Origin of the sequence: Treponema zioleckii, assembly GCF_014737315.1 — a bacterium.
GTDB lineage: Bacteria > Spirochaetota > Spirochaetia > Treponematales > Treponemataceae > Treponema_D > Treponema_D zioleckii.
In genome coordinates, this window is the sequence record NZ_JPUF01000003.1 from 1 (window position 1) to 57,671 (window position 57,671).

51 protein-coding genes and 4 tRNA genes are annotated in these 57,671 nt (G+C 41.1%); 42 read left to right on the top strand and 13 right to left on the bottom strand.

The genetic code is table 11. The features are described from left to right. The first annotated feature begins 227 nt into the window (after positions 1-227). Together JI65_RS01435 and JI65_RS01440 are read left to right on the top strand one after the other, a co-directional pair. Entirely contained in the window at positions 228-911 is a 684-nt protein-coding gene (locus JI65_RS01435; RefSeq protein ID WP_191013601.1) for a hypothetical protein, read from the top strand. After that, positions 829-2,238 carry a hypothetical protein gene (locus JI65_RS01440; protein ID WP_191013602.1) on the top strand — a complete coding sequence of 470 codons (1,410 nt, stop codon included), beginning with the start codon at positions 829-831 and terminating at the stop codon, positions 2,236-2,238. Before JI65_RS01435 ends, JI65_RS01440 begins: the two co-directional genes overlap by 83 nt. Before the next feature lie 66 nt (positions 2,239-2,304). On the opposite strand, the gene JI65_RS01445 is transcribed toward JI65_RS01440, so the two are convergent. Then, complete coding sequence (locus JI65_RS01445) at positions 2,305-2,517, bottom strand: hypothetical protein (protein WP_191013603.1); 213 nt, start codon at positions 2,515-2,517, stop codon at positions 2,305-2,307. Positions 2,518-2,601: 84 nt separating this feature from the next. Between JI65_RS01445 and JI65_RS01450 the strand changes: the two genes are divergently transcribed. Further along, positions 2,602-2,766, top strand: coding sequence for a hypothetical protein (locus JI65_RS01450; protein WP_191013604.1), 165 nt, complete (start codon positions 2,602-2,604; stop codon positions 2,764-2,766). Positions 2,767-2,898: 132 nt separating this feature from the next. On the opposite strand, the gene JI65_RS01455 is transcribed toward JI65_RS01450, so the two are convergent. Both JI65_RS01455 and JI65_RS01460 read right to left on the bottom strand, forming a co-directional pair. After that, positions 2,899-3,429 carry a hypothetical protein gene (locus JI65_RS01455; protein WP_191013605.1) on the bottom strand — a complete coding sequence of 177 codons (531 nt, stop codon included), beginning with the start codon at positions 3,427-3,429 and terminating at the stop codon, positions 2,899-2,901. A gap of 15 nt (positions 3,430-3,444) precedes the next feature. Further along, the gene (locus JI65_RS01460; RefSeq protein ID WP_191013606.1) at positions 3,445-4,815 is read right to left on the bottom strand and encodes an ATP-grasp domain-containing protein; all 1,371 of its coding nucleotides are present in this window, start codon (positions 4,813-4,815) and stop codon (positions 3,445-3,447) included. Between the two features lie 188 nt (positions 4,816-5,003). Here JI65_RS01460 and ilvB point away from each other — a divergent pair, with 188 nt between their 5' ends. The 13 genes from ilvB (at position 5,004) to rpsD (ending at position 18,196) form a co-directional block, all read left to right on the top strand. Then, positions 5,004-6,725 (top strand): biosynthetic-type acetolactate synthase large subunit, encoded by a 1,722-nt coding sequence (gene ilvB, locus JI65_RS01465; protein ID WP_191013607.1) that lies wholly within the window; start codon positions 5,004-5,006, stop codon positions 6,723-6,725. A 24-nt stretch (positions 6,726-6,749) separates the two neighbouring features. Then, positions 6,750-8,171, top strand: a complete 1,422-nt coding sequence (gene argH / locus JI65_RS01470) for an argininosuccinate lyase (protein ID WP_191013608.1) — start codon at positions 6,750-6,752, stop codon at positions 8,169-8,171. After that, entirely contained in the window at positions 8,172-9,536 is a 1,365-nt protein-coding gene (locus JI65_RS01475) for an MATE family efflux transporter (RefSeq protein WP_191013609.1), read from the top strand. A 111-nt stretch (positions 9,537-9,647) separates the two neighbouring features. Next, positions 9,648-10,064: a flagellar basal body rod protein FlgB gene (flgB, locus tag JI65_RS01480; protein WP_191013610.1), complete on the top strand. Its 417-nt coding sequence runs from the start codon at positions 9,648-9,650 to the stop codon at positions 10,062-10,064. Between the two features lie 76 nt (positions 10,065-10,140). Further along, complete coding sequence (gene flgC / locus JI65_RS01485) at positions 10,141-10,602, top strand: flagellar basal body rod protein FlgC (RefSeq protein ID WP_191013611.1); 462 nt, start codon at positions 10,141-10,143, stop codon at positions 10,600-10,602. A gap of 44 nt (positions 10,603-10,646) precedes the next feature. Continuing rightward, positions 10,647-11,018 carry a flagellar hook-basal body complex protein FliE gene (fliE, locus tag JI65_RS01490; RefSeq protein WP_242457124.1) on the top strand — a complete coding sequence of 124 codons (372 nt, stop codon included), beginning with the start codon at positions 10,647-10,649 and terminating at the stop codon, positions 11,016-11,018. Positions 11,019-11,172: 154 nt separating this feature from the next. Beyond that, positions 11,173-12,954 carry a flagellar basal-body MS-ring/collar protein FliF gene (fliF, locus tag JI65_RS01495; RefSeq protein WP_191013612.1) on the top strand — a complete coding sequence of 594 codons (1,782 nt, stop codon included), beginning with the start codon at positions 11,173-11,175 and terminating at the stop codon, positions 12,952-12,954. Positions 12,955-12,957: 3 nt separating this feature from the next. Continuing rightward, a complete protein-coding gene (locus tag JI65_RS01500) occupies positions 12,958-13,371 on the top strand; it encodes a hypothetical protein (RefSeq protein WP_191013613.1) in 414 nt (137 codons plus the stop codon). A 4-nt stretch (positions 13,372-13,375) separates the two neighbouring features. Next, a complete protein-coding gene (gene fliG / locus JI65_RS01505; RefSeq protein WP_191013614.1) occupies positions 13,376-14,437 on the top strand; it encodes a flagellar motor switch protein FliG in 1,062 nt (353 codons plus the stop codon). A gap of 52 nt (positions 14,438-14,489) precedes the next feature. Then, complete coding sequence (fliH, locus tag JI65_RS01510) at positions 14,490-15,428, top strand: flagellar assembly protein FliH (protein ID WP_191013615.1); 939 nt, start codon at positions 14,490-14,492, stop codon at positions 15,426-15,428. 120 nt (positions 15,429-15,548) lie between these two features. Beyond that, complete coding sequence (locus JI65_RS01515; RefSeq protein ID WP_191013616.1) at positions 15,549-17,009, top strand: FliI/YscN family ATPase; 1,461 nt, start codon at positions 15,549-15,551, stop codon at positions 17,007-17,009. 19 nt (positions 17,010-17,028) lie between these two features. Further along, entirely contained in the window at positions 17,029-17,460 is a 432-nt protein-coding gene (gene fliJ, locus JI65_RS01520; protein WP_191013617.1) for a flagellar export protein FliJ, read from the top strand. A gap of 142 nt (positions 17,461-17,602) precedes the next feature. Beyond that, positions 17,603-18,196 carry a 30S ribosomal protein S4 gene (rpsD, locus tag JI65_RS01525; protein WP_191013618.1) on the top strand — a complete coding sequence of 198 codons (594 nt, stop codon included), beginning with the start codon at positions 17,603-17,605 and terminating at the stop codon, positions 18,194-18,196. A gap of 229 nt (positions 18,197-18,425) precedes the next feature. Here the strand turns inward: rpsD and JI65_RS01530 are convergent, their stop codons facing one another. The 8 genes from JI65_RS01530 to JI65_RS01565 form a co-directional block, all read right to left on the bottom strand. Continuing rightward, a complete protein-coding gene (locus JI65_RS01530) occupies positions 18,426-20,915 on the bottom strand; it encodes a penicillin-binding protein 1A (protein ID WP_242457125.1) in 2,490 nt (829 codons plus the stop codon). 318 nt (positions 20,916-21,233) lie between these two features. Next, the gene (locus JI65_RS01535) at positions 21,234-22,214 is read right to left on the bottom strand and encodes a M23 family metallopeptidase (RefSeq protein ID WP_191013620.1); all 981 of its coding nucleotides are present in this window, start codon (positions 22,212-22,214) and stop codon (positions 21,234-21,236) included. Continuing rightward, on the bottom strand, positions 22,207-22,434 hold the full coding sequence (locus JI65_RS01540; protein WP_191013621.1) for a hypothetical protein: 228 nt from the start codon (positions 22,432-22,434) through the stop codon (positions 22,207-22,209). Before JI65_RS01540 ends, JI65_RS01535 begins: the two co-directional genes overlap by 8 nt. A gap of 285 nt (positions 22,435-22,719) precedes the next feature. After that, positions 22,720-22,893 (bottom strand): 4Fe-4S binding protein, encoded by a 174-nt coding sequence (locus JI65_RS01545; protein ID WP_191013622.1) that lies wholly within the window; start codon positions 22,891-22,893, stop codon positions 22,720-22,722. Between the two features lie 161 nt (positions 22,894-23,054). Further along, positions 23,055-23,127, bottom strand: a tRNA-Glu gene (locus tag JI65_RS01550). A 52-nt stretch (positions 23,128-23,179) separates the two neighbouring features. Next, positions 23,180-23,252, bottom strand: a tRNA-Gln gene (locus JI65_RS01555). Positions 23,253-23,286: 34 nt separating this feature from the next. Continuing rightward, a tRNA-Glu gene (locus tag JI65_RS01560) sits at positions 23,287-23,359 on the bottom strand. Between the two features lie 20 nt (positions 23,360-23,379). Further along, a tRNA-Gln gene (locus JI65_RS01565) sits at positions 23,380-23,450 on the bottom strand. 157 nt (positions 23,451-23,607) lie between these two features. On the opposite strand from JI65_RS01565, the gene JI65_RS01570 reads away from it, so the two are divergent. The 9 genes from JI65_RS01570 (at position 23,608) to JI65_RS01610 (ending at position 37,100) form a co-directional block, all read left to right on the top strand. Continuing rightward, a complete protein-coding gene (locus JI65_RS01570; protein ID WP_191013623.1) occupies positions 23,608-23,895 on the top strand; it encodes a hypothetical protein in 288 nt (95 codons plus the stop codon). 205 nt (positions 23,896-24,100) lie between these two features. Further along, positions 24,101-27,061 (top strand): excinuclease ABC subunit UvrA, encoded by a 2,961-nt coding sequence (gene uvrA / locus JI65_RS01575; protein ID WP_191013624.1) that lies wholly within the window; start codon positions 24,101-24,103, stop codon positions 27,059-27,061. Between the two features lie 6 nt (positions 27,062-27,067). Continuing rightward, entirely contained in the window at positions 27,068-28,858 is a 1,791-nt protein-coding gene (locus JI65_RS01580; protein WP_191013625.1) for an LPS-assembly protein LptD, read from the top strand. Continuing rightward, positions 28,855-30,390, top strand: a complete 1,536-nt coding sequence (locus JI65_RS01585) for a hypothetical protein (protein WP_191013626.1) — start codon at positions 28,855-28,857, stop codon at positions 30,388-30,390. The genes JI65_RS01580 and JI65_RS01585 overlap by 4 nt, the downstream gene beginning before the upstream one ends. 212 nt (positions 30,391-30,602) lie before the next feature. Further along, positions 30,603-31,559, top strand: a complete 957-nt coding sequence (locus tag JI65_RS01590; RefSeq protein ID WP_242457126.1) for a PhoH family protein — start codon at positions 30,603-30,605, stop codon at positions 31,557-31,559. Next, positions 31,534-33,579, top strand: coding sequence for an HDIG domain-containing metalloprotein (locus tag JI65_RS01595; protein ID WP_191013628.1), 2,046 nt, complete (start codon positions 31,534-31,536; stop codon positions 33,577-33,579). The genes JI65_RS01590 and JI65_RS01595 overlap by 26 nt, the downstream gene beginning before the upstream one ends. Then, the gene (ybeY, locus tag JI65_RS01600; protein ID WP_191013629.1) at positions 33,572-34,051 is read left to right on the top strand and encodes an rRNA maturation RNase YbeY; all 480 of its coding nucleotides are present in this window, start codon (positions 33,572-33,574) and stop codon (positions 34,049-34,051) included. The genes JI65_RS01595 and ybeY overlap by 8 nt, the downstream gene beginning before the upstream one ends. A gap of 12 nt (positions 34,052-34,063) precedes the next feature. Next, the gene (locus JI65_RS01605) at positions 34,064-34,897 is read left to right on the top strand and encodes a hemolysin family protein (RefSeq protein ID WP_191013630.1); all 834 of its coding nucleotides are present in this window, start codon (positions 34,064-34,066) and stop codon (positions 34,895-34,897) included. 64 nt (positions 34,898-34,961) lie between these two features. Next, entirely contained in the window at positions 34,962-37,100 is a 2,139-nt protein-coding gene (locus JI65_RS01610; protein ID WP_191013631.1) for a tetratricopeptide repeat protein, read from the top strand. A gap of 201 nt (positions 37,101-37,301) precedes the next feature. On the opposite strand, the gene JI65_RS01615 is transcribed toward JI65_RS01610, so the two are convergent. Next, complete coding sequence (locus JI65_RS01615) at positions 37,302-38,141, bottom strand: tetratricopeptide repeat protein (RefSeq protein ID WP_191013632.1); 840 nt, start codon at positions 38,139-38,141, stop codon at positions 37,302-37,304. A gap of 189 nt (positions 38,142-38,330) precedes the next feature. Here JI65_RS01615 and JI65_RS01620 point away from each other — a divergent pair, with 189 nt between their 5' ends. The 17 genes from JI65_RS01620 (at position 38,331) to JI65_RS01700 (ending at position 56,863) form a co-directional block, all read left to right on the top strand. After that, a complete protein-coding gene (locus tag JI65_RS01620; RefSeq protein WP_191013699.1) occupies positions 38,331-38,618 on the top strand; it encodes a CRISPR-associated endonuclease Cas2 in 288 nt (95 codons plus the stop codon). Positions 38,619-38,659: 41 nt separating this feature from the next. Next, positions 38,660-39,794, top strand: a protein-coding gene (prfB, locus tag JI65_RS01625; RefSeq protein ID WP_242457127.1) for a peptide chain release factor 2 whose coding sequence is annotated in 2 segments (ribosomal slippage) — positions 38,660-38,728 and positions 38,730-39,794 — 1,134 coding nt in all. Because the reading frame shifts where the segments join, the coding sequence is not laid out codon by codon here. A 24-nt stretch (positions 39,795-39,818) separates the two neighbouring features. Beyond that, positions 39,819-40,202: a hypothetical protein gene (locus tag JI65_RS01630; RefSeq protein WP_191013633.1), complete on the top strand. Its 384-nt coding sequence runs from the start codon at positions 39,819-39,821 to the stop codon at positions 40,200-40,202. A 240-nt stretch (positions 40,203-40,442) separates the two neighbouring features. Further along, a complete protein-coding gene (locus JI65_RS01635; RefSeq protein ID WP_191013634.1) occupies positions 40,443-41,678 on the top strand; it encodes a hypothetical protein in 1,236 nt (411 codons plus the stop codon). Positions 41,679-41,768: 90 nt separating this feature from the next. Beyond that, complete coding sequence (gene ftsY / locus JI65_RS01640) at positions 41,769-42,638, top strand: signal recognition particle-docking protein FtsY (RefSeq protein WP_191013635.1); 870 nt, start codon at positions 41,769-41,771, stop codon at positions 42,636-42,638. 2 nt (positions 42,639-42,640) lie between these two features. Next, positions 42,641-43,837 (top strand): hypothetical protein, encoded by a 1,197-nt coding sequence (locus JI65_RS01645; RefSeq protein WP_191013636.1) that lies wholly within the window; start codon positions 42,641-42,643, stop codon positions 43,835-43,837. Then, entirely contained in the window at positions 43,827-45,167 is a 1,341-nt protein-coding gene (locus JI65_RS01650; protein ID WP_242457128.1) for an ABC transporter permease, read from the top strand. The genes JI65_RS01645 and JI65_RS01650 overlap by 11 nt, the downstream gene beginning before the upstream one ends. Then, positions 45,160-45,873 carry an ABC transporter ATP-binding protein gene (locus tag JI65_RS01655; protein WP_191013637.1) on the top strand — a complete coding sequence of 238 codons (714 nt, stop codon included), beginning with the start codon at positions 45,160-45,162 and terminating at the stop codon, positions 45,871-45,873. The genes JI65_RS01650 and JI65_RS01655 overlap by 8 nt, the downstream gene beginning before the upstream one ends. A gap of 15 nt (positions 45,874-45,888) precedes the next feature. Then, entirely contained in the window at positions 45,889-47,190 is a 1,302-nt protein-coding gene (locus JI65_RS01660) for an ABC transporter permease (RefSeq protein ID WP_242457129.1), read from the top strand. 80 nt (positions 47,191-47,270) lie between these two features. Then, positions 47,271-47,798, top strand: coding sequence for a UvrB/UvrC motif-containing protein (locus JI65_RS01665; protein ID WP_191013638.1), 528 nt, complete (start codon positions 47,271-47,273; stop codon positions 47,796-47,798). Further along, complete coding sequence (locus tag JI65_RS01670) at positions 47,788-48,348, top strand: ATP--guanido phosphotransferase (protein WP_191013639.1); 561 nt, start codon at positions 47,788-47,790, stop codon at positions 48,346-48,348. The genes JI65_RS01665 and JI65_RS01670 overlap by 11 nt, the downstream gene beginning before the upstream one ends. Positions 48,349-48,475: 127 nt before the next feature. Continuing rightward, positions 48,476-48,868, top strand: a complete 393-nt coding sequence (locus JI65_RS01675) for a hypothetical protein (RefSeq protein ID WP_191013640.1) — start codon at positions 48,476-48,478, stop codon at positions 48,866-48,868. Between the two features lie 17 nt (positions 48,869-48,885). Then, positions 48,886-51,468, top strand: a complete 2,583-nt coding sequence (locus JI65_RS01680; protein WP_191013641.1) for an ATP-dependent Clp protease ATP-binding subunit — start codon at positions 48,886-48,888, stop codon at positions 51,466-51,468. Positions 51,469-51,581: 113 nt separating this feature from the next. Next, positions 51,582-51,776: a hypothetical protein gene (locus JI65_RS01685; RefSeq protein ID WP_191013642.1), complete on the top strand. Its 195-nt coding sequence runs from the start codon at positions 51,582-51,584 to the stop codon at positions 51,774-51,776. Between the two features lie 50 nt (positions 51,777-51,826). Beyond that, positions 51,827-53,071 carry a tyrosine--tRNA ligase gene (gene tyrS / locus JI65_RS01690; protein ID WP_191013643.1) on the top strand — a complete coding sequence of 415 codons (1,245 nt, stop codon included), beginning with the start codon at positions 51,827-51,829 and terminating at the stop codon, positions 53,069-53,071. A gap of 227 nt (positions 53,072-53,298) precedes the next feature. Beyond that, positions 53,299-53,817 (top strand): hypothetical protein, encoded by a 519-nt coding sequence (locus JI65_RS01695; RefSeq protein ID WP_191013644.1) that lies wholly within the window; start codon positions 53,299-53,301, stop codon positions 53,815-53,817. 19 nt (positions 53,818-53,836) lie between these two features. Further along, a complete protein-coding gene (locus JI65_RS01700; protein ID WP_191013645.1) occupies positions 53,837-56,863 on the top strand; it encodes an SPOR domain-containing protein in 3,027 nt (1,008 codons plus the stop codon). A gap of 191 nt (positions 56,864-57,054) precedes the next feature. Here JI65_RS01700 and JI65_RS01705 read toward each other — a convergent pair whose 3' ends face one another. Further along, complete coding sequence (locus JI65_RS01705) at positions 57,055-57,441, bottom strand: hypothetical protein (RefSeq protein WP_191013646.1); 387 nt, start codon at positions 57,439-57,441, stop codon at positions 57,055-57,057. Positions 57,442-57,671 lie beyond the last annotated feature (230 nt).

A 57,671-nucleotide genomic window follows, 5' to 3' on the forward strand; every position in this document is an offset into this window, starting at 1 on the left:
ATTTTAGAACGGCAAAAACTACGCTATATGTAGCGCAATCCTTAATTTTCCTCGGAAAAGGCACTTTTTGTGGCGGGCTTTCCGGGGAAAAGTGGATTATTGGGGCTTCCTACAAATCGCGATTTGTAGGAAATTCCTCTTTTTTTTCTGTAATCCTTTGCATATAAGCGTTGTTTTTTTATAATCTAGCTTTGGGTGTTTTTTGTTTTGGGAGGAAATTCAAAGAAATGAAACGAAAAATCTGCGTTCTAATGTTTTTCTTTGCGACTTTTAATTTTATTTTTGGTCAGTCGCTAAAATTAAAAAAAGGTGAGCCTGTTCAAATTGGAAGTGTTAGCGGATTTACGGTTGCTGAAGAGAATATCATTGGAATATTGAATGGAAAAGCCGTTTATACTTACGATAAAGCTGGAAAAACTTTTTTGTTTGACGGTCAAAAATCGATTGATGCTGACGGAATAACAGAAATTCATATTTATAACGAAAAACTTCTTGTTTACAAAAAAGTTCAGATTGCTTCAGACGGGTATCCTAGAACTTATATTTTTAACGGAAAAACTTTGCAGGGCCCTTATGGCGTTGATTACGAAAATCACAAGGGCACTATGCCTGTGAGCCTTTCCGTAACGGACAATGTTTTTCAGAATCCGTTGGTAAGCGGACTTATTTTGGTTAACGACATTCTTGCATACGAAGTTGACGAATATCAGTTTGATCCCGCAACCCCGTATGAGGAAGTCTGGAAGGTTCCTGCACGTCTCATAAACCGCTGGATTATCAAAGGCAATGAAAAAATCAGCATTGACCTTTTTGGAAATTTTGCTTCGTATGCGGATTCAAAAAACAAAAAAATACGCTTACAGTTATTTGACCGACTCAAATTCCGACAAAAAAAGCTATTTTGTAGTTGAGAGTGCGAATTCAAAAAAATCTACTTTTTCTTCTGTAAAAAAGACAAATTCTTCGGTAAAACAGAATAAAAATGTTGGTGCGCAAAAAGAGAAGCCTGTAACAAATCAGCCGGTGGACAATAATCAAAAAGAGAATCAAACTGCGGAGCAGGGCACAGGTTTAGAAAATCAGAATGATTCAGAAATTAAAACTGAGCCTGATTCAGAAAAGTCAGACTCTGCGCCTCTTGATGATTCTGAGCCTTCTAAGAATCCAGAAGAAAATCTTGAAGAAAAAGAAGATTCCAAGTCTGAAAGTTCTTTAGAGCCAGCTCCGAATGCCGAGGACGTTGATAATGCTTCTAGCGACATTAAGGACGAGTTGGCCTCTGAATTCTTTGGCGAGAATGCTCCGCAAAATACGGCGCAGGAAGATTCTCCTATTCTTGGTGAAGAGTCTCCGTTCCCGGATTCAGAAACTGAAGAGACAAAATCTGTTGATTCAAACTTTATTGACGAAGTGGCGGAACTTGATTTGGAAAAATCTTCCGACGAGGATGACTCTGATGAGAGCGAGCCTTTAAACGAGGAAGAAAATTTTACTGAAGATGAAACGCCACAAGAAATTGTTTATGAAACCGGAAATGTGTACGTAAAAAAATATGGACCTTACGAAAACACCAGAATCGGGCTTAATCGGCTTGCGGAAAATATGTACACTTGGTTTATGAACGACGGAAAATTTGCATATTGTGCGGTTTTGAACGGAAAACAAGGCATTTATATAGAAGGAAATTTGATTTTTACTTTTGACAAATTTATTTCTGAGGGAACTGTTTACAGTGATATGGAAAAGAACTTAGTCGTCGCATGGCTCGTTATCAACTCAGGAAAGCAATATTTGGTTACTGAAAGTCAGGTTTTTGGACCGTATGATTGTGTTGGTGGCGAAAAGATTTCTGCAGCTTACGCTCCTGCGTCTAAAAAAATCTTTTGGGCACTGAAGATGGCTGACGGAATTCATCTTTATTCTTGCGAATATGGGCTCAAAAATCCAAACGTTGAAGAAGTCCTTATAAAAGATTCCCTTTCGCAAATTGCTGTGTTCCCTTCTCAAGATGGAAAGAATGTTGCTATAAAAGGTTTTGCGATTGCTGATGACGATGTTAGCGAATATCTTATTGTGAACGGAAAAAAATACGGTCCGTATGACACCCGCAATGATTTTGAGCTTTGCTCAGCCATGGACTTGGAATTGAATTCGGACTACGTTTACAAAGTTGACGAGCAGTCCGGCGAAGTTCGCTATTATGTTGAAAACGGAAAAATCTACGCGGTGCTGGAATAGGACTTAAAATTAAAAATCCCGCCACGCAAAAGTGAGCATGGCGGGATTTTGCTGTTTTTCGGTTGTTTACCGTCTTCGAGCTGGTGTTGAACTGTTCGAAGTTGAGTCACCGTCGTTTCCGTTTAAGGCATCCCGAAGATTTTGGTAGCGTTCCATTTCTTTGCGAATCTTGATTTTATTACGAGCTTTGTCGTAATCTGTCATGTCGCACTGAATGCCAGCTTTAATTTGAGCGAGAATAGCCAATTCTTCATCCGTGTATTGTCTGTCTTTAGCCATACTATTATTTTAAGTTATATAGCAAAATAGTGCAATCGAATTTAGACAAGGTAATTTTAAGATTGACTGTTTTTTGGAGGATTTATGAAAGCGTCTTTTGAAAATTGGACGGCTTATGATATTTGGCTCGTTCAGAATTATTCGCAGTTTGATATTATTGATGTAAACGAAGTTGACGGAAAAGTTGAAGTTGAGTATTTGACGAAAGAAGAATATGCCGAGCTAAAAAAGACTTTTGAAGAATCTTAAGGGAAACTCCAAAAATTTCAGTTTTTCGAGATGCCCTTAATTTTAGATGCCCATAAGTTTGACGCAGATGAACGCTGATAATTATCCATAATTCTTCTTTTATAATTGTCTGCAATCAAGCTGCGTTGGAATCTATAACGATGATTCAAATTTTTCAATCTGTTCGACTGTTAAAAAACTTTTTGTGGAAAGATAATTTCCTGAGTTGAAAGCTTCGCTCGGAAACTTTTGATCGAGTTCCATACGTTCGTCTTTTTCGATTGGCAACCGGAATGCGAGCACGTGGATAAGCGTGTTCAAGTCATAAGGTCCGCGGTAAATTCCGCGGTTCCTATCGTCTGAGCTGTAATAATACCAACCTGACTCGCGCTTAAAACACGCTATTTCTTCGGGAAGGTTCAGTTTTTTTTGGAAAGCGATTTTTATGCGTGAAGAATCGTGGCCGCCTTTTTCGATGGCGTTTGAAAGCGTTTCTTTTATCAAGTTGATTTCGCTTATCAATTTTTCGTCTTTTAGTTCTGATTCTGAATCATTTTTGCTTTCTGTAATTTTTGATTCTTCAAAACCGTTGTACTTTGTTCCTTCTTTGCGTTTTTTTGTTGCTGCGACGGTTCCGTAAATCGCAAGACCGACCACAAGAAAAAACATGAATGATGCGTACATTTTTTTACCTCAAAATTAAATTTTTAAAAGCAAATCTTTTGCGTTCTTAAAAAAAATTTCTTCGCCGCCAAAAGTTTCTTTTAATTCAAAAAGTTTTTTTTCCAAATCAGCTTTGTTTTTTCCGCCTAAAATCACTTCGCAATAGCCTTGCTCGCGGATTTGCCTTGCGGCTTTGTTCTCGGTTTGCGAGACGTAATGCACGAACGGGAGAGCCTTCATTTTTTTGATTGTCTCTTCGTTCAAAAGCGGATATTTTATGTTGATAAAAACACCGTTTGTTTCTGAGCGTTCTTGCTCGCGTTCCGGATTTTTTTTGTTTTCTCCCGAAAGGTTAAAAAGCAACTCAAAAATCGAACATCCGCACATTGCCGCATAAGTTTGCGTCATACCTGAAAGGCGCGGATTTATTTCTATTATATACCATTTTTCTTCTTTTTCGGAATAAACCAAGTCAACTTGTGAGATTCCTTCAAAATTAAGACTGTCGGCAAGTTTTTTAAGTTCTGATTTTAGCTGTTCAATTTTGTACTTTGGGCTTTCGACCGGCCCGATTTTTACGCTCTGTTTTGGGCTTGTAATTCCGTAACGGTTCACGCTAAAAATGAACGGGGAGAAAACTTTGTGCTCAAAATGCGACTTGTCTGCAGCAAGGCTTGAATGAATTTCTGCGCCGAATTGCTCGCCCAAAATCAGTTCCTCAACGATTCTGTCCGACGACGTTTTTCTAGAAAAAAGTATGTTTTTTGCCTCTTCAAAGTTGTTCACCACATCTGCTCCGTAAGAACTTAATCCCACTGTGTCTTTTATAATTACAGGATATTTTAATTTTTGAATCTCGTTCAGAATTGCGGTGCGGTAAATATTGCTTTTTACTTCGCGGCGGTTTCCTGCGTTCACAAAAAGCGCATGATGAACGTAAACGGCCTTTGCCGTGTTAAAACCGAATTTTTCCAGCGTAACGTGCGTTTTGAATTTGTCAAAGCAGTTCAGGGCGGTTTGTGCTGCGTGGCAGACTGTTTTTATTCCTTTTTCGCGGAGCTTTTCGGCAACTAGCGCGTCTTTTATGGTGAGCCAGTCGTAAGGCGCAACGTAAAAACTTGCGGCTATCGCAATTTCGGGGTTAAGGGACGAAAGAAAGTCTGCGATTTTATCTTCATTATCATCTTCGATTATTTCGTAACGGATTTGGTTAGCTTTGCATTTTATTTTGTTCCCGTCCAAATCTAGAAGAAACATTCCGGGAAGCTGCGTTGCAATAATAAAATTGTGTTCAGGATATTTTTTAGCCAGCTCTTCAACTTGCTCGGCACACAAAGGAGTGGTCTTTATGCAAAGGTTCGTCCCGTCGTAAATATTGCTGCTCGTGCTGTAAAAAAGAATATTCATGTTTCTAAAATAAAGAATATTTGCAGACGATTCAAGGGAGAGGAAAATTTAGCTTTTGCGTTTCCTTTTTTTACTTATGCAAGTTTATAATTCGGACTGCGGAATTGAATTTTTTGAACGTTGAAAGCGGAGTTAAAAATCGGTAGAATGTTTTGCATCAAAAAAATTCTTTTTTTTATGGGGACGATATGAAAATAAATGGCTCACAAATTGTAATTGAATGTCTCGTCGAGCAAGGCGTTGACACTGTTTTTGGTTATCCGGGCGGAAACATTCTAAACATTTATGACGCCCTTTATAAAAATTCAGATAGAATCAATCATATTCTTACAGCCCACGAGCAGGCTGCGGCTCATGCTGCTGACGGATATGCCCGCACAACTGGAAAAGTGGGTGTTTGTATGGCAACGTCAGGACCGGGTGCTACGAATCTCGTAACTGGAATCGCCACTGCTTACATGGACTCAGTTCCTGTCGTTGCGATAACTTGTAACGTTGGAACTCCTCTTCTCGGAAAAGACACTTTTCAGGAAATCGACATTACTGGCGTAACTCTTCCAATCACAAAACATAATTTTATTGTAAAAGACGTTCGTGATTTGGCAAAAACATTCCGCGAAGCATTTATAATCGCAAAATCTGGTCGCCCAGGACCAGTTCTCATTGATATTCCAAAAGACGTTACAGCAAAGGAATGTGAATTTGAGCCTCTTGCAAAAGGCGAGAGCGGACTTAATGAACTCGTTACGGAAAACGCGAACTTTTCTCGCGTTGTGAATGTTGCAGTTCCGACTGACGAAGAAATCAAAAAAGTTTCTGAAATCATCAATAAATCTGAGCGACCGATTATTTATGCTGGTGGCGGTGTAAAAATCTCTGGAGCCGAAAAAGAGCTTCTTGAATTTGCAGAAAAAGCTCAGATTCCTGTGGCAGAAAGCCTTATGGGACGCGATGTGTTCCCGGCTTCGCATCCGCTTTGCACCTGGATGGTCGGAATGCACGGAACGCGTGCCAGCAATATGGCTGTTACCGAAAGCGACCTTGTTCTCGCACTCGGTTCTAGATTCAGCGACCGCGTAATTGGCGACCCTAAAGTTTTTGCCGCTAATGCGACTGTCCTTCACATTGATATTGACCCTGCCGAAATCAACAAAAATATTCCGGCTCAGGAGCAGCTTGTGGGAGACGTTAAGGCGATTCTTACGCGTCTTCTGCCGCTCATTGAAAAACGCGAGCACAAAGACTGGCTTAAAAAAATTGACGGCTGGAAGAAAGAAGTTCCTGCTTGCTATTCAGAAGTCAAAAAAGATTCGATTAACCCGAAATTCCTTCTTGAGACAGTTCACAAATATGCTGGCGATGACGCTTACATTACGACCGAGGTTGGTCAGCATCAGATGTGGACGGCTCAGTTCTATCCGTTCGGAAAGCCGCGTCGTTTTGTAACTTCTGGAGGATTAGGAACAATGGGGTTCGGAACAGGAGCCGCAATGGGAATCCAGGTCGGTCAGCCTGACGCACGAGTCGTTCATATCGCGGGGGACGGTTCGTTCCGCATGAACTGCAATGAGCTTTGCACGATAGCACGATACAATCTTCCGATTGTAATTGTTTTGGTAAACAACGGAACTCTCGGAAACGTTCGTGTATGGCAGAAGCTTTTTTACGAAAAACGTTACAGTCACACGACTCTCGATTTTGGCCCGAATTGGGAAAAACTTGCCGACGCTTACGGAGTAGGCTATTTTAAGGCTTCTAATAACGACGAGTTCGATAAAGTTTTTAAGGCTGCATTTGAATCTAAAAAGCCTTGTATTGTCGATTCTCGTGTTGATATTGACGAAATGATTCTCCCGATGGCAATTCCTGGAAAGCCAATCGACCAGCAGATGATGAGCTGGGACAACTAAAAAAATTGCGGGCGAGGTTGCAGTATGGCAAACGAAAAACACGGAACGATTACAGATAACAATCACGCGGCATTGTGGCACGGTCGGTTTGCAGAAGGCCCGGATGCCGCGGCCGTTGAATTTGAAACTTCGATTCATGTTGATGAGAGAATGGCTCTTGACGACATAAAAGGCTCAAAAGCTCATGCCGAAATGCTTTTTAAGCAGGGAATAATCTCCGAAAAAGAAAACTCAGAGATTCAAAACGGCTTGTCTTCTATTGAGAGTGATTTGCAGTCTGGAAAGCTTTCAATAGATTATTCGGCAGAGGATATTCATTCGTTTGTCGAGGCAACATTGACTGATAGAATCGGCGACGCCGGACGAAAGCTCCACACTGGGCGAAGCCGAAACGACCAGATTGCGCTTGACGAGAGACTTTATCTTCGTCGAGTGATTCCAGAACTGCAAAAGAATATTGTTTCGCTTATAAATACGCTCGCGGATATTGCAAAAAATCATACTCGCTCGCTTTTGACTGGCTATACTCACATGCAGCATGCTCAGCCTGGAACCCTTGCTCAGCATCTTTGCGCCTGGGCGTGGATGCTTACCCGCGACGTTGAAAGGCTTGAAGATTCCTTGAAGCGGGTGAGCCTTTCTCCGCTCGGTAGCGGTGCGCTGGCTGGAAGTGGCTTGCCGCTTAACCGTGAGTTTGTGGCGGATCAGCTGGGATTTTCCGGTGTTACCCAAAATTCCCTTGATTCCGTTTCAGACCGCGACTACTGCATTGAATTCACTTCGGATTTTGCGCTTCTTCAAAGTCACCTTTCGAGAATGTGCGAAGAAGTTGTTCTTTGGTCTACTACAGAATTTGGTTTTATCGATTTGAGCGAAAAATGGTCAACCGGTTCGTCGATTATGCCTCAAAAGAAAAATCCTGATTTTGCGGAGCTTATCCGCGGACGCACGGGAAAAGTTTACGGGGATCTTATAAACCTTCTCGTAATGATGAAGGGGCTTCCGTTGGCTTACGACCGTGATATGCAGGAAGACAAAGCTCCTCTTTTTGAAGCTTTGGACACGGTGCAGGGCAACGTTATCGTTTTTGAGGCGATGATTTCTAGCGCAAAATGGAACCTTCCAAAGATGGAGGCAAGTTGCTTTGGCGGTTTTGCGAATGCAACTGATGTTGCGGACTATCTTGTGCGAAAAGGTCTTCCTTTTAGGCTTGCACATGGCGTTGCTGCAAAATGTGTTCGCCTTGCAATCGATTCTGGCCTTTCTTCTATAGAAGAACTTTCTTTGAGCGATATGAAAAATATTTCGGATTTGTTCGAGAGTGATATTTTTGAAAAAATCACTCCGAAGGCATGTATGGAAGCCCGCAAAACTACGGGCGGACCTAGCCCTGAGCAGACTGAAAAGCAAATTTTGGCCTTAAAGGAATTCTGTAAGAAATACTAAATGGCATCAGAAAAAAATCGTCCGTTCACAAACAGAGAGTTTTACGGCAGACTTGTTTCGCTTGTAATCCCGATTGCATTCCAGTCATTCATGGTTGCAATTGTGAATGCAAGCGATGCTTTGATGCTGGCTCGTCTCGATCAGACTTCACTTTCGGCAGTTTCTCTTGCGACTCAAATCGCTTTTATTGCGAGTTTGTTTCTTTTTGCCTTTAATACTGGGCTTTCGATTTTTGCGGCTCAGTATTGGGGAAAAAACGACATTGACTCAATCGAAAAGATTTTTGCCTATGTCGTAAAAATCTCTTCTTCAATTGCATTCATTTTTTCGTTTCTGTCATTTTTCTTTCCTGATTTATTGATGAGAATTTACACCGAGGATTCGTTAATAATCGAAAAAGGTGTGATTTACTTAAAAATTGTCTCCCCGTCATATCTTTTTGCAGGAATTTCTCAGATTTATTTGTGCATTTTGAAGAATTCGGAGCACGCTTTAATTTCCACGGTAATTTCGTCGTTTTGCGTAGTTCTGAATATAATTTTGAACGCTTTGTTCATCTACGGGCTTTTGGGCGCACCTAGGCTCGAAATTGCAGGCGCCGCGCTTGCAACTCTGATTGCGCGGTTTGTCGAGCTTGCCTGGACTTTGCTGGAAACTGCAAGACCCGGCAGGTTGAAATTCCGGTTAAAATATTTTTTCAGAATTGAAAAAGTCTTTCGGTTGGATTTCTGGAAATATTCCTATCCTGTTCTTCTGAGCAATGTGTCCTGGGGCGTTGCATTTTCCATGTACTCGGTAATTATGGGGCACTTGGGAAGTGATGCCGTAGCGGCAAATTCAATTTCAAACATTGTAAAAAATCTCGTGTGCTGTATGAGTTCGGGGCTTTCGGCAGGTGCCGGAATTATGATTGGAAACGAACTTGGCCGTGAGAATTTTGAGAAGGCCCGAATTTACGGCTCAAAATTCTGTCATATCGCACTGCTGAATGGCGTTTTGATGGGCGGAATAATTATTTTGCTGATTCCGACTGTTTTAAAAAACGTTTCGATGAGTGAAGAGGCACTGAGATTCCTAAAATTGATGCTTTTTATTTGCTCTTACAATATGATTGGAAAATCAATCAACTGCGTAACGAATTGCGGAGTTTTCCCCGCAGGCGGCGACTCTAAATTCTGCATGATTTGCGACACGATTTCTATGTGGGTGGTGAGCGTTCCTGCTGGATTCCTTTCGGCTTTTGTGTTTGATGCACCGGTTTTGATTGTTTATTTCATATTGAATCTTGATGAAATCTTAAAACTTCCTGTAATTTATTTATATTATAAAAAATATCATTGGCTTAAAAATATAACGAGGAATTGATTTTTGCAGACTGGCTTTTTGCCGTCTTTTTTGGTGGTGAAATATGAAAAAAATATTAATTTTTTTGTTTTCAATCTTGATTTTCAAGCAAAATATGCCGACAAGTATAGTATGAATAGTTTTACACGGTCAGTAGATTTATTACAACGCGCTATGGACGTTAACACACTGCGCTATCAGGTCTCAGCAAATAATATTGCAATGGCGGGTGTGCCAAATTACAAGCGTCAGGAAGTTAATTTTGAGAGTGAATTAAAACGTGCTCTCGACAGCGAAAAAGACACTGGTAAATCTTTGCAGCTCACAACTACGGATGAGCGTCATATCCAGCTTGAACAGCCGTATGACTACAAATCTGTTGAGCCTCGCCGTGTGACAGATTGGACTTCAACAGAAAAAGCTAACGGAAACAACGTGAATGCAGAAACTGAAGCTATGAACGTTATGAAGATTCAGTTGAACTACCGAATGCTTGCTCAGCTTGAGAGTTTTCAGTTCAATCAGATAAAAACTGCGATCAAAAAATAAAAATCCTTAGTTTTGTTGGGGTTTAGGTTTTGTAAAGTTCAATAAGCTTTATAGGCTTTATGGAGGATGAATAGAAATGGGAATGTTTACTTCGATTAATATCGCTGCCACAGGAATGAGCGTTGAGCGGCTTCGCACTGATGTAATTTCAAACAACATTGCAAACGCTTCAACGACAAGAACTCCAGAGGGTGGGGCATTCAAAAGATCTTCCGTAATTCTAGAGCCGATTGCATCCGAGCATCCTGTTTGGAGAACTCCATTCACAGCAGCAGAGCAGGATAACGGACCTGGAAAGGGTGTTCGTGTAAGACAAATTACGAAAGACACTTCCCAGGGACGTCTTGTTTATGACCCAGAGAATGCCGATGCAATAAAATCTGGACCGAACAAAGGGTATGTTGAATATCCTAACGTAAATATTGTTAACGAAATGGTAGATTTGATTTCTGCTAGCCGTGCATACGAAGCTAATGCCACCGTTGTGCAGGGAGCAAAAGATATGTTTGGTGCCGCTCTTGAAATTGGGCGAAGCTAAACTGTTTAATGAGTATTTTAAAAAGTAAATGAAGGAAGATAAATATGATCGTTAATTCAAAAACACCACTTTCAATGGAAATTATGAAGGCACCTGATATGACAAGGACTAATCCTGCTCATGCTGGTACGGCTAAGCTTTCTACAAATACTCTTTATACATCTGAATCTGCAAGTTTGTCTGGCGAAAGAAAACTTGGTTCTTTTGAGTCTCTTCTCGTAAATGCCGTAAGCGAGATGAACCAGCAGCAGATTGATGTTGATAAAGTTACAGAGCAACTTATTACAGATCCTGAATCTGTTGATATTCACGATGTAACTACAGCCATGGCAAAAGCTCAAATGTCTCTTTCTTTGACACAGACAGTTATTGACAGGCTTGTAACTGGTTGGAATGAACTATCAACTAACAGATAATTTTAACCGATAAAAAGGAGATTTATATATCTCTTTTTTTGCGTTTATGCGTTTTTTACGTTTTGTTACAAAAATAAATTTAATGTGCTTTTCAGCAGAATAATTAAATGTTAGAATAATGCACTATTTAATTGTTCGTTCACGGGAGGGTCAGATGAACGAATGGCTTAAAAAAGTCACTACTAAAACAAAAGAACAGTGGTCTAATTGGAAACCCGTTCAGAAAATTATTGCCGTAGGAATTGTAGCCGTTGTGGTTATAGCGATTGTCGTTATGACTCGCAGTTCATCAGCTCCTACGTCTAAGCCTCTTATTGCGGAGCCTATCTTAAATCAGGTTGATCGCGACAAAATTACAAATCGTCTCAGCCGTGATCAGGTATGGTACGAAGTTGATTCTACCAATGTTATTCGTGTAAAAGACGAAGACACTGCAAGATATTATCGTACAATTCTCATTGACGAAGGTTTGGTTCCTGACGGCACTAGCCCGTGGGCTTTTCTTGGAAAATCCAATTGGTCTACAACGGATTTTGAACGAAACGCAAATGCGAATATTGCTCGAAAAGAAGAAATCGAGCTCATGATTGAGCAGATCTCAGATGTCTCTCGTGCAGATGTTCAGATTGGTCGCGATGATGATGCTTATGCTTTTGGTGCGGATAAAGCTCCGGTAACAGCCGCTGTCGTACTCCATTTTAGGAATGGCAGTGATATGGCTCGAAATCAGAGAAAAATTAAGACTGTTCAAAATCTTCTTCTTCATTCTGTAAGTGATCTTAAGCCAGAATATATCACTATTTCTGATAGCGATGGTAATCAGATTAATGATTTTGGTGATATGGAAGAGTTTGATAGCCTGACTCTTACTGAGAAAACTGAAAAACTCAAGCTTAAGCTAGCAAATGAATATCGCGCAAAGGTTCTTAAATCTTTGCAGCAGAACTTTACGATTGATCGTGTAAAATCTGTTGACGTAACAGTTAAGATGGATACTTCAAAACTTTCTGTTGACAAAACTGAAATTACACCAATCGAACTTACTCCTGATAATCCAAAAACTCCATATTCAGAGCGTGAGGTAATGATTAGCACGCCGGTCTCTTCGCAGACTGTGACTAGAACCTTTACGGGAACTGGCTATAATCCTCAGGGACCTGCTGGTGTTGATGGTGAAAATCCGCCGACTTATGCGGACAACACAAATGTGATTGGAAAGTCAGAAGAAGTTGGTAAGACTGAAAATTACGTTTTCAATCAGACTCATAGCGTTGGTGAAAAACGCCCTCAGATTGACAGAATTACTGTGGCTGCAAATATTGACGGTTATTGGGAACCTCAAACCGATGAAAAAGGCAATTACATAATTGTTACGAATAAAAACGAGGAGCAGTTAAAAGAGACGTATCCTGATTGGGCAGACCGAACTAAAGTTCGCTTTAAGAAAGGCGGAATCGTTCGTGTTTATTATCCTGTGCAGGAGACTGTCCTTGAAAAGGTTACTTCGTATGTTCAGTCAGCCGTAGGGTTTGACGAGTCTCGTGGTGATACTGTTTCGATTACGAGTTGGTCTATCCCAAAAGATGAAGAATTTGACAAAGCCGATCAGGAAGAAATTGCACGTGCAAATAGAAAACTCACAATTATGATTGTGCTTATTTGTATCGTTGCTATCCTTATCGCGTTCATTATCATCAGATTTATTTCTCGTGAGCTTGAGCGTCGAAAGCGACTTCGAGAGGAAGAACTTCTCCGAAGACAGCAGGCAGAACGCGAGAAAGCGCTTTGGGATGCAAAACAGGACGGCATGGAAGTTACTATGTCTGTCGAAGAGCGAAAGCGTGCTGAACTTCAGGAAAATGCAATTGCAATGGCTAAAGAACACCCAGAAGACGTTGCAATGCTCATTAGAACTTGGTTGATGGAGGATAATTAATAGATGAATTATTCCGCAGAAACTAATGAATATTTTTATAAAGTAACACAGAATCTTAACAATGCTAAAAGACCTTTGTCTGGTCGGGAGAAGGCGGCGATTCTGTTTTCGGAAATTGGTGGTCTCGCCGGGGACGGTGTAATAAACTACCTTAGTACCGATGAAATAAAAAAACTTCGGCGGTCTATAAAAGGACTTGGTTATAACGTAAATAAATCTAATGAAGTTGCTGCTCTTCAAGAGGCGAATGATTTTGGAATCCGTGTAGGAATTTCAAAACCGATTCATACTGATGCGCAGATTGAAGAAATTGTAAGAGCTCAGTCAAATCCGAAGGAAAACAGTTTGCGCAATTTTATTGCTCAAAATCCAACTGCAATTGCAGATGCCCTTCGTGCTTGGATGAAGGAGGATTAGAAAAATGTCAGAGGTAAAAGGCGCAAAAACTTCTGGAAACTCTAAAAAGGGTGGCGCAAAAGATTATAAAAATCTTACAGGACGCCAAAAGGCTGCGATTTTTCTTGTTTCCCTTGGTTCAGATGTTTCTTCTGAGATTATGAAGCACCTTCGAGAAGACGAAGTTGAAACACTTACATTTGAAATTGCACGGCTTGAAACCGTTGATTCTGATTTTAAAGATCAGGTTTTGGAAGAATTCCAGGATTTGATGAATGCCCAGAACTTTATCACGACTGGTGGTATTGATTATGCTCGCGAACTTCTTGAAAAATCTTTGGGAAGTCAGAAAGCCATTGATATTATCAACCGACTTACAAGTTCTTTGCAGGTTCGTCCGTTCGACTTTATTCGGCGAACAGACCCTGCGCATTTGCTGAACTTTATTCAGCAGGAATATCCGCAAACTATCGCTTTGATTCTTGCTTATCTTGAGCCTGCAAAAGCAGCGGTTATTTTGCAGAATCTTCCTGTAGAAATCCAGCCGGAAGTTTCTAAGCGACTTGCTACGATGGACCGAACATCTCCGGACGTTCTTCGAGAAGTTGAGCGAGTTCTTGAAAAGAAACTTTCTACATTGTCTAGCGAAGATTACACTGCTGCCGGTGGTGTTGAGTCTATCGTTGAAATCCTTAACCTTGTTGACCGTTCTTCTGAAAAGTCGATTATCGAAAGTTTGGAAGAGGACGATCCAGATTTGGCCGAGGAAATCAAAAAGCGAATGTTCGTATTCGAAGATATTGTTATGCTCGACGACCGTGCTATCCAGAAAGTACTTCGCGAAGTCGATACGCAGGAACTTTCAAAAGCGCTCAAATCTGTTGATGCCGAAGTTCAGGACAAAATCTTCAGAAATATGTCAAAGCGTGCTGCAAGCATGTTGAAGGAAGATATGGAATTCATGGGACCTGTCCGCTTGAAGGATGTTGAAGAGTCTCAGCAGAAAATCGTATCTGTCATTCGACGTCTTGAGGATGCTGGTGAAATTGTTATTGCTCGTGGTGGCGAGGAAGACGTTCTTGTTTAATTCATCTTGTACGCCGATGAGTGTTAAAATCATCTTAATGTAGGGGAAATTCATGGCACAAAATTTATTTCTACCAAATCAGGTACATACAAAAGACAACAAATTCGAACTTAAACTTGTTCATGAGTTCTATAAGCCTGTCGAGGAAGTTGAGGTTGAGGAAGTGCCTCAATATACAGGTCCTACAGTGGAGGATTTAAAACGCGAGGCTGATGAATACAAGGCTCAGTTTGAAGTTGAAAAGCAGCAAATGTTTGCAGATGCTCAGGCAAAAGCTGACGAAATTCTAAAAAATGCGGAGCAGGCTGCATTCAATGAAGTAAAGCGGCAGACCGATCAGGCTGCTGTTATAAAAAACGAAGCAGAACAGCAAGCAAAAGATATCATTCAAAAAGCTCAGGACGATGCGACTCAAATTCGGCAGCAGGCTTCTCTTGAACAAGAAGATGTTAAGCAAAAGGCTTATGAAGAGGGGCTTTCTAAAGGCCGAGAGGAAGGCTACAAGGTTGGTCAGGAAGAAGTAAATCGCCTTGTTGAACGCACTCATCGAATTTTGGAGGCTGTAATGTCTCGCCGAGAAGAAATTTTAAGCGAGACCGAGCAGCAGATTGTCGAACTTGTAGTTCTTATGACTCGCAAGGTTGTAAAAATCATTTCTGAGAACCAGAAGAGTGTCGTTATGGCAAATGTCTTGCAGGCTCTCAAAAAAGTGAAAGGCCGCGGAGACGTTAATCTTCGTGTTAATCTTGCGGATGTAAAACTTACAACTGAGCATATCCAGGATTTTATAAAGCAAGTTGAAAATGTAAAGGGCATTACGGTGCTTGAAGATTCAACAGTAGAGAAGGGCGGTTGTATTGTTGAGACTGATTTTGGTGCAATTGATGCTAGAATCAGCAGTCAACTTACGGAACTTGAAACAAAGATTCTTGAGATTAGTCCTGTAAAGAGTTTGACAAAAACAGAGCAACCAGTTGCTTCTGAAGCTTAAAATAAATGAGCAAGTCTGCTTGATAAAATTCAGGCAGACTTTTTTGTATTTATACTAACGGACTCTAAAATCAGTTTTGAAGACGATATAAAATAAGGTTAAGATTCTTGGGGGTGGGGAATGAAATCTTTTTTTAAAAAATATATAAATATTGTCAAATCGACGGAGACAATCTTGTACACTGGTTATGTTACTGGTGTGAAGGGATTGATGATTGAAAGTCGTGGACCCCGTTCTGTAATTGGCGAAATCTGTACAATAAAATATCCAAATTCCGAAAAGACACTTCTTGCTGAGGTGATGGGTCTTGAAGACAATAAGGTAAAACTTATGCCGTTCGGAGATACTAAGGGAATTGAAGTTGGCTGTGAAGTTATTGCGACAGGACATGAATTGCAAGTGCCTGTTGGAAAAAATCTCTTGGGACGCGTTCTTGATGCGACCGGAACTCCGATTGATGGCAAGGGCCCACTTGAGGTGAATGAATATTATCCAGCGTTGGCTTTTCCCCCGGATCCTATGACGAAAAAGCCGATTGACCGAAGAATTGTAACTGGAGTCCGTTGTATCGATTCTCTCTTGACTTGCGGAAAAGGTCAGCGTCTCGGAATTTTTGCGGGTTCTGGTGTCGGTAAGTCTACTTTGCTTTCTACTATTGCACGAAATACTAATGCCGATGTAAATGTTATTGGACTGATTGGTGAACGTAACCGTGAGGTTATGGATTTTATTAATCGGGATTTGGGCGAAGATGGAATGAAACGTTCGGTTCTTATTGTCGCTACGAGCGATACTAGTTCTATCTGCCGTTTGCGCGCAGCTTATGTTACGACAGCTGTGGCCGAATATTTTCGTGACCAAGGCAAAGATGTAATGTTGATGATGGATAATATGACACGTTTTGCCCATGCGCAGCGAGAAATTGGGCTTTCGACTGGAGAGGCTCCTGCACAACGTGGTTATCCGCCGAGTGTTTTTGATATGATTCCGAAATTGCTTGAACGTACTGGAACAAGTGATAAAGGGACTATAACTGCTTTTTACAACGTTCTTGTTGACGGTGACGATATGGATGAGCCTATTACCGATAAAGTTCGCGGAACCTTGGACGGTCATATTGTTTTAAGTCGTTCTCTGGCTCAGCAGAGACACTATCCAGCAATTGATATTCTTCAAAGTATAAGTCGTCTTTCAAGGCGGGTGTGCGGTTCTCAAACATTAAAGGCTGTTACGAAAATCAGCCGTTTGATTGCGCTTTATGAAGAGAACCGAGAGATGATTATGGCGGGAGTTTATCAAAAAGGCTCTAATCCAGAGGTTGATTTGGCTATTGACAAGCATCAGGCTATTGAAGATTTTGTTACTCAGGAAGAAGATGCCCGTTGTACGATTGAGGATACGTTGAACAAACTTTCCGCGCTTGCCGAAATCGAAATTCCTGACGAAGAATATGTTGAAAATCCTGCCGTAAATCGAAAAACAATTGCGGAGCTTGTAAAAGAACATAAAGTTGAAGATGTCGTGAATGAGAATTCTTCAGCGTCGAGGTTTGATATTTCTAAAAATTTGAATCTCCAATAATATTGTATAGGCTTATAATATGAAGAAATTTTACTTTGGCTTACAGAAAGTTCTTGATTTCCGAGATTTTGAAAAAAAACAGGCTCAGGTTGAATTGGGAAAGGCTGTTGCTGAAGAAACTAAAATCCAGAATTCTCTTAATGAAATTGCAAATGCCCGTGTTGCGTCTGTAAAGCAAGCGAACGAAATGCATGATATTAGCAGTTTGTACAATGTTAATCAGTATTTTAGATTTTTGGATTATCAAAAAGAAATTTTATTGGATGACTTGGCGAAAGCTAAAATTGTTACTGACCAAAAAAGAGAAGTTATGCGAGAGGCAATGAAAAAAAACAAAAAGTTCTTGAAAATCTCCGCGAACATCGTCTTCAGGATTGGAAAAAAGAAAATCAAAAAATTAGAAGAGAATGATATTGATGATATTGTAACTTCGCGATTTGAGCAAAAATAATTTTCTTTTTTCTTGATATATATTTTTTTTGTGGTATTCTTTTTGAACTGATTAGCATCCCTCTAACAGTCATTTGAAAGTCAAGTTGATTTGTGCGCGGCTGCCAAATCTCTTGATGAAAATTTTAAGGAGCATTTTTATTATGGCTACTAAAAGAAGTCCTCGTTTTAAGGAATGTAGAAGACTTGGTGTAAACTTTTGTGGACACCCAAAGGCTATGGACAGAGCAGGAGCACCAGCATTTAAGAAAACTAAGAAAACATCTGATTACGGTCTTCATTTGATCGAAAAGCAGAAGGTTAAAGCTTACTATGGTATTCTTGAACGCCAGCTTCGTCGCTATTTTGAGCAGGCTAACAAATCTCGTGAAATGACAGGTGTTGCTTTGCTTGTTTCTCTTGAAACTCGCTTGGACAACCTTGTTTACAGACTTGGTTTTGCAAACTCAATTCGCATGGCACGACAGATGGTATCACACAAACACATTCTTGTTAATGGAAAGTGTGTAAACATCCCTTCATATGCAGTAAAAGTAGGAACAACAATTGCTTTGACAGAATCAGCTCGTAAGAGTGAACAGTTCAAAAAGACTTTCCTTTCTGATAACAAAGCAAAACTTGACTACCTTGAGCGAGATGAAGAGAATTTCTCTGGAAAACTTGCACGTCTTCCACAGAGAAACGAGATTCCAGTTCAGATTAACGATCAGATGGTTGTTGAGTTCTATTCAAAATAGTAAAACGGCTTTCTAAGAAATTTCTTAAAAAACGCTTTCATTTCTATGAAAGCGTTTTTTTTTGCAAAAAAAGTTCTATAAGATATTGATTTTATGCTTGAAAGTGAAACTTATAGTAAAAGCGCGATAGGTTATGTAATTTTTTGTAAAAAATAAGTGGAAACTTACCGTGTTAAGCACACGGTAAGCAAAAATATCAAGATAGGATATATAGCAGTTTATTTGTTTGCTAATCAAGCATTGAGTTGAAGTCTTCGTCGCTTTCAAACTCTTCTGCATCGTTTTCTGATTCACTTCCTAAAGAATCTTCCGATTCTTCTGTACCCTCATCAGCTTCTGGTGACCAATACTCATGGCTTATATCAAAAGAAAGCGGGTCGTCATCAATGACTGTAAAATGTCCGAATCCGCCTTGATACATCTCTGTGTTAAGGCGTTCCGAAACAATTTCTTCTTGTGTCTTGAACGCTGTATGGTATGTACATCTTTCTGACGGTGTTGTTCCGCTTAAATACCATAATGTCACTGTATCGCCTGCACAGTCCTTTGTTGGAATCATTCCGGTTCTTCGGCATACTGTGGTTCTTACAATTCCTGAAGTTGGTTTCTCAAAATCCTTGAACGGCAAACCTTCGTGGGCCTCGTAGAAGAATTCTGCAAAAGCCGGGCCTGCAAGAGCTGCACCCGTTTGTCTGATACCAAGCGTTTCTCCAGGTTTGTCAAATCCGAACCAGAATACGGCTGTGTAATACGGCGAGTAACCTGCGGTCCAAGCGTCTGCCCAGTTCTGTGTAGTACCAGTTTTTCCCGCAACCGGCATCTGGAACATTGTTCCGTTTTCATCAGTGTATCTGAACAATTTGCCACGCTGAGTCGCGTTTGTAAGTGTTCCCACTGTAATCGTATTTTTGAGCAACTGGGTCATTACAAAAGCATTCTGTGGGGTAATAACTTGGTAGGCCTTACCCTTTGCCTGCTGAGCGACTTGTACGTCATGTTCAGGATTGACTTTTATGTTTCCGTAGCGGTCTTCAACGTTTCGAATTGCAATTGGTGTAACTTCGCGTCCGCCATTTGCAAATATTGCGTATGCTCTTGCCATTTCTATAGGTCTTACAGAACAAACGCCAAGTCCTAAAGCGTATCCTGGATCGAATCCGCGGGATGCCAATTCGTCTTCTGGAATTCCCAAAAGGGAAACTGCTCTGTTGATTGCGGCATCAAATCCGATTCCATCCAAAACCTTCAGTGCAGGAATGTTCAAAGAAAGACAAAGTGCGTTCCAAACTTGAACGTCGCCTCTGTAAGAACCTGCATAGTTTTTTGGAATGTAGGTCTGTCCGTTTGGCTGGAAGAATACTACCGGGGTGTCCGAAAGCGGGGTTCCTGGCGTGAATTTTCTCGAATCGATAGCCATGCTGTAGTAGAGCGGCTTGAAAGATGAACCTGGTTGCACTCGCGCTTGCACAGCACGAATAAACTGATTTTCGTTGTCGAATTTGCTTCCTCCGACAATAGCTGTGATGTAGCCAGTCTCATTTTCGACGGAAATCATTGTGCCTTCTACTTGCTTTTTTTCAGCATTAGCGTTTCGTATAAGGTTAGCCTTGTTTCCGATGGCGGTCTTTAAGGATTCTTCGCCAAACATCATTGCGAGCACGTCTACTACTGGGTTTACTTCCTCAGAGTAAGTGTTCATTGTTACGGTTTCGTTTCTTTGTTTTGAAAGTTTCAGCCCAGGAATGTTGAATGCAAGTGCAATCATATCTCCTACAGGAACGTATCGTGAAAAAGAAGAATTTCGTCGTTCGAGAGAAGATTTTGAGAAGTTCTCATTTGCTATTGCGATATATTTTTCCATTGACCGCTGGGCTGCGTCTTGGTGTTTCAAGTTGAGCGTCGTATTTACTGTAAAACCGCTGGTGTAAATGTCATCGGTTCCGAAAATGAGGTTTCTAAGTTCTCGTTTTACATATTCACTGAACCAAGGAGCTTTGTCGTCATGGCTGAACACAGCGGCACCGCTCGTTCGTGTGTAGTCAAAATTTGCCCAATATTCTTCGAGAGAATCTTCGGCCTGAGCTTTTGTAATATATTTTAACTCAACCATTGTTTCAAGAACGTCTTCCTGACGCTCCTTTGCACGGTTAGGGTAGTCAAAAGGATTGTAGTATGCTGGGTTTGAAAGCTGAACCACAAGAATTGCGGCTTCGGCCGGGGTAATCTCAGACGGATCGTGATTAAAATAATATTTTGATGCTGCACTTACACCGTATGTACCGCCGCCAAAATAGATTTTGTTCAAGTATAATTCAAGAATTTCAGATTTTGAGTAGCGGCGCTCCATTTGAATCGCCCACCAAAGTTCCTTGAGTTTTCGTTTGTAAGAATAGTCAGTTCGGTCACAGTAAAGCGTTCCTGCAATTTGCTGGGTGAGAGTTGAACCACCTCCAAGCTTTTGGTGGAGCAATTGACCGATTACGGCACGAAAAAGGGCTTTAGTGCTAAAACCCTGATGCTCGTAAAATATATGGTCTTCGCGAGAAATCAAGGCATCGAGCATGTGCTGTGGAAGGGTTCTCACGTTAATCATTTCTCGTTTTTCTTCACTGGAAAGTTCCGTTATGAGCTCGCCATTTAAATCCAAAAGTTTGGTCGGCAAGGCATTTGTGAATTCCATGAAATTTTCGTTATCAATAATGTATTTTGTGCTAGACATAGCAAGCCCCAATCCGGAGCCAATCAATATTGAGCCAACAAAAAGCCCTGCTAAAAGGACAATTGTGGATACTTTAATTTTTTCCATAATGTTTAAGAATAAGGGTTTGTGCTTTGAGTGTCAATCTTTTGAAAAAAGCACAAATTGTAAAAGTGCAAAAAAAAGCCGGCTTGTAGCCGGCGTGCCTATCAGGCAGCCGGGCATCAATGGGTGGGAGGGGATAGTTGATTACCCGGCTTTTAAATTATCGCACCTAAATATCGAAATCTTTAATTATTTTGCTGAAAAACATGTTGTCTCTTAAAAAACTTGCAAAAATCATTTTACGAGTTTTAGCGGGTCGGTCGGTTTTCCGTCTTTTCGGATTTCAAAATGCAGATGCGGCCCTGTTGACGCGCCTGTGTTTCCTGTGAGTGCAATTACGGCTCCTCCGTGCACGGTCTGACCTTTTGTCACAAGGCTTTTTGAAAGATGCGCGTAAGTGCTTGTCATTCCGTTGTTGTGCTGGATGATAACATGATTCCCGTAAATTTCGTTGTATCCGTTTAAAATCACTGTTCCGCCCTTTGTTGCATAAACTTTTGTTCCGACTGGGGCCGCAAGGTCAACTCCCTTGTGAAGAAGCCATTTTCCAGAAATCGGGCTGGTCCTGTATCCGAACGGAGATGTGAGAACTTTTTTGTCGAGCGGAAGGATCATTGAACTGTCTTCAAAGAAAAATACGTCTGTGGAACTGAAGCTTTTTTTGGGAAGATAATAAAAATCAACGCCTTTAATCTGAAAAATCAACGTGCTTTCCGTTATTTCGCCAATGTATTCTTTATAAAGAAAGACTTCGAGCGTTGTTTCGGGGGTTTTTGCAATGTAAAGTCCCTGTGCCGCAGGAAGTAAAATAGTCTGGCCAGCCACTAAAGCCATTTTGTCGGAAAGTCTGTTTACAGTGGCAAGCGTTCCGGCATTTTGGGAAAGGGCCGCCCGGAGTTGATGAAAGCCCTTTCCGTTGGATAAATCTTCTTTTTTTAATTTGTAGGAATAAAATTTTAGTGACGGAAGATTTCCTTTTCGGAGTTCTTTCTCGGATTTTTCAATCTCTTTTCCGTATGCCAGAAAATTGTCGCTTTCCGCTTTTACTTTTTTTCTTTCTTCTTCCGAAGCTTTTGGATTTGGTGCTTTGTATCTTGTTGTGGTTAATTGAATTACGTCATTTTCTGAAATTACGATTGTATCAGTTGCACTTGCAGTCCAATAAAGTGAGAAAAGAAAAAATGATGCAAAAATGATTTTTTTGATTTTAACCATTTTCTTTTTCAGGTTTGTTGTTTCTTTTTAAGCCAAACGAAATGAGTCCGTAGGCAAAAAAAGTTACAATTGCGACCGGAATTGCCAAAAATCGCTTGCCGCTAAACACTAAAATGCCTATGCAGGCAAGCCCTGCGATTATTGTAAAAATCTTAAGGACAAGGTGTGCAAAAACTTTTATTCCTGCCTTCCGAATTTTTTTTATCAATACAAAAAGCAAAGAGAATCCCAGAATTGAAAGAATCGTGAGCGTATAGGCTTTGGGGTATGTTATTGCGAATTTCCAGAGCGGAAAAACGAACGCAACGGCAAAAAATGTGCATAAAAGGAGCAGAAAAATAATTTTCCTGTTGAGCTAAAAAGATTTTTGTATCCTTGAATTATTTTTTGTATCATTCGAATAGTCTAATAAAAAAAATGATAACAGTCCAATAAATCTTTTATGTTTTTTAAATAAAAAAAAGGCTGATGACGCGAAAGTCAATCAGCCTGTAAAAAATTATTCTTACGCCTCTGAAATAGCTGTTGCTGGACATTCAGAAGCACAAGTTCCGCAGCTTACGCATTTAGATGCGTCAATTTCGCGGTGTCCGTCGTTCTCGCTGATTGCTCCAACTGGACAGTCTGGTTCGCAAGTTCCGCAGTTTACGCACTGGCTAGGATCAATTTTGTATGCCATATTTGGTACCTCTTAAAAATGATTTAAGATAATTTATCATCGTCAAACTTGAAAAACAAGTGAAAAATGTGTTTTTGCGAACGAATTAGGTTATGCTAACAGAAAGCTAGTTTTTAAATAAAAAAAAGCCCAGCAAAGTTTTGAAACTGCTGGGGCTTTTGCGGTCCCTACGGGAGTCGAACCCGTCTCTCCGCCTTGAGAGGGCGATGAACTAAACCGATATTCGAAGGGACCAAAATAAAATATTTGAATAAAAAAGCTGACCATTGAAAGTCAGCTTTTTTAGTTCCCCAAGGAGGATTCGAACCCCGGACAAGTCAGAACCAGAATCTGAAGTGCTACCATTACACAATCGGGGAATGGAGTAAAATATAAAGCAATTTAATTTGCTTACGGTCCCTACGGGAGTCGAACCCGTCTCTCCGCCTTGAGAGGGCGATGAACTAAACCGATATTCGAAGGGACCAGTTTAATTGTTTTGTGTAATTCCCCAAGGAGGATTCGAACCCCCACAATCAGAACCAGAATCTGAAGTGCTACCATTACACAATCGGGGAAAGTGTCAAGCGCTTGTTGCGTCGATGTGAAATATATTATTCTTTCTAAAAAAAATAGTCAAGCGAAAAAATAAAAAAAATTAAAAATTTTTCTTTTTTTTTGAAATGTTTTATTTTACGGTGGACTAAAGCCTTGTTTCATGGGAATAATAAAGGTATGAGACATTGTATTATTGTAAAATTTAAGGACCGAGAGAATTGGCGCAAGCTTTTGCCAGAAATCAAAAATCATTTTGACAAGGCTTTGGAAGTCGAGGGAATTTCTTCCGTAAAACTTTACGATTCTTGTTCGACACGGGAGAACCGCTTTCATTTGATGATTGAACTTACGATGACGGACGAGGGACTTTTGAATTTCGACAAGAGCGACGTTCATCTGGATTGGAAAAAAAATTACGGTGACATGCTTGAAAGCAAAACGATTTTTGATTACGAGCGAGGTTAAAAGGAAACGCCGCGAGTTCGGTTTTAATAGAAAATTAACTTGTGCGTTTCCCGTGAGTTTTCTAAAGAAAGCTCACGCTTTGGTTAGTTTGCTTTCGGGTGCCCTTATGCTCGCGCAGAGATTTTCAGTTCCATTCTTTTGCTCTCTGGAAATTTTTCGTGTGCGATTATAGAAAAACTTTCGGAAAATTTGATATTATCTACTCGTGAAAAATATTAATCTTGTGAAGGGCGAGAAAATTTCGATTCGTGGTGCCCGCGAGCATAATCTTAAGAATGTTGATGTTGAGATTCCGCGCAACAAACTTGTTGTGATTTCTGGACTTTCTGGTTCTGGAAAATCTTCGCTTGCGTTTGACACGCTTTTTGCGGAAGGCCAGCGAAGGTATATGGAAAGTCTTTCTTCGTATGCGCGTCAATTTTTGGGCAGCATGGACAAGCCCGATGTAGATTTGATTGAGGGGCTTTCGCCGGCTATTTCTATTGAACAAAAAACGACTCACAGAAATCCTCGTTCGACTGTTGGAACCGTTACAGAAATTTATGATTATTACAGACTTCTTTTTGCGCGGGTAGGGCACGCTCACTGTCCAAAATGCGGTCGTGAAATCAAAGAACAAACCGACGACCAGATTATAGACACGATTATGGGCTGGCGCGAGGGAACTAGAATCTCAGTTTTGGCTCCGGTGATTCGCGGAAAAAAAGGTGAGCACACAAAAATCATTGATGACGCAAAAAAATCAGGTTTTGCCAGGGCGAGAATCGATGGGCTTATGGTTGAACTTGATGATTCTATAAAACTTGACAAGCAGAAAAAGCACACCATTGAAATTGTTGTTGATCGAATCGCATTAAAATCCGACAGCAGAAAACGCCTTGCAGAGAGCGTTGAGACCGCTTTGCAGACGGCAAACGGAATAATAATCGTTTTGCGCCGAGTTTATAAAGAAGATGAAGCTTACGAAAGCGTTGTGCATGAGATTCTTTCGAGGGGCGGAAAAGTTGAGGGCGATAAGGACTTTATAGAAGAAGAAGTGTTTTTTAGTCAGCACAATGCCTGCCCAGACTGCGGAATTTCTATTCCTGAACTTCAGCCACGACTTTTTTCGTTCAACAATCCCTTTGGCGCATGCCCGGAATGCACGGGAATTGGCGAGAAAATGGAATGGGATTTAAAGAAAATCCTTCCTGACGATTCCTTGAGTTTTAATCAAGGCGCGTTTCCGTTTTATAATCCTGAAAGCGAATGGAATCATTCTTTGTTCAGCGCGGTTGCCGAAACTGGCGGATTTTCGCTTGATACGCCAATAAAAGACCTTTCGAAAGAACAACGTGACTTTTTGATGAACGGTGACGAAACAAAAATCATGCAGTGGATTTACAAAAAACAGAGCGGTGAAGGTTATTCTGAATACAAACGTCCGTGGGCTGGCGTGCTTTCCGATATGAAAAGACGGCATGCAGAGGCCTGGGGCGAAGCTCAGCGAGTGCGCATGGAAGAAAAATTCATGTCGGTGAGCGAGTGTTCTAGCTGCCACGGAAAAAGGCTAAGGCCGGAGGCTTTGGGCGTAACAATCGGTGACAAAAATATCATTTCGCTTTGTTCGCTCAGTGTTTCTGAATCAATTGAATTTTTTGATTCGCTTTCGTTTACTGAAACCGAAAAGTCGATTGCGCACCAAGTTTTAAAAGAAATTAACTCTCGTCTGAACTTTTTGAAAAATGTCGGTCTTGATTATTTGACCCTTGAACGCTCGGCGGGAACTCTTTCTGGCGGTGAGGCGCAGAGAATTCGTCTTGCGACGCAGATTGGCTCAGGTCTTACGGGCGTAATGTACATTTTGGATGAACCGTCGATTGGTCTTCATCAGCGTGATAACCAAAGGCTCATTGACACTCTCACTTATCTTAGAAATCTCGGAAACAGCGTGATTGTTGTTGAACACGATGAGCAGACAATGCTCACCGCGGACTGGATTGTTGATATTGGTCCTGGGGCCGGCGTTCACGGCGGAAGAATTATGGCTTCTGGAACGCCTGAGCAAGTTATGCAGGTTGAAGACAGCATTACCGGCCAGTTTTTGGCGGGAAAAATCCGCATGGAAATTCCGTCTGAGCGTCGTAAAGGAAATGGTTCGTTCATTTCGATAAAGGGCGTTCGTGAGCACAATCTTAAAAACGTGAGTGTGGACATTCCGCTCGGAACGTTCACTTGCATTACTGGCGTTAGCGGCAGCGGAAAGTCAACTCTTTTGAGTGACGTGTTCTATCCTGTTGTGTCAAATAAACTTATGAAGACTGATTATCCTGCCGGCGAGTACGATTCTATTGAAGGAATTGAGGCTCTTGATAAAGTCATAAATATTGATCAGTCACCAATCGGACGAACTCCTCGTTCAAATCCAGTCACTTATGTTGGCGTTTTTGACTCAATCCGAGAACTTTTTGCAAGTCTTCCGGAGTCAAAGGCAAAGGGCTACAAAGGCGGGCGGTTCAGTTTTAACGTAAAAGGCGGACGCTGTGAGAACTGCCAAGGGGCTGGAACGATTACAATCGAGATGAACTTTTTGCCGGATGTTTTTATTCAGTGCGACGTTTGCCACGGAAAAAGATTCAATCAGGAGACTCTTGATGTTCGTTACAAAGGAAAGAACATTAGCGATGTTCTTGAGATGACAATTGAAGAGGCTGCGGACTTCTTTAGTTCAATTCCGCATATTTCAAGAAAACTTGAGACTCTAAAATCCGTTGGACTTGGCTACATTCAGCTCGGTCAGAGCGCGCTAACCCTTTCGGGCGGTGAGGCTCAGCGAGTTAAGCTTGCTACGGAACTTGCACGACCTTCAACCGGAAAAACACTTTACATTCTCGATGAGCCGACTACGGGACTTCATTTTGCGGACGTAAAAGTTTTAATGGAAGTAATTCAGCGGCTCGTTGACAAAGGAAATTCCGTTGTGATGATTGAACACAACCTTGACGTGATTTGTCAGGCTGATTACATAATTGATTTAGGACCTGACGGCGGATTTAGGGGCGGACAGATTGTTGACACTGGCACTCCTGAAGAAGTTGCTTCCCGTTGGGAGAAAACCGGCTCGTACACCGGAAAATTTGTTGCAGAGCAGCTTGCGCGGGAAAAAGCACGTTCTAAGTCTGAATAAAACTAAATGATGAATCTGATAAAAAAAGTTCAGTTTGTTTTTCTCCTCGTTTGTTTTTCGTTTGGTTTGCCGAATTTTGCTTTTGCGTCGGATGAAGAAAATTCAACCGTAATCAAAATTGAGAACGCGCAAAAGTCGGAATACAAAAAAAACAAAGAGACCGACGAGGATTTGATTGTTCTTGAAGGGCAGGTAAAAGTTTCTGTTACAAAAGGCTCAAAAACGACCGTGATTGAGGCGGACAGGGTAAATTACAACCGTGCCACCGAAATGCTTTATGCCGAAGGAAATGTTTCTTTGAATCAGTCTTCCGGAAAATCGAGCGGTGGAGAGAGCGTTACGGCAAACAGCCTGCTTTTTAATACATCAACGCTTGAGGGCGTTTTTGACAACGGCCGTGCCGTGCAGACTTCTAGCGACGCGATTAATCTTCCGAGCGGCTCGACTTTGATTGTTGCGTCGAATATTTTTGGCCGCGACTCCGACGGAACGATTGCTTTTAAATCTGGCGAACTTACTTTTTGCGATGACGAAAATCCGCACTGGCGAATTAAGGCTTCGAGAATCTGGCTTTTGCCGGGCGGCGAGTTTTCTTTTTTGAACGCGGTTCTTTACGTTGGCCGAATCCCGCTTTTGTGGCTGCCTGCGTTTTATTATCCGAAGGACGAACTTATTTTTAATCCTACGTTTGGTTACAAATATCGTGAGGGATATTTTATAAACACGACGACATATCTCTATGGAAGAAAACCTAAAGATGCCGTAAGTACCTCCGCTTTGGGCAGTTCTTCTTCGTCTTCGTCGGACGATGATGACAAAATCAACTTTTTTAGTTTTATGAATACAGGTGCGATGAAAGAGCAGGTTCGCGAGGGTCTTGTTCTTCATAATTTGAATGAGGATTTTACTGGCGACACAACGAATTATTTTAAGGTGCTTGCCGATTATTATTCAAATCTTGGTACAATGTTCGGTTACGATACAGTTCTTTCTCCGGGTTCTTACATGACGAGTTTTAAGTCAAATTTAAAAATTGGGTTTAGCAACACGGTTTTTAAGAAGAGCTCTGTCTATCTTCCTTATGATGAAAACGGCGAGATTCAAGCTGACAAGTCGAATTTTATGTCGTTTACGGCGCCGTTCAGATATCAGGCAAATCTTGCATTTACGATTGCAAAGCCTTTTTCTATGACGGTGAGCCTGCCTGTGTATTCAGATCCGTATTTTGACTACGATTTTAATAACCGTGCCGAAACTATGGACTGGATTGATTACGCAATGAGCGGAACCGATACCGACGATGACGATGACAGCGTGACAGAAACTTCATCTTTTACTTGGAACGTGAACGGTTCATATTCATTCAAATTGCCGGATGTAATCAATCCGTGGATTTCTAGCCTTGCGGTTTCGAGTTTTAGCTCTTCTGTTGTTTATTCGTCAAAGGCGAATACAAAACTTTCTTCCGACGAACGATATTCTTCAGAGTGGGAAGCATACACTCCGGAACGAAAATTTTACTATCCGTCGCTTGTAACGCCTTTTAAAACGACAGGTAAAATTGCCGGAACTTTGATTCAGATTCCAGCAAAGTCAACTTCCTCATCAAAATCTTCTTCTCAGAGTTTGACGCTCAATGTGCCCGAAGAACTTATGACGGAAGAAGAAATTCAAAAAAAACGTGAGGAAGAGGAAAAGAAAAAGGCAGAGGCCGAAAAAAAGATTCTGATGAGACAAAAAATGAGTCTGATTCTGAAAAAAAAGATGAGAAAAAAACTGAAAAAGATGAGAATGTGATTTTTGGTGAAAGTGCGCTTCCTTTAATCACAACATCGGCCGGCAGCGTAAAATCGATTGGCGGGCTTACGTACACGCTTGGTTACTCTGTTACTCCTGATTTTACATCGCAGATTTCGTATGCGTCTTCAAATCTTAATACTCCGGAGGATTTTGAATGGAAAAACATGCAGTCAACTTACATTCAGGTAAAATCTCCTGCAGTCCTTACGAGTACGCTTGGCTACCGTGACGGATTTATTTCGCTCACAGACGCGTTCACTTTTAACCCTGTTTATCAGACTCACCCATATTTGAACGACGACAGCGATAACGGCGGATACAGCGAGTCTTCTATAAAATCGATAAAGAACGCAGACTTTAATGCACGAAAGCTTGACCTTACCGACGTGAACACGCTTACTTTTAAGCCGTTCAATTACACCGAACATTTTTCGGGCACGTCGATTGCATGGAATTCAACCGTAAAAATGATTCGCACCGAGTACGTTGGCACTGACCCGGAGGAGCCTGAGTGGGAATATCTTACGATGGAGCTTTGGGACGATGATTGTGTTACGACTCACACCCTGAGTGCAACGCTTGCGGCAACGGAAGGAGATTTTTCGCAGTCATTTGTGCTCACTTCAACTTTGCCACCTCAGGTTGACGCTTACTACGGCACGCTCACGCTGGGCTTTCCTTACGTAACGTTTACGGCGGCTTCTGGAATCAAGCAGAAAAGCTCGGATGATTCAACTTGGGTTAAGCAGGATTTGAGCCAGTCCCTTGCGATAAATCTTTTTTCGAGCAATTTAAAATTCACTCAAGCCTACGTTTATGATTTTGAGGAAGATGAACCCGAATCGTTCAAGCTGTCTCTTTCGGGATATGGCGCGCAACTTGCCTACACTTCAAGTTACGTTGCAGGATATTCTTTTGAAAGCGGGCAGGGCTGGAAGTCCAACAGTTCTGATGACAAAAAATTCCAGCCGTATTCTTTGAGTTTGGCTTACACAAAGCCTTCGAAGACTTTTAAGTATTGGAACGACAGAATTTCTTTTGCACCTACACTTTCAACGAGCGTTGTCTATGATTTTTTGCGCCCGACAAGCAGTTATTTTGTCTTTAAGCCGGGAATCACTTTTAAAATCAACAGTTTCTTGGACTTGACGTTCAGCGCGGAATCTAGGAACAGTTGTATCTATCGATATTTCTGCCCTGAAGATGATTATAATTATTATTATAGCGGAAACGGTGAGCGAAATATCATTCAGGATTTGATTGATTCGTTCAGATTTGATGACGAGAACAAACGAAAGAATTCTGCGTTCAAGATGAAGAGCTTAAAAATTGACGTAACGCACGATTTGGATGACTGGGATTTTAATTGCGAATTCAGCGTTTCGCCGCGTTATGTTGCGGCAACAACTTCAAAAAAAGCTTATTACGATTTTAGTCCGTATTTTACGATTAGTGTTTCCTGGCGGCCACTTTCGAGCATGAAGACCGAGATTGTAGATAAATACGGCGAATGGCAGCTGAACCCGTAGAGTTTGTGGTAAAAAATCTTGCGGTCGTTCACTGTGGCGTTTCATAAATTGGTACCGCCGTGTTTGCTATTTTAATTAGAGACTGTTTGGAGGAATGTAGAAGAAAATCTGTATTCTATTTGAAAAATATATGATTCTCTATTACAATAAAATAATACCTAAAAACGTCTTTAATATTTTTGATGTTTTGGGGAAATCTTAGGATAAAAAAAGTGTGTAACGAATATAAAATTGTACTTCAAGATTCAGATATCCTTTCTCGTATTTGCGGAACCAACGACTCGAATTTAAAACTTATTGAATCACATTTGGGGGTGCCTGTTTTTTCTTATGGGAACGAGCTTTCCATAAATTCGGAAGATCCTCGTTTGTGCGAGCAGTTTAAATTCATAATTGACAGAATTTCTGATGAAATTTCTGAGTGCGGTGAGAGTTCTGTCGATTTGATACAATCTGTGCTTGTTACTGGTGAGCAGACTCGCCAGAATTTTAGTGCCGGAAAATATGCGATTGCGATTCCTGGCGGAACTCACAAAATTTATCCTAAAACGCGTAATCAGGCTGAGCTTGTAAAGGCAATGCGGAAAAATGACTTGGTGTTTGCTGTTGGACCTGCAGGAAGCGGAAAAACTTTTCTTGCCGTGGCGGAGGCGTTGAGTCTTGTTCTTTCAAAAAAAGTGAATTCTATAATCCTTACGCGACCGATTGTGGAGGCGGGGGAGAGTCTTGGGTATTTGCCCGGTGATTTGCAAGATAAAATCAATCCTTATTTAAGACCTCTTTATGACTCTATGAATTCATGCCTTCCTCGTGATATTATGCATAAATTGACTGAGAACGGAATTATAGAGATTGCGCCGCTTGCGTATATGCGGGGACGCACTCTTAATAATTGTGCCGTTATCCTCGATGAGGCTCAGAATACAACAACTGAACAGATGAAAATGTTCCTTACCCGTATGGGTGAGAATGCAAAAGTTTTTATAACCGGAGATGTTACGCAGATTGATCTTCCGAAGAAATTTCGTTCAGGATTGGTTCATGCACTGAGAATTTTGCGTGGAATTCCTGAAATCAGCATTGTGGAGCTTGACGGCTCTGATGTTGTGCGATCGAGACTCGTAAGAAAAATCGTGCAGGCGTATGAAAATGACAGAGCAGATGAATAGTTTGTTTGAAAAACAGCTTTTGGCACATTCAGATGTGCATAATTTTGACAAAGACTCAAAAGATGTCAAAACGGACAACTTTATAAAAAAAGTTTTGCGCGTCGCCTTAAAAAATTGGGGATTTATTCTATTATATATCCTTACTTTTACGGTTGTTGCGGGAATCGTTTATTTTGATGCGAATACCACGGAGATTTTCTTTTCGTACAACGACAAAAAAATGGAAGTTGGTCGAATTTATCTCGGCGACAAGGATATTGTGGCTCCGCGTTCAATGCCTGCCGATGCCGCTTATCCGATTGATATTGAGGAAGGCGAGGTAATCCAAAAAGTCGGTACCGAAATTACGGAAAATGCGATTTTAAAAATCAAAAAAATCTCAGATTCTCCTGTAATTGTTGACTATCGTGTTTTCTGCAACCGGCTTCTTTACCTCCTTCTTTTGTCTGCCTTGTGGATTGTGATTTTTAATCCGATAATTCTTGGTCGCAAACTTCTTGTGAAAGAAGCGATTCTTGAAACTGTCCTTTTTGTTTTTGTGTTCTTTGTGGCTGCTTTTGCAGACAAGGCGACGTTCTTTCAGAGCCCGTTTGCTCTTTCTGTAGTGATTCCGTCAGCATTCAGTGCGTTCCTTGTGTCAATTCTTTTTGGTCAGCATTCAGCTTATCTTTTCTCGGCGGTTATGGGGCTTGGCGTTCTCGGTGCCGCCGACTTCCACATTGTCCCGATGATTTTTACGATTGCTACTGGCGTTTCGGCTTCAAGAATTGTTCGTTCAATCGAAAAAAGAATTGATTTGGTATTTGCGGGGCTGATTCAGGCGCTTCTTGCCTGTGTTTTTGAACTCGTTTTAAAAGTGATTTTTAATGGCGACATGAAAGATGCACCGTTCGTTTTCCCTGGAATTGCGTTTAACGGATTCATTTCGGGAATTCTGGTTTTGGGGCTTCTTACTCCGCTTGAATACATTATGAACACTGCTTCGGTTTTCCGTCTCATGGATTTGAGTGACCAAAATGCAGCTGTTCTTCGAAAAATGCTTGTTGTTGCCGGTGGTACTTACAGCCATTCGATGATGGTTGGAACCCTCGCAGAAAATGCTTGTAAGGCGATTGGCGCAAATCCGCTTCTTGCCCGTGTCGGTGCTTACTATCATGATGTGGGAAAAATGGAGCAGCCGGAATATTTTACAGAAAATAGTCAGAGCGGACATAATCCACATGATGATATTTCGCCTGAACTTTCTGCGCTTATAATTAAGCGCCACGTTCAGAGCAGTCTTGAAAAGGCAAAACAGTTGCGTTTGCCAAAACAAGTTGTTGATATAATCGGCGAGCATCATGGAAACAGCGTGATAGCTTTCTTCTATAATAAGGCTCTTCAAATTGCTGCAAAAACTCATGGCGGAGACACTTCGTCGGTTTCGCTTGAGGATTTTACGTATCCTGGGCGCCCTCCTGTAACGAAAGAAAGTGCTGTCGTAATGCTTGCAGATACGGTTGAGGCTGCTTGCCGTTCCCTCGACAATCCGACGCCAGAAAACATTGAGAAATTTATTGCAAAACTCATTGCTGGAAAAATTGAAGGCCATCAGCTCGACAACTGTCATTTGACTTTTGGCGAACTTACGCTCATAAAAAATGCGTTCCTTCAAATTTTGGTCGGCCATTATCACACGCGTGTTAAGTATCCAAATCAAAAGGATCCTGACGCTGATTCAAAAGATTCTAAGGCGGAAGAAACAAAAAGAATCGAAGCTGCAGAAGATAACTCTGAAAAAAAAGAAAAAGCAGAATCTGAATCGTCTGAAGTTGAAAAAAAAGATGAAATTTCTGAAGATTCAAAAAATCAACTTTCTGAAAGTGCAGAAATTGTTCCTGAAAAAGATGAATCTGATGACGACGATGAAAAAAAGAAAACTTCGGGAATTCTGATTGTCGATCAGAAAGACGTGGAAGGTGATGATTCCGTTTCGCCTGATGATACGACTGTTCGAGAGGAGGATGATAAAAATGAGTAATCGTGTTTTGATTTCTTTGCAGGACGGTTTGCAGGAGCCTGAGTGGCTTTCTAAAATCGAAGATTTTGAAAATAAAGTTCTCGAAAAACTTGGTTATGACGGTGAAGAAATTTCTATTTTCTTCTGCAACGACGAGTTTATTCAGGAATACAATAAGAATGACCGCGGAATAGATGCGCCTACAGATATCCTAGAGTATGAAAATGGAGATTCTTACGAAGACGAGGATGGAAATTCTTGGTTAATTGCCGGTGACATGCTTTTGAGTCTTGAAACTCTTCCCAAAAATGCGGAATATTTTAATGTTTCGGAGAACGAGGAGTTAAAACGCCTTCTGATTCACGGGACGCTGCATTTGAATGGCATGGATCATGGAGAGTCGCACGTTGAGCCTGGAATCATGCCTACGGATGAAATGTTAAAATTACAGGAAGAGGTGCTGAAATCCTTTTCCGAAGTGAAATTAATATAGATGGAAATTTTTATGGGACTTTTTAAATTCGGAAAAAAGAAAGATGAGGACGTAAACTCTAGTAGCCCGGCTAAGTCGGAAAAAATAAAAACAGATTTAGACCGGGCTCAGGAAGAAATTCTTATTGAAGAAAAAAAAGACATGATAAAAGGAATCGAGGATCTTTCTGAAACTTCCGTAAAAGAGGTTATGATTCCGAGAATTGACGTGGATTTTATTTCGATCGACACACCGCTGAATGAGCTTCTCGAAAAAATTTCGGAAAGCGGACATTCGCGTTTTCCGGTTTACAGCGAGTCTATAGATAACGTTGTTGGCGTTCTTTACGTTAAGGATATTATTAAGGCATTTTCTCGAAAGGAAAGTGTTTCTCTTGAAAAAATTATCAGAAAAGCGTATTTCATTCCTGAATCAAAAAAAATCGACGGGCTTCTTCGCGAATTTAAGCGTCGTCATATTCATATTGCGATTGCGATCGATGAATACGGCGGAATTTCTGGTATCGTCTGTATGGAAGATATTATAGAAGAAATTGTCGGCGATATTCAGGACGAATTTGATAATGAGCGCGAGGATATCGTTTCCTTGGGCGAAAACATTTGGCTTTGTGATGCCCGCGTGAATCTTGACGACTTGAACGAAACTATTGGTTCAAAATTCCCAACAGAGGATTTTGATACTCTTGGTGGTTTTGTTTTAGATTTGGTCGGACGTATTCCTGTAAAGTACGAGAAAATTGAGTATGAAAATTACGAGTTCATTGTTCAGGATATGGAAGGTCATAGAGTCAATTTAATAAAAGTTATTAAAAAGACCGATTTAAATTCTGCCGAAGATAAAGAGTAGAAAAAGGACGGATTTCAAAAATTTAGTTCTGGACTGACAAAATAAAACTTGAGAGACGAAAAACATGAAATTTATAAATAAGATTTTTAGTTTGAAGATTATTGCGTTGTTTCTGACATTGAGTTTTTCATCCCAGCTGATTGCCCAACGGTCAAATCAGCAGGGGGCGATGGCTCTTTACAAACAGGGACTCGATAAGCAGAATCATGATGATTTTTATGGTGCTGCCGAGGATTTTCAGCAGGCTCTTCAAGTTAATCCATCTTATGGGGATGCGTGGTTTCATCTCTCCCAGGTGACGTATGCGGTCGGAGATTATTCGCTTGCGTTGACCTATCTTGATTCAGCGGAAAAATATGCAAAAAATCGCAGTGAAATTTTGAATCTTCGCGGAATGATTTATATTTCTCTCGGAAAACTTCCGGAGGCGCGTAAAGTTTTTAACGATATCTTAAAAACTTACCCAAATGACATTGATGCTCGATTTGGTCTTGCGGAACTTGATTTGTATGATGGAAGCGTTATTGGCGCTCAGAAACTTTATTTGGATGCGTTAAAACGTCAAACGAATAACCGAAAGGCGCTTTTGGCATTGGCATTGCTTTCTGCGGAACAGGGCAACGATGCTGCCACAAAGAAATATATCGATCAGGCTCTCCGCTACCATTCAGGCGAGGCAGAAGTTCACTATTTGGCAGCGTACCTTGAAGCAAAGCAAGGAAATCTTGCCGAGGCTGAGCGGCGTGCACGTTCTGCTGTGCAAATCGAAAGTGATTTTACGAATGCATATGTTCTTCTTGCGACTATTCTTTATTCCCAGGACCGTTTTGATGATGTTATAGATGTTTGTGATTTTTTAATCGCCAAAAAACGCAAGACGGGGGAGGCCTGGTATTTAAAAGGTCTCTCGCAGTATAAAAAGGGCGAAATGGAAAATTCTATTGCAACGTGGACGACGGCCCTTACAATCAAACCAGATGATGAGCTTATGCGTGATGCTCTCGAACTTGTGGTAATCGGAAATCTTCCTATTGAGGATTCCCGCCGACCTACATGGGCAAAATATCACATAAAAAAAGCTCGCGATTACGCTAAAGCTTATATGGGTGAAGAGGCTCGTTATGAATATCAGCGGGCGTTAAAGCTTAATCCGAATGATACTGTGGTTCGGGCAGAGTTTGCTGAATTGCTTGCTAAATCTGGTTTGCATGAAATTTATTTGAATCAGATGAAGTTCATTCAGAATCAGCAGAAAGAAAATGGCAAAAATGATTCAACGAAAAAAACTTATGCACAAACTCGAGCAGAGGATATTATTGAATCGTATGAATCTCTGATGAAATATTCGCTTTCGGCAAAATGGAATGTGGATCCTTTCTATCTTGATAAAATCCGTTGGCACATTGGTTTTTATTACACAAAAAACACTTCGCAGTTTTTGCATCCAGAGGCAGAGGAAGTTGTTACAGGTATGGCTGCTGATATTTTTAGTGGAATTGCGACGACTTCGATAGCTGTTCAGAATTCGCCTGTCAAAAACTATGGAGAAGCGTACCGATTGGCTCGTCAGAACAAAATGGACTATTTTGTTCTTATGAAAGTTGAGGAAAGTGAGCGTGAAGTTTCTCTTGATGCTGTAGTTTATTCAGGTCGCACTGGAACTGAAACAACTCGCTTTAATTATTTTAGGACTGGCAATGACAGAGTTTCATCTGTTTTACGTGCATTCAGACGGGATTTGCTTGGCATTCTTCCTGTTCGCGGAAAGATAATTGACAGAAGCGTTAATGAGCTTTTGGTAGACCTTGGAAAAGTTGAGGGAATGAAAGAAGGCGTCGTTCTTGACGTTATAAAAGTTGGTCAAATTCAGACAGAGGACAAAGGTCCTGGCGTAAGATTCAACAGTAAGGATTATCTTGGAAAAATTACAGTTTCTAAAGTTGGCGAAGAAATTTGTCAGGGAACTTTTGAACAGTCTGGATTCTATGACCGGGTAAATGTTGGTGATGAAGTTTTGGTTCGCTCAATGCCTGCCACGACAAATGCAGATGCCGCAGTTTTATCTGATACGGCTCCCGTTGCTGGCGAAAATGGTGACAGAATCCTTCCTGAAGATGGAACTGCAAAAAAACGTTTGAATGCTGAAGAATTGGGCTTGGTAAAAACACCTGCAATCATTGATATGATTCGTGCAATCAGATAGAAGCTTGATAAAAAGGAGACGCTAAAAGTTTACTCAGAAATTAGAGAGTTCTATAGAGCGTTTCCTGCATTTTTTTTTGACAAAACGCGACCTTTCTTAAAGTGAGACGGAAAACTGAAGCTCAAGTTTTTCTAAAAAAAACTTAGTGGAAAACCTACTAGAAGTGCTTTTTTGTCTAAAAAATATTTATAACGTTTTCCCTTATTTGTCGAGTTTGTAAAAATCAAGCGACGAATCAATCCATTTTCTTGCAAGAACAGGTAAATCGTCTTCTACGAAAAGGAACATTGCGATTGCTTGTCTGTAGCGACGGCAATAATATTGCGCTTCGCCAAGATAAAATGCTGCACGGCGGGTAATGTCTGGTTCTCGGTAAATCGAAAGAAATTTTTTTAACTCGTGCACAGAAGTCTGATAGTCTTCCGTTATAAAATGAGTTTTTAGAATCTTGAACAGATAATATCCGTCGCCTTCGGGATTTGAAATCAAATCCTCTTCAAAAATATACGGGAGCAGAACTTTTTTTTTGGAGTTCTGATATTCCATGGAAAGTTCTTTTCCTGCTTGAATCACTTCTGGATTCGTAATTGAAGGTTTTTTGTACAAATCATCGATTAAGTCAAGGTACGGAAGCGGAAGTTCCCGCATTTGCCCTTCGGAATATATTTTTTCTTCTGGCAAAACTGTCATTGTTGAAATTGAATCCGGTTCTGGCTCAGTTTTCTTTTGTTCCTGCATATCTTTGTAAATTTGCTTGGTAAAATCTTTTGAGAGTACGACCGGAGTTACCGTTGCATTTACTGACGGAATTAAAATGTTGTAAAGTGTTCCTGCTTGGGTTCTTGCAACGACGGCATAATAGTAGGTTCCTGAATCTTGAATATTGTCTTCGTATTCCTTTGTGTCTGTGGAAAGTTCCTGGAGAATATTGGCAGAAATCAGCATTCCCTGGTTGATGATAGGTTTTTCGGCACGCATGACGACAATCTTTCTTGCTGAGAAAGTTTCGGACGTGCTCCATGTGAGTTTGACTTTATTCACATCAACTTGCTCCGCTTTTATTGAATTGCAGATTGGTCGGACGTCATTCGTCGTGTTTTGAGAGAAAGTGAGAAAAATATTTAATGAAAAAAACAATAAAATCAAGAGGAATTTTTTAAATTTCATATCTAAATAATGCAATAAAAAATCCCATTTGACAAGATAAATCGTTTGTTTTATTCTATACAAATGTTTGTGTCTGTTGTTCTTGATCCCGGCGGAATGGATTCAGCAAAAGTTATGGCTGCTATTCTCGCTCGATACAGTTTTAAAAAAGTTCAGCGTGCCTGTTGGGAGTGCATGAAGATAAACGAAGGGCAGCTCAGCTCTCTAAAAAGGGAAATTGACGGTGTTACTGATTATTATGACACTGTAAGAATTTACCAGTTTCCTATTGCAGGCAATTTTGCAATAACCGAGTTGCGTCATAAAAAATGGAAGCGTTGTGTCTTGGGGGCTGCTCCAAAAAAATCTTAATAAAATCTTCGCGACGCTAAAAAAATTCCTAAGGAGAAGATATGCTTGAAGAATTGAAAGAACCTATCGAAAAGTTGCAGGAAGATATTAAAAATATTTGGGGGCGTCTTTGACCCTGCTGCAATCGAAAAAAAAATAGCAGAAACAGAAGCTCTTACGAACGAACCTGACTTCTGGAATGATACCGAAAAAGCTCAGAAAGTTATGAACGACTTGAAGCTTTTAAAAGGTCGAATTGAGCCGTGGCGTGAGATTATGCAAGAGGTTGACGACCTTTATACTTTGTATGAGCTTGGAATTGAAGGTAACGACCAGAGCGTTGAAGATGAGGCTCGGCCTCAGCTTGAAGCTTTGCAGAAGAAATTTGAAGACTTGAGCATTTTGAATTTGCTTTCTGGTGAAGTTGACAAAAATGGCTGCTTCTTGACGATTCATTCTGGAGCAGGCGGAACCGAGGCCTGTGACTGGGCCTATATGCTTTCTCGTATGTATATTCGTTGGGCTGAGCGGCACGGATTTAAAATGGAAACAGTTGATTTGCAGGAAGATGAGGGCGGAATCAAAAGTACGACCATTCAGATTTCTGGGGACTATGTTTACGGTCACTTGAAGGGCGAGGCCGGCGTTCACCGCTTGATTCGAATAAGTCCGTTTGATGCTAATGCAAGGCGACACACCTCGTTCGGCTCTGTTTTCGTTTTCCCGATTCTCGATGATACGATAAAAGTTGATATTCGGCCGGAAGATTTGCGCGTTGATACATATCGTTCGGGCGGAAAGGGCGGCCAGCACGTTAACAAGACTGATTCTGCGGTTCGATTTACCCACTTGCCGACCGGAATCGTTGTTCAGTGCGACAGCGAGCGAAGTCAGATTATGAATCGCCAGACTTGTATGAATCTCTTGCGGGCAAAATTGTACGCTTATTATGAAGAGCAACGTGCAAAGGAAACTGCAAAATTTGGTGCCGAAAAAAAAGATATTTCTTGGGGAAACCAAATCAGGACGTATGTTTTCCAGCCATATACGATGGTAAAAGACCACAGGACAAAGTTCGCGGCAGGTGATATTCAGGCTGTTATGGACGGCGACATTGACCAGTTTATTGACGCTTATCTAAAAGCTCAGTGGCAGGGCCTTCCTGTTGGCGGCGAAAATGATGACGAGGATATGTAGTCCTTGTTGGGACATTCTTTTGGAATGAAAATCTTTCGTAAAAAGTCGCTTTTCGTCATTTTTTTATTTTTGATTTTCTCTTTTAAAATCTGTGCTGATGACTGGGTGCTCGCGGCACAGAAATTTACTTTTAAACAACCAAAATCAAATCCTGAAAATCTGACAAAGGCGGCTGAAGTTTTGCCTCAATTGATTTTGGAGCAAATTTCAAAGGGTGGGCTTAGAACTATTCCTGAAAGCGAAACTTTAAATAGAAAACTTTACACGTTGCAGACCGACAGAATTTCACTTTTTTTGCAGCTCTCAAAAGAATTTAAGACGCGCGATGCGCTTGTGCTTTCAAAAAAACGCCCTAAAGACTTGGAAAAAGCACTTTTAGAGCAAAGAAAAAAAAATCAAAGAGATTGAAAAAAAAATAGAAGAGAGTCTTGCCGAAACTGATTCAGAAATTGCGAAAAGTCAAAAGATGATAGAACGCGAAGAAAATCGCAATTCTGAAACTCCTGTTTTGTCTGCGGACGAGACCGAAAAATTAGATGACTCAGAAAAATCTGAAAATGCTGATGACTCCGATAAAAACAGCAGAAAAAAAATAAAAAGTTTCCGTTTCCGTTCCCGTTTTTTCACAAGGATGAAGAAAATAAAATTGTGAGCGAGAACGTCGTTTTGTATCAAAATGATAATAGCAAGCTTTTTGCGCCGACGGAACAGGCTCTTGAAGCCGGCTACGACAGTTGGACTTTTTCAAAAGAAGTTGTTACCGCAAAAATCAACGGACTTGTTACTGGAAAAATCGTGACTTATGGCGAATATGCTGCAATTACAGTTGAAATTTTGACGTATCCAGGTGCAAAGTCAATTGGTACAGTTACGGATGTTGGTTTGATTACGGATTTATTGCCGTTTGCCCGGCGGCTCGTGCAGGGCTTGGCTCCAAAAATAGCGAACAGTCTTCCGATTGAGCTGGAATTTGAAATAGAGCCGCCGGAGGCTCGCGAAAATTGCCGCATTATGGTGGACGGTGTTGTAAAAATCCTAAAATCAAAAGAAATTGAGCCTATGATTGTTGATGCTGGAATCCACACGATAACAATTGAATCTGATGGATTTGAGCGGGCTATGGTGACTTATAAATTTTCTGATGATACGCGCTTTTTTGTTCATGCGGAGTTGCTTCCGGAGGTTTCTGGCTCAGTAAATATTCGCTTAAAAAAATATCGGGACGGAATGTTTTACGCGTTCGGATTGGAATCTGCACCGTATAATGCTGAAAATCCGCAGGCCAAGCTTTCTATTAACGGAAAAAATGTGCTCGGTGTTTTTGAACTTTCTGGCGTTGGTGATGAAGATAAAAACGAAAGTCGGGCGTTCTACAGAATTACGAACGACAAAGCGACGGACGGTGCGAATCTTATTGTGAACGCAAAGCCGTTCGACCGTGCAAAAAATATCGATAAAAGGCGGCGGCGCATGTACACGGCTTACAGCGCACTTATTTGTTCGCTTCCGTTTACTTTTTACTGCACTGGAAGATTCACTTCTGCAAACAATGGATTTTCTTTTGGGCGAGTTGATTATGAGGAAGCTTCAAAATGGCAGAAACGTTCTTATGCTTCCCTTGGCGTAACCGCTGTTTTTGGTACGTGGACTATTTTTGAACTTGTTCGCTATCTTCATGCGGCAAGCCAGGTTCTTCCAGCTGAGGCAAAAATTGACAAAAATCCAGAAGAGGCTTTTGTTCAGTATGGTGCTACCGAAAAACCTGATGCGGAAAACGAACCTTCTGCGGAGCGGTCAGAGAATCTTGTCGGCGGTGAGCGAGAAGAAAATCTGAATGCTGAAAGTGAACCTTCGCCAGAAAAACTGAACTCTGGTGCTGAATGATAAAAGTTTCGGGTACTCCAAAAATAGCCAATTTTCAAGTTTTTGGAGATGTCCTATAATGTGAATACGAAAAGTGGAGAATGGAGAAAAATGGCAAGGTTATCTTTTGTGAACAAAATAAAAGGTTTGTTCGGCGGCAAAAAACTTGACGAAGAATTTTTTGATGAGTTGATTGATGCTCTTGTGGAAGGCGATATCGGTGCAAAGATGGCATATGAAATTGCAGGTGAACTTGAAAAAATCTGCAAAGAGAAAAAAATCCATGATGAGACCGAAATTCGTCTTGAATTAAAAAAATTGCTTTTGGGATATGTAAAATCTGTTCAGTTTGCCCCAGAAAAAGGAAAAGTGAATATTTTTATGCTTTTGGGCGTAAACGGTGTTGGAAAGACAACTTCGGTTGCAAAACTTGCAAATTATTTTAAGAATCAGGGTGAAAATGTAATTATGGCAGCTGCGGACACATTCCGTGCGGCTGCGGAAGAACAACTTGAAATGCACGGTGAGCGTCTTGGAATCCGTGTTGTGGCGCATCAGCATGGCGGCGACCCTAGTGCGGTTGTTTTTGATGCGGCAGACTCTGCTCGTGCGAATGGCGGTGCGCTTGTGCTCGCGGACACTGCTGGTCGCTTGCACAACAAAGAAAACCTTGTTCGCGAGCTTCAAAAAATCGACAGAATTGCAGGGCAAAAAGCTGATGCTGGCTGTTACAGAAAATTTATCGTAATTGACGCGACTACAGGGCAAAATGCTTTGCGTCAGGCGGAAGTTTTTAAGGAAGCTGTTGGCGTTGATGGCGTTATCCTTACAAAATACGATTCGACGGCACGGGGCGGAGTGGCTTTTTCGGTGGGAAAGGAACTCGGAATTCCTGTTGCCTACGTTTGCACTGGCGAAAAATACGAGAATATTCAGACTTTTGACCCGGAATCTTACACCAACGAATTTTTGGGACTCTAATTTTGCGTAAACTTTGCGGAATCGTTTTGTTTTTTGTTTCTCTGAGCTGTGCGCCCCTTTTTGCGAGGGAGGCTACACTGCAAGAAATTTGCTTTGAACTTGTGCGCTACAACAAGACTAAAAATTCTGCGTTTCCGCTGGCAAAAGTTTTTTCAAAAATTACGAAATATTCTTCGGATTCGTTTGCTGTTCCAATTTTCGATGCTGAGAATCGGGTTTTCTTGTACAAAATCGAAAAAATCATGCCCCAAAAAATCGGTGTGCTCGATTCTTCGTTTTCGGCAGAAGATGTTTTTTCTTACGAGGAAATGCTTTCTTCTGAGCCGCCGCTTGTCGGAAGCTGGGTAAATCCTCTCATTATGGCGATTCACTCTTCAGACAAGGAATTAAAGTGGCCGAGAATCACGGAAAGTTTTGAGTATGTTTCTGATATCGGTGTTGTGAATTTGCTTGATGAAGAGGATTCTGGAACGTCGTTCAAAGATAAAGAGGGACGAATCAGGCGCTACGTTTTTGGAGATGAGCAAATGGCGATTTCTGAATTTGACGGTTTTCGCTACGTTGTTTCGTCGTACAAAAATCGGGTTACGAGAAGGTCGTTTGATGAATCTCTTCGGGTCGTAAAATCCGAGGAATTTTCTTTGGGCAGTTCGGCTTCAAATTTGTCGCTTTCTGTTCAAAAAAATTATTATTATAAAGAAGGGGCCAACAAGCCGTATTGGTATCTTGAAATCAACAATGCGGCAAAAACTAAAACAGAGGCTTTCTACAATTTGCAGGGGTTTCCTTCAATAGTTGACGAATATCATTTTGTTTCGACAGATGAAAAAAAAGGTGAGGGAGAATACGTTCACGATAAAAAAAGCTACCTCACTTATGATTCGGAGAACCGTGTAAAATCAGACAGAAGCACTTCCTGGTTTTATGGAAAGACTTCTGGCGGAAAATCTTACACGGATGTCATAAATTCTTCATATATTTATACTTATACAACCAAGAGCGACGCTCCGGACTTTATTTATTATGAAGACGATGTTTTGCGGGTAAAGCGAGTTTATTCTGCGCAAATGAATTATAAAGAGACCATAAATTTTGACGAAGGATTTTCTGTTGAAGCTGAATACGTTAACGGAGTTCGTTCTGCAGAAACTGTATTCTACAATTCAATACCAATCCGAAGGAGAACCTTTGAATACTAAAAAGACTGAATTCAAAAAAAATAATTCATCACATAAAAATCTTTTTTCCTCGCTGCATTGGATTTTTTTTGTTTCACGACGATTTTCTCGCGTTGACAGAAAAGGTCGTTCGGCCGTTACATCATTTTTGGCATCACTGGGAATTTGTTTTGGCGTAATGACTTTGATTGTCGTAATAAGCGTAATGAACGGCTTTCAGATGAGTTTTATCGATTCGATTATGGAAATCAGTTCGTACCATCTTCGTGTTGAAAATGTGGATGATTCTGTTCGTAAGGATTTTTTGAATTTTTGCGAAGAAAATAATTTGGTTGTTTCGTGCACGCCGTTTTACGAGGCTCAGTCACTTTCTGTCGGAAAAAACTTAAAGCAGACTGCCGTTTTGGTTCGTGCTGTTCCAAAAAATGTTTTTGAGACTGACAGCGGATTTAAAAAAGAAATGCAGATTTGGGCCGGCGAATTTGATCTTAATGAAGACGACTCAATTGTTGTCGGGTCTGAAGTAGCACGCAGGCTCGGAGTTCGTGTCGGAAGTCATGTGAACCTTTTTGCGCTTTCCGGCGGAACGGACGTAGATCTTTTTTCTTCGGACAGAAATTTTACGGTCACGGGAATTTTTAGAAGCGGATATGCGGACATTAACGCTACTTACGCTTTTATAAATCTTGAGGACGGAAAAAAATATTTTGGTTCTGCCGCAAATTTAATTTACGGATTAAAATTGACGGACACCGGCTCTGATTCCAGAGTGATTTCTATTTTAAAAGAAAAATTTCCATCAGTAAAAATTGAGTCCTGGAAGTCTTACAACCGTTCGTTTTTTGGTGCGCTCCGCGTGGAAAAAAATATGCTCATGCTTTTGGTGTTCTTGATTTTTGTGGTTGTTGGCATAAATATTTTTAACGGAATGCGAAGAATTGTTTACGAGCGTCGTGAAGAAATCAGTGTCCTTGCGGCTTTTGGCGGAAAAAAATCACTGATTCAGTCAATTTTTGTCATGCAAGGTTTTCTTACCGGGGCTTTCGGTGCCATACCGGGACTCGCTCTTGGACTTTTGATAAGCTCACGAATGGCTGACGTTTTTAGGCTTATGGCAAAAATCGTTCATTATTTTGAGCTTTTTTTTACGATGCTTACAAATCCGCAGTACGCAATGTATTTGCGGGAAAATCCGATGTTCAGGCTTTATGCCAACATTCCGCCGAGAATTGTTCCGACAGAGATTCTGCTTATAACAGTGTTCGGAATTTTTTCTTCGCTGTTTGCGAGCTGGAACGCCAGCCGTGCCGTTTTAAAAATGACTGTTGCAGAGGTGATGAGAGATGAATAATGAAATCATTCAGAATGAAAATTTTACAAATAAAATAATCGAAATCCGAAATCTCGAAAAAACGTACAAAACCGAAAGCGAGACTTTGACGATTTTAAAAGATCTGAATTTTGACGTTGAACGCGGGAAAAAAATCACGATTGTCGGTCAGAGCGGAAGCGGAAAAAGCACTTTTTTGAATATTTTGGGCGGGCTTGACAACGCCACATCGGGTTCCGTAAAAGTTGACGAATTTGAGATAACTTCTCTTGACGAAGATTCTCTCACAAAATATCGTTCGCAGTTTTTGGGGCTGATTTTTCAGTTTCACTATCTTTTAAAAGATTTTACGGCTCTTGAAAATGTTTTTTTGCCGGCGATTATGGCTGGAAAATCAAAAAAACTTGCCAGCGAAAAAGCGCTTTCTCTTTTGAACGACGTTGGGCTTTCTTCGAGAGTTAATCATTTGCCTTCGGAACTTTCGGGTGGCGAAAGACAGCGCGTTGCGGTTGCTCGTGCTCTTATGAACGATCCTGAGCTTATTCTTGCCGACGAGCCGACCGGAAACCTTGACCCTGCAAATGCCGCAATGATTGGAGAGCTGCTTTTTTCAATGGCAGAAAAATATAAAAAAACGCTGATTCTTGTAACGCACGACATGTCGCTCGCAAAAAACGGTGATTTTTGTTATTCAATAAAAAACGGACATTTTACAAATGAAAACTAGTGCGTCTTTTTTATTTTGTCATTCAGACTGCTATTTCCTCGAACCGGAAAAAAATCCAATGCCCGCCGAAGCCTTATCGGTGCGTTTTTCTGCATCGGATTGAGCCTTGTGCCACTCGTAATGGTGCTTTCTGTTTCTGACGGAATGATAAAAGGCATTACCGAACGAATGATTGGTTTGAGTTCAAGCCATGCAAGTTGTTTTTTTTCTCCCATGTTTGAAGGCGAACTTGATTCTGAAAATCTTTATGCGGTTGCAGAAAAATTTAAAAACGAGCCGGGCATAACGAATGCTTATCCTGAAGTCCGTGGAATCGGGCTTGCTTCTTCCCTTGCCGGTCGCACGGGCGCTACGATTAGGGCGGTTACGAAAAACGCTTTTGAAGAAAATGCATCGTATAAAAAACTTTTTAAGATAATAGAAGGTTCTGCGTCTTTGCAAGAAAAAAATAGTGCCGTAATCGGAGAAAAATTGGCTAAAACTCTGAATCTTTCTGCGGGAAAGACTTTAAGGCTCATAACTAGCCGTGAAGGAGCGGACGGAAAAATTCTTCCAAAAATAACGTCGCTAAAAGTTGCGGGAATCGTTTCTAGCGGTTATCAGGAACTTGACGCGTTGTGGCTTTTTATCCCGCTCGAAATGGGACTTTCAATTCTCCCGGTTTCGTCTTCAGAAATTTTTGTAGGAATCGAAACTCCTGATGCTTACAGTATTGAGCTTGACAAAACTGTGAGCCGGTTTGAAGAAAAGTTTGGTGACCAATTTGAAATTTACAAATGGAACGAGATGAACGTTGCCGAATACGAGAATTTTGCGTCGACGCAAATCATGCTTTTGTTCATCATGCTTTTAATCGTTCTCGTCGCTTCGGTAAACATTTCGAGCGCGCTTGTAATGCTTGTAATGGAGCGGCGAAAAGAAATCGCGATTCTAAAAAGTCTTGGTTCTTCTCCCTCTGAAATTGCACTTTCTTTTTTGCTGACGGGGCTTGCCACCGGAGGAGCTGGAGTTTTGATTGGAATTCCGGCAGGGCTTTTTTGCGCTGCGAATTTTAATTGGATTCTTACAAAAATCGAAATTTTTGTGAACTATTTTGTGGAATTTATTTATCTTGCTGTGAATGGAAATGTCGAGAATTTTACGCACATAAATCTTCTTGACCCGGCGTTTTATTTGCAGGAAATTCCGCTTTCGATTCCTTTGGGACAGCTTATAATAATTACGGCGGGCACGCTGATTCTTTCGCTTTTGGTGAGTGCGCTCCCGGCATTAAAAGCTGGAAAAGAAAAACCTATAGACGTTTTGAGGAAAATTTAGCTACTTTAAAGATATTGCGAAGTGAATTATTATTTAGCTCAGATTGTTTTGGTTTCTAAGTGATTTTATAGGAAGTTTTTATGATTTGTGATTTATGTCAGGAACACGAGGCTGTTCTTTTTATTGAGCAAGCGAATGTAGAAAACAAACGAAAATTGAATCTTTGTATTGAATGTGCAAAAAAATATGGAATCACGCCAGAGTCAAAAAGTATCGGAAAATCTCTGGCTTTGCTTTTTGACACGTTCGCCAAAGCTGTCGGAAAAAAAGCTTCCGAGGATGAAAAAAAATTGTGCCCGGTTTGCGGGGCAAGTCTTGCATTTATCAAAATGAATCGTGCGGCTGGCTGCCCTGAGTGCTATTCGATTTTCAAAAATGATATAAGCGAAATCTTTAAGAATATCGGGGTTACTTCAAAATATGCGGGAACAATGCCGAAACGATTAAAGAATTTCCGTTCGGTGCTCACGGACAGAATCGTTATTCAGTCAAAACTCGAAGAATCTCTTAAAAACGAAGATTACGAAAAGGCTGCGATTTACCGTGATTATCTGAGAGCTTTGGAAAAATCGCCAGTGGCAGAAGGAGGATTTGAAGATGGCAAATGATGCTTGGTACACTGAAAGTGGGCCTGACAACGACGTTGTTCTTTCCACCAGAGTTCGTTTTGCCCGCGATCTTGCGAATTTTCCTTTTCCTGTAAAATTTAAGGATGATGATGCCCAGCGCGTGCGAACCCTCGTTTTTGATTCATTTTCCCATTTTTCGGATCCTGATTGCTATCAGGCTGTTCTTACTTCCGACCTTGACGAAATGGGCAGGCAGATTCTTTGCGAGCGCGGTGTTTTGGAGCGTTCCACACCGATTTCTGACGGCACTGGAATTGTAATAAAAACGGACGGAACGATTTCTTGCCTTGTAAATGACAACGACCATGTTCGGATTTCTTCGTTTGTGGCTGGTTTTGACGGAAAAAAGGCCTTTGAACTTTGCAAGGCCGTTGATGATGAGATGCAGAATTCTGTTCAGTTTGCGGCAAGCTACGATTGGGGATTTTTAACTTCCTCGTTGAATGACTGTGGCAGCGGAATGAAAGTTTCTTGCAGGGTTCACCTGCCGACTCTTTCATTTTCTGAAAAAAATCGGGGAGCTTTTTAAAGAACTTTCAGAAAAAAATATCGTCATAAAAGATTGCTACGGAGTTGGCGGACTAAAATCTTCATCTCTCGGATTCTTTTACCAGATTTCAACAAAATCGGCGCAGTCTGGCTCCGAGATTGAGCAGATGGCAAATCTTCTTGCGGCGGTCAAATATCTTACCGAGCAGGAGCGAAAATGTCGTGAAAATATTTTGTTCGAAAAACCGACGGAAGTTCGTGATTTGATTTATCGAACTTACGCTAGATTGAAATTTTCTTTTTTGGTTCCGCTTCGCGAAGCTATCGAGTCAATTTCGCTGGTAAAGTGGGGAAAAAATCTTGGTCTTTTTTCTGGAATCGAAGATTCTGAGTTGAGTGCCATGCTTTATCGGGTTATGGAAGGGCACTTGAAATTCGTTCTGAAAACTAGAAAAATAAACTTACCTGCCGACGTGGGTTCTGACAAACTTCTAAAAGAAAACTATCTTCGGGGGCTAATTCTCCAAGAGGCGTTTGAGAATCTAAAAATAATCGCTTAAGATTATGAGGGGATAACATGAAGGGATTATCAGTTTTAGCACAAAAACTTTTGACGACGCTTGCCCAGGAAGAGGGCAGAAAAAGCGGGTCGGTTGAACTAAAGCCGGAACACGTTCTTCTGGCGCTCCTAAAAAATGCACAGGGCTACGGATATCAACTTTTGCAGGCTCTTGGAATCAATGTTCTCTCATATCAGCTTATTCTTGAGCAAAGTCTTGAAACGAGAAGTCCGCTCTCGGATTTAAGTGAACTTCCTCCGTCCCGACGGCTTCGTACTATGCTTGATGTTGCCGTAATTGAGTCGCGCTCGCTCCGAAACGACTACGTTGGAACCGAGCACTTGATTTTGGGCGCTATCCGTGAGGAATACAGCGAAAGTGCGAAATTTTTTGAGCAGTGCGGAATTACGATTGACGTTGTTCGAAAGACTATAAAAAGCATTCAGCAGAAAAATAATTTTGCGAGCGAGGATTACGATTCAGCTTCTGGCGGAAATCCGAATGCGGAAGCTCAAAAAGAATACGCGAATATGCGCTCGCCTCAGCCAAATAATACCAAGAAGACTTTCCTTTCTGAGTTTACCCGCGATTTGACGCAGTTTTTCCACGACGGAAAAATGGATCCTGTCGTCGGTCGTTCAAAAGAAATTCAGCGCGTGATTCAGATTTTGAGCCGTCGTTCAAAAAACAATCCTATTCTTCTCGGAGAGCCTGGTGTCGGAAAAACTGCCGTTGCCGAAGGTCTTGCACAAGCGATTGCAAATGGCGACGTTCCGTTCAATCTCAGCGGTAAGCGAGTTCTTTCCCTCGATTTAACGGCGATGGTTGCAGGAACAAAGTATCGCGGCGATTTTGAGGAACGAATGAAGCGAATGATGAAGGAAGTAAAGGAAAGCGGAAACATCATTCTTTTTATTGACGAACTTCACATGATTATTGGAGCCGGAAGCCCAGAAGGCACGATGGATGCCTCTAATATTTTAAAGCCTGCTTTGAGTCGTGGCGAAATCCAGATTGTGGGTGCGACAACGTTCAAAGAGTATCGAAAATACATCGAAAAAGATACTGCGCTTGAGCGTCGGTTCCAAACCGTAAAAGTTGACGAACCTGTTTACGAGGACAGCGTAAAAATCCTTGACGGTTTAAAAAAACAATACGAAGATTTTCACAACGTAATTTATGATGAAGGAGTTATTCCTGCAATCGTAAAACTAAGTATGCGCTATCTTCCTGAGCGTCATCTTCCTGACAAGGCTATTGATATTCTTGATGAGGCTGGAAGTGCAAAGAAGATTCAGGAAGTTGTAAAGCCGGCCGAGCTTGCCGACCTTGAAAAGGCTATTGAAGAACTTGGGAACGAAAAAGATGAGCTTGTCGCAAATCAGGATTATGAGCGTGCCGCAATGGTCCGCGACAAGGTGCGTGAATTAAAAGCCAAACTTGAAACGTTCAATAATTATTGGAAGAATAATTCAAGCACCATAAAAAAGCATGTTACTGTTGCAGACATTTCAAAAATCATTGCCGACATGACGGGAATTCCTGTTGAGCAGCTTGATGAAAATGAATCTTCTAAGCTTCTTAAAATGGAAGAAACAATTCACAAAGATGTTATCGGGCAAGATGAGGCTGTAAAACTTTTGAGCGGAACAATCCGCCGTAGCAGGGCAGGAATTTCTAGTCCGAACCGTCCGATTGGTTCGTTTATTTTCCTGGGGCCAACTGGCGTCGGAAAAACACAACTCGCAAAAGCCCTTGCAAAATTTCTTTTCGGCTCCGAGGACGCGCTTCTTAGAATCGATATGAGCGATTTTATGGAAAAGCATACAGCTTCGCGTCTTGTTGGTGCGCCTCCGGGATATATCGGTTTTGACGAGGGCGGCTCTCTTACTGAGCGAGTCCGTCATAAGCCTTACAGCGTGGTTCTTCTTGATGAAATCGAAAAAGCTCACCCTGATATTTTCAATTTGCTTTTGCAGCTTTTGGAAGAGGGTGAGCTTCGCGACAATCTTGGGCATAGCGTAAACTTTAGGAATACTGTCGTGATTATGACGAGTAATGCGGGGGCTAGGCAAATTACTTCAGAGCGAAAACTCGGGTTTGCATCCCTTTCGAACGGATTTCTTCCTGCGGAGGAAATCAAGGCAAACGCAATGGAAGAGCTTAAGAAAATCATGAATCCTGAGCTTATAAACCGAATTGACGACATTGTGGTTTTTGAGCCGCTCAGTCGAGAACAGATTTCTAAGATTCTTGACATTCAGATTTCCGAACTTGAAGATAGACTCAAAGACCGTGCTTTGCAGCTTGTTATAAAACCTAAAGCCCGCGAGTATCTTCTTGACAACGGTTACGACCCGAATATGGGGGCGCGTCCGATGCGTCGTTTGATTCAGACGGAGATAGAGGATCCGCTTTCAATGCTGATTCTTGAAGGAAAAACTGAAGAAAACGGCAAGGTTAACGTGGATTTTGATGGCGAAAAACTTTTTGTAAAAGCCGTTAAGCCCAGGCGAAGCATTGAGTCAAAGCAGGAACTTTTGATTTCTGAAAAAATTGACGGCAGTGCCGGCAACGAAACTGAATCTGGACAGGACTAAAAGACTATGAAACTGGCTAAAAATAGATTTTTTCTTGATTCAAGGCAGGTTATGCTTTATCAGGTTTATTACAGAAAAATTTATAATTTTAAAGACTGATTTTGGAGGTTCTTATGGCTTGGGGAGACAAGAAAAATGTCGTTACTGACAGCGGTTATTATTGGGATGACGAAGAGAAGAGCTGGCTTCCAGTTCCGCTCGAAAATCGTTCGCCGAATGAAATCATGTCGGAATGGCAGAAACAAAATCCTGATTTAAAAGCCGAAGAACACTTTAGAATCAGCGGAAATAAAGAGCTTTCTATTTAATTGTGCCAACAGCACTTTGATTTTGAATTTAAAACTTTTTGGAGAATAAAATGAATATTGCACTTGAAACATTAAAGGCACGTGGATTTTTTGCGCAGTGCACAGATGAGCAGGCCTTGAGCGACAAAATGGACAAAGGTCCTATAACATTCTATGTTGGTTGCGATCCTACAGGTCCTTCGCTTCATATTGGGCACATGGTTCCGTTCTTTGCGCTTCGTCATCTTAGAAAATTCGGTCATCATGGAATCGCGTTGATTGGTGGCGGAACTGCAAGAATTGGTGACCCGTCAGGCAAAACTGAGATGCGAAAAATGATTACTTACGAGCAGATTGACGACAATGTAAAGCACATTCAGGCACAGCTCGACAAGTTCATCGGTTTTGACGGCGAAACTGCATTCAGCGACAACAACAAGCATTGGCTCGCAGACCTTAACTACATTGACTTTTTGCGTGACATTGGTTCTTGCTTTTCTGTAAACAAAATGCTCACTTTTGAGGCTTACAAGCAGCGTCTTGAGCGCGGTCTTTCATTCATCGAATTCAACTACCAGCTTTTGCAGGCTTATGATTTTTACATGCTTCACCAGCGACATAATTGTGTTTTGCAGATTGGAGGCGATGACCAGTGGGGAAACATTACTGCTGGCGTTGATTTGATTCGTCGTAAGCTTGGCGGAACAGAGGAACTTAACGCGGAGCATCAGGTCTTTGGACTTACGTTCCCTCTTATCACTCGTTCCGACGGAAAGAAAATGGGAAAAACCGAAAAAGGCGCAATCTTTCTTGACGAGTCTCTTACTTCTGTTTTTGACTTCTTCCAGTATTGGCGAAATGTTGCGGATCCAGATGTTGAGAAATTCTTTAAATTGTTCACTTTCCTTGAGCTCGACGAGATTTCTAAAATTTGCTCAGGCGACATTAACGCGGCAAAAGAGCGACTTGCCTACGAAGTTACATCGATTATCCACGGAAAAGAGAAGGCTGACAGCGCACTTGCAGGTGCTAAGGCCGCTTTCTCTGGCGAGGGTGACAAAACTCAGATGCCTACAGTTGAAATCGAAAAATCTAGCGTTGAAGCCGGAATTGGTGTTTTGAATCTTTTTGTTCAGGCTGGACTTTGTGCTTCGAACGGCGAAGCTCGCCGACTCATTCAGGGAAAGGGAGCTTCTTTGAACGGAGAGGTTCTTGAAAATCCTACGCAGGTAATTAACCTTTCGAATCTCGACAAAGACGGCGAATTGGTTCTTAAAGCCGGAAAGAAGAAATTTGCCCGTGTCGTTTTAAAATAGTCTTGTAGGTATCTTAGAAAACTCTGTTAGTTTTCCGAGGCTTCCTTATCTATTTTTGAATTTTTCATATTAAACTCGGTTTAAGAAATCAAAAATCTTTAGACCGAGTTTTTTTTATTTCTCCCTAAATAATTTTTTTCAAATTCCGATATAGAGATAGTGGGACTTTAGATAACCTAAAAAATTGCGTTTAGGATTTCATAAAAGGCCTTTTTTGGGGATAGAAAATGAAAAAACGGTGGGGATGTTCTCTTATATTGTTGTTTTTGGTGGCAGCAATTTGTCAGGCAAAAACAATATCAGTTCAAGTAGTTCAAAATAATCCTGGTCAGGAAAGAATCTGGGAAACTACAAATCTTGTTGAACAATCTATAATTGACTATTTTTTTGATGATGGAAATATTGTGTCAAATTCTCCGATTTGGATTAGTTCATCAGATGACAAAAAAAATCATGGTGCACTCAACGCTGCCCTAATAGAGAACTCTGAGGGGGGAATGGAATTCTTGGTTCGCGTTGAAGTTTTTTTTAATACGAGCAAATCTTCTAACCCTGATGCGCCGCTTCTCGAAAATATCGAAAAAATTGAATGGAAAATTTATTCAGTTGATTCTGGAAAAGAGGTATCTTCGGGAAACGAAAAACCTCAAAAAATCACTCTTAGCAATAACAATGAGCTTGGAATAAAAACTTTTGCGTATCTTGTGTCTGGAAAAATAAACAAAGCTCTGGACGGCAGAAAATAGTTGTGAAGAGGGGAATAAAATGAAAAAATTAATTACTTTTATATTAACAATTTTTACTGTTGCTTTCATTTATGCAGCTGCAAAACCTTCTCTTGACGGTCGGGCTATCGTGGCAGATTCAGGAACGATGCCGAAAGGCCTTTTTGCCAGAACTGTAGGGTATTTGCCTGGCGACAGTATTCGCGTTACGAATCCTGAAAATGGTGCGATTGTAGATATTCTTGTTCTTGGTGCAATTGACCCTAGCGAAGGAGTTGCAATTTTGCTTTCTCCAGAGGCTGCCGCTGCACTTGGAATTAAAAAAGGCTCAAATGCCCAGGTAAAACTCACCAAGCGTTCCGGAACTATGGAAGAAAATGCTTCGGGAACGGCTGTTGTTGCAAAATCAAATGCCGAAAAAACTGAAACTGAAACTGAAAATTCCGACTCAGAAATTGAGAATAAAGATGAAGTAGAAAAATCTTCTCAGCCAGTTGTAATGGTTCAGCCTGTAAAAAAGGAAGACCCAGTAAAGACTGATGACGAAAAAGCTCAGTCTAACGATGAGCCAGATGATGTTAGCGAAGTTACAGATGAAGTTTCTGAGCCTAAGGAAGAGGACTCTAATCTTGCCACTGAGGAGCCTAAAGAAGAACTTTCGGCCGAAGTTGATAGTCCTGCCGAAGAAGTTCCAGAACCTTTATCTTCAAACGAGGAACCTGTAACTCCTGTTCAGCCTGTTGAAGAAAAGACTCCAGAAGCTGTTCAAAAAACAGAAGAGCCTGAAAATGAGCCTCAGAACGAAACTGAAGAAGAAGAGGTTGTTAGTCCAGTGTCTGAAGTTGAAGAAACTGGAGAGGCTCCTGTCGAAGAAATTTCTGAAATGTCTACTGAGGAAGTTCCAGCAGCAGAAGAAAATGTTCCAGCCGAGATTGACGAAAAATCAGAAGATATTGAAGAAGAACTTCCTGAACAGCCAGTTGAAACAACTCAGGAACCTGTTGCTGAAAAATCTTCAGAAATTCCTGCTCCAGAAAAGAATCTTGCTCCTGCCGCTACGAATGTAGCAGACGAAAATCTTTCGTCTGCTGCTCCTTCAAAACAGCAGGTTGTTCTTGTTCCAAAGCCGAAAGCAGAAGAAAAAGAAGAAATACTTCCTCCTGTTGAAGAAGAGTATCCTGGCGACTTTGTAGAGCCAAAAGAAAACAATGGACCGTTGCAGCCAGTTGTTCTTGTTCAAAAAAATGAAAGTAAGGCCAACGAAGTAAAAACTGAGAATGAACAACCTGTAGAAAACCTTACCGAACCTGAGATGCCTAAAGTAGAAGAACCGCCTGTTGAAGAATCTCCAAAAACAGAAATTGGTTCTGAGGAAAAAGAAGAGCCTGTTGCTGATAGCCAAGAGGTTTCAGAGCCAGTTTCAGACGAGACGTTGATAGAAGAGACGGTTGAGCCTGAGGCTGAGAAGACTGAGCCTGCAGAAAATTCAGAGCTTCCTCCTACGGAAGAAACTCCAAATGAGGAAGTTGTTGAATCAGAGCCAGAAAAAACAGAGACTCCTGTTGAAATATTGGAGCCTACTTCTGACGAGGAAAATGCTGAAGAAAAACCTGCAGAGGATGATGATGAAATTGATAGAACTTTACCAACTCATATTGAAGAGTTGCCAACTCCAAAGAAAAAGAAACAGTCTGTAGAGGTCGTTCCGGTTGATGATAAAGCTGTAGAAAACGATCCTGTTCTTGCTGTTGAATCTGACGATGAGGATAGTGAAACTCCTGTTGAAACTGAAACAGCGGATAATACCGTTCCTGTTGAGGCAGTTGACGAAGAAAAAACTGTAGAAATAACAGAAACTGCTCAAGAGGAAGCTCCAGCTGAAAGTGTGGAAGAGGAAAAACCTGCTATAGCCGAGGAAGAAACTCCTTCCGAAAGCGTGGAAGAAGAGGTCCCATCGATTCCGCAGGAAGAGGAGCCTGCAGAGGCTGTGAGCGAAGAAACGCCGGAGCCAGTTGCGGAGGAAACTCCTTCCGAAAGCGTGGAAGAAGAAGCGCCGTCGATTCCGCAGGAAGAGGAGCCTGCAGAGGCTGTGAGCGAAGAAACGCCGGAGCCAGTTGTGGAGGAAACTCCTTCCGAAAGCGTGGAAGAAGAAGCGCCGTCGATTCCGCAGGAAGAGGAGCCTGCAGAGGCTGTGAGCGAAGAAACACCGGAGCCGGTTGCGGAGAAAACTCCTTCCGAAAGCGTAGAAGAGGAAAATCCGTCAGAAACTGTATCTGAGGAAGTTCCTTCTGTTGTTGAGGAAGAAAATACAGAAGAAGAAAACGTTGAAGAAGAAGTTCCTGCCGCTGTTGAGGATAAGGCCGAAGAAGCAACTCCTGAGCCAGAAGAGGAAAGTGCCCCAGAGAGCGTTGAGGAAGAACTTCCTTCTGAGCCGGTTTCTGAGCCTGCCCGTGCAGAAGACCCTGCGGAGCTTCCTGCAGCCGAGCCTGTAGAAACTATAGAAATGGCGAAAGAGCCTGAAACTGTCGAAACTGCTTCTGAACCGATTTCAGAAACTGCACCTGCAGAAAAATATGATTCAATTGTTCTTATCCCAACGGATATGAATCCGCCAAAGAGTGAGTCTGTTGCTGCTGTTTCTGTTGAAAAGGAAGATGAAGCGCTTCCTGTAGAAGAAACTTCTCCTGCAGCCGCAAAAGTTGTTGAGGATGATATAAAAATTGATGTGAAACCTGTCGAAAGCGAAAAAGCTGAGTCGGCAAAACCGATTGTTTCGGAAAAACTTTCGGACTACGTTGTTTCAGCAGAAAATCTTGAACAAGAAAAATACTATGTTCAGATTTCAACAATTAGTAGCGAAGAAAGTATTATGAAGATTGTCAGAAAATACGGAAGCAAATATCCGTTTGTGCTTGTTCCTAATGCACGTGGAAATGCCTACTCTGTAATGGTTGGTCCGCTGACAATCGATGAATATGGAACCGTCCTTGAAAGGTTCAAGGTTTATGGCTATAAAGATGCGTTCATCAAGAAAATTCCTTCCAAATCAACTGGTGACGCAAAATAACTCTTTGTAGCATATAAAATATCAAGTTTGTTTTGGAGCTGCCCCAAATAAGTGTCCATCGGGCGGCTCCTTTTTTTTGTCTGTAGCGATAAAAAGCTTTGCTAAGATTTTGCTGTCGTGCTAAATCTTAGCTGATTGGAAGTTTTGTCTGCCAGCATATTTTTGCAACATCGTTGAGTTCTTGCGGATTTTTATTCGCTAAAACTGATTTTCATTTCAGAACGAATTTTTTCGGACAAATTTTTTATAGAATTCTGCTTTAAGCGTTGTTCCGTTGCATTTACGATTTTTTTGTCGCATTTTGTATTAAAAGTGAATATTGAATTTCCATCATATTCCAAATTGAATTCAAATTCAGGAAATGCATAAAAAATTACATCGTCGCCAGAGCCTTCTTTTTCCGCATTCAAGTTCACTTTTCCAAATCCTAAATATTTTGCACTTTTTTTGTTGCTGACAACGGTTAGTCCAAAATCTTTAAGAATTTTCTGCAAATCATTTTTGATTGTGCCGCCGTTATCCAAATCAACTTCTATAAAAATTGTGCTGTCCTTAAGAGCTTCTGTTTTTTTTGTCATCAAGAGAAGAAATTACTTGCATTTCTTTGCCGTATGCTTCGCTTGCTTTTAGCGCATCAATTGTAAACAAAATAGAAAGATTCGTCATAAACGCATTTGCCGGCACGGTTGATTTTTCAAACCAAAAATATTGATTAATCGGGTCCTGATTTTCAGCTTTTTCGTAAAATGAATAAAAATTCCTCTTTTCAGCCTCTATGTTTTGTGCGAATTGCTTCCATGCAGCTTTT

Excerpts from the sequence above, each read along its gene's own strand:
- JI65_RS01530 (WP_242457125.1), bottom strand. The coding sequence starts at position 20,915 with ATGTCTAGCACAAAATACATTATTGATAACGAAAATTTCATGGAATTC.
- JI65_RS01455 (WP_191013605.1), bottom strand. The coding sequence starts at position 3,429 with ATGTACGCATCATTCATGTTTTTTCTTGTGGTCGGTCTTGCGATTTAC.
- argH (WP_191013608.1), top strand. The coding sequence starts at position 6,750 with ATGGCAAACGAAAAACACGGAACGATTACAGATAACAATCACGCGGCA.
- fliF (WP_191013612.1), top strand. The coding sequence starts at position 11,173 with ATGAACGAATGGCTTAAAAAAGTCACTACTAAAACAAAAGAACAGTGG.
- flgC (WP_191013611.1), top strand. The coding sequence starts at position 10,141 with ATGGGAATGTTTACTTCGATTAATATCGCTGCCACAGGAATGAGCGTT.
- JI65_RS01595 (WP_191013628.1), top strand. The coding sequence starts at position 31,534 with ATGAAAATGACAGAGCAGATGAATAGTTTGTTTGAAAAACAGCTTTTG.
- fliE (WP_242457124.1), top strand. The coding sequence starts at position 10,647 with ATGATCGTTAATTCAAAAACACCACTTTCAATGGAAATTATGAAGGCA.
- ybeY (WP_191013629.1), top strand. The coding sequence starts at position 33,572 with ATGAGTAATCGTGTTTTGATTTCTTTGCAGGACGGTTTGCAGGAGCCT.
- JI65_RS01680 (WP_191013641.1), top strand. The coding sequence starts at position 48,886 with ATGAAGGGATTATCAGTTTTAGCACAAAAACTTTTGACGACGCTTGCC.
- JI65_RS01685 (WP_191013642.1), top strand. The coding sequence starts at position 51,582 with ATGGCTTGGGGAGACAAGAAAAATGTCGTTACTGACAGCGGTTATTAT.
- JI65_RS01580 (WP_191013625.1), top strand. The coding sequence starts at position 27,068 with ATGATGAATCTGATAAAAAAAGTTCAGTTTGTTTTTCTCCTCGTTTGT.
- JI65_RS01450 (WP_191013604.1), top strand. The coding sequence starts at position 2,602 with ATGAAAGCGTCTTTTGAAAATTGGACGGCTTATGATATTTGGCTCGTT.
- ilvB (WP_191013607.1), top strand. The coding sequence starts at position 5,004 with ATGAAAATAAATGGCTCACAAATTGTAATTGAATGTCTCGTCGAGCAA.
- JI65_RS01655 (WP_191013637.1), top strand. The coding sequence starts at position 45,160 with ATGAATAATGAAATCATTCAGAATGAAAATTTTACAAATAAAATAATC.
- JI65_RS01630 (WP_191013633.1), top strand. The coding sequence starts at position 39,819 with ATGAAAATCTTTCGTAAAAAGTCGCTTTTCGTCATTTTTTTATTTTTG.
- JI65_RS01435 (WP_191013601.1), top strand. The coding sequence starts at position 228 with ATGAAACGAAAAATCTGCGTTCTAATGTTTTTCTTTGCGACTTTTAAT.
- JI65_RS01620 (WP_191013699.1), top strand. The coding sequence starts at position 38,331 with ATGTTTGTGTCTGTTGTTCTTGATCCCGGCGGAATGGATTCAGCAAAA.
- JI65_RS01610 (WP_191013631.1), top strand. The coding sequence starts at position 34,962 with ATGAAATTTATAAATAAGATTTTTAGTTTGAAGATTATTGCGTTGTTT.
- JI65_RS01670 (WP_191013639.1), top strand. The coding sequence starts at position 47,788 with ATGGCAAATGATGCTTGGTACACTGAAAGTGGGCCTGACAACGACGTT.
- JI65_RS01665 (WP_191013638.1), top strand. The coding sequence starts at position 47,271 with ATGATTTGTGATTTATGTCAGGAACACGAGGCTGTTCTTTTTATTGAG.
- rpsD (WP_191013618.1), top strand. The coding sequence starts at position 17,603 with ATGGCTACTAAAAGAAGTCCTCGTTTTAAGGAATGTAGAAGACTTGGT.
- JI65_RS01675 (WP_191013640.1), top strand. The coding sequence starts at position 48,476 with ATGGCAAATCTTCTTGCGGCGGTCAAATATCTTACCGAGCAGGAGCGA.
- fliJ (WP_191013617.1), top strand. The coding sequence starts at position 17,029 with ATGAAGAAATTTTACTTTGGCTTACAGAAAGTTCTTGATTTCCGAGAT.
- JI65_RS01705 (WP_191013646.1), bottom strand. The coding sequence starts at position 57,441 with ATGACAAAAAAAACAGAAGCTCTTAAGGACAGCACAATTTTTATAGAA.
- flgB (WP_191013610.1), top strand. The coding sequence starts at position 9,648 with ATGAATAGTTTTACACGGTCAGTAGATTTATTACAACGCGCTATGGAC.
- JI65_RS01515 (WP_191013616.1), top strand. The coding sequence starts at position 15,549 with ATGAAATCTTTTTTTAAAAAATATATAAATATTGTCAAATCGACGGAG.
- JI65_RS01695 (WP_191013644.1), top strand. The coding sequence starts at position 53,299 with ATGAAAAAACGGTGGGGATGTTCTCTTATATTGTTGTTTTTGGTGGCA.
- JI65_RS01460 (WP_191013606.1), bottom strand. The coding sequence starts at position 4,815 with ATGAATATTCTTTTTTACAGCACGAGCAGCAATATTTACGACGGGACG.
- fliH (WP_191013615.1), top strand. The coding sequence starts at position 14,490 with ATGGCACAAAATTTATTTCTACCAAATCAGGTACATACAAAAGACAAC.
- JI65_RS01475 (WP_191013609.1), top strand. The coding sequence starts at position 8,172 with ATGGCATCAGAAAAAAATCGTCCGTTCACAAACAGAGAGTTTTACGGC.
- JI65_RS01570 (WP_191013623.1), top strand. The coding sequence starts at position 23,608 with ATGAGACATTGTATTATTGTAAAATTTAAGGACCGAGAGAATTGGCGC.
- JI65_RS01605 (WP_191013630.1), top strand. The coding sequence starts at position 34,064 with ATGGGACTTTTTAAATTCGGAAAAAAGAAAGATGAGGACGTAAACTCT.
- ftsY (WP_191013635.1), top strand. The coding sequence starts at position 41,769 with ATGGCAAGGTTATCTTTTGTGAACAAAATAAAAGGTTTGTTCGGCGGC.
- fliG (WP_191013614.1), top strand. The coding sequence starts at position 13,376 with ATGTCAGAGGTAAAAGGCGCAAAAACTTCTGGAAACTCTAAAAAGGGT.
- JI65_RS01535 (WP_191013620.1), bottom strand. The coding sequence starts at position 22,214 with ATGGTTAAAATCAAAAAAATCATTTTTGCATCATTTTTTCTTTTCTCA.
- JI65_RS01545 (WP_191013622.1), bottom strand. The coding sequence starts at position 22,893 with ATGGCATACAAAATTGATCCTAGCCAGTGCGTAAACTGCGGAACTTGC.
- JI65_RS01700 (WP_191013645.1), top strand. The coding sequence starts at position 53,837 with ATGAAAAAATTAATTACTTTTATATTAACAATTTTTACTGTTGCTTTC.
- JI65_RS01445 (WP_191013603.1), bottom strand. The coding sequence starts at position 2,517 with ATGGCTAAAGACAGACAATACACGGATGAAGAATTGGCTATTCTCGCT.
- JI65_RS01440 (WP_191013602.1), top strand. The coding sequence starts at position 829 with ATGCGGATTCAAAAAACAAAAAAATACGCTTACAGTTATTTGACCGAC.
- JI65_RS01500 (WP_191013613.1), top strand. The coding sequence starts at position 12,958 with ATGAATTATTCCGCAGAAACTAATGAATATTTTTATAAAGTAACACAG.
- tyrS (WP_191013643.1), top strand. The coding sequence starts at position 51,827 with ATGAATATTGCACTTGAAACATTAAAGGCACGTGGATTTTTTGCGCAG.